The sequence below is a fragment of the Brevibacillus sp. FSL K6-2834 genome, assembly GCF_038592925.1.
Taxonomy (GTDB): Bacteria; Bacillota; Bacilli; order Brevibacillales; family Brevibacillaceae; genus Brevibacillus; species Brevibacillus borstelensis.
On sequence record NZ_CP151945.1, the window covers coordinates 1,450,514 to 1,508,184 of the forward strand.

Sequence of the window (57,671 nt, forward strand, 5' to 3'; positions counted from 1 at the left end):
ATTCTTACCGGCTTTGGCGTCGGGTTCTCTTTTTCCGTCCTGGGGATGGCGGCGATTCACAATTTTGACATGCGGCAGCGAGGATCTGCCTCGTCGACCAACTCCTTTTTCCGTTCGCTCGGGATGACGCTGGGGATCACGATTTTTGGCATCATTCAGCGAAATTTGTTTGAGAGTGGCTTGAGCACTGCTCTTGCGGGAAATGGCGGTGCGATTCCAGGCGGGTCACTCTCCGATCCGAGAGCTATTCTATCGCCGGAGACAAGAGCACAAATTCCGGCTCCCGTTTTGGAAAAAATAACGGACACGCTGGCAAGCTCCATCGCCCATACCTTTCTTTGGGCGCTGGTCCCCGCCATTCTGGCCGTTCTGTTTATCCTGATGATGGGAAATGAGCGGGTGGCAGCTCCCGTTGGGCAGGCGAAGTCGCCCAAGCCTGCCGGGGATCGTACATAGTCGGGGGAGAGGCGAGATCTCCGCATGGAGACAGACGCATCACTCTTGTATTTATTCCTTCCGATTAAGCGATAAACGACGATAAACGACGGTAAAAAGCTCCGAGGCTGCAAGCTGGCCCCGGAGCTTTTTTGATCAGACGGACGTTGTTCTGGTGTCGAAGGAAACCTACGTAGCCCGTGCCCAAATCGCCAGGGAGACAGAGTTTCCAGGGTTGATAAACCGATGGGGCGACGAGCTGTTGAAACCGATGCTGTCGCCTTCGTACAGATGGTACTCGCGATCGGCGAGCAGCACCTTCAGCTCGCCCTTGAGAATGAAGCCGCACTCTTCTCCGGAGTGGGAAATCTGCTCCTGCTCCAGTGTCTCCCCGGGCTCGATTTCGATCAGCAGGAATTCGATTTTTCCGGCCTGTATGGGCGTGAGTACGTGATACTTGACGTGAGTGTTCTTCAACTGAATGATCTTGTGCTGATCGCGTCGGATGACAGGTTCTTCGTCATCCTTTGCCTTGAAAAAATGATTGATCGGTACATCGAGAGCGGAGCAGATTTTCCAAAACGTTCCTACGGTGGGATCGACCAGGCCGCGTTCGATTTGGGAAAGCAGGCTCATGCTGAGACCGGTCCGATTGGCAAGATTTTGCAGGGTCAGCTGTTTTTGTTTGCGGATTTCTCTAAGTTCCGCTCCGTTGAACATGGTATCGACCTTCTTTGCTATGCAAGCTAGTCTGTTGGCTCATGTGTTCTTCATTCATGCGTGAAGAGAGGCGTTTTCCTTGTGCAGGCTTGGAAGGGACGACAACAAGGTCTTCGTGTAGGCTTCCTGCGGATGCTTAAAAATGTCTTCAACGGTTCCCGTCTCCACAATTCTTCCCTTCTGCATGACGGCCATCCGGTCGCACATGTAGCGAATGACCGCCATGTTGTGCGAGATGAAGAGATAGGTGAGGCCCCGTTCGCGCTTTAACTCCTTCAATAAATTGAGGACATGCGCCTGAACGGAAACGTCCAGAGCCGAGGTGGGTTCGTCCAAGATAACGAACGTCGGATCGGTAATCAGGGCCCGTGCGATGGCGATTCGCTGGCGCTGGCCTCCGCTGAATTCGTGGGGATAGCGCGGCAGATGCTCCGGCTTGAGGCCTACCCGTGCGATCAGGGCGTGCAATCGTTCCGTGCTGCCCTTTTGCCTCCGTTCATCGGCAGGCAGGGCCCACAGCGGCTCGAGTATGATGTCTTGAACCTTCATCCGCGGATCGAGAGAGGACTGCGGGTCCTGAAAGACGATCTGCATCTCGCCAGGCTTCCTTCTGTTGAATTTTTTCCCGTTCCAAAGCGGACTTCCTTGGTACAGAAGGGACCCGGAAGTCGGGTATTCCAGTCCTGTTACCATTTTTCCCAGCGTGCTTTTGCCGGAACCGGATTCGCCAATCAGGCCAAACGTCTCACCGGGATAGATCGAAAAAGCGGCGTCAGAGACAGCGTGAAACAGTTGGCTTCCCTTCCCGTATTGCTTGCTGACGCCGGAAAGCTGCAGCAGTGCTTCCATATGTAATCACCTCACCCAGCAAGCGACTTGATGTGTACCTGTCGATGCGTCTCGCGAGCCCGGTACCGGCTCCAAAACAGGATGGTCCTCGCGGCAGAGCGGCAAGGCACGGTCGCAGCGCGGCGCGAAAACGCAGCCGGACGGCAAATTCCGCAGATCGGGAGACTCCCCCGGGATCGCATGCAGCGGCTGATCAGGGGAAGCGAGGTCTGGCAGGGCTCCGATCAGGGCGCGTGTGTACGGATGAACGGGATGAGCGAGTACTTCATCGGTCGTTCCCGTTTCAACCACTTCACCCGCATACATGACGACGACCCGCTGGCATACCTCGGCAACGACACCGAGATCGTGGGTGATCAGCATGATGGACGTGCCGCGTTTTTCAGCCAGCTCCTTCATCAGCTTGAGAATTTCATGCTGGATGGTCACGTCCAGCGCTGTAGTCGGCTCGTCGGCGATCAACAAGTCAGGTGGCGCCGACATCGCCAGCGCGATCACGACCCGCTGGCGCATGCCGCCGCTCAGTTCAAACGGGTACTTCCGTGCGACCAGCTCCGGCTCGTTGATCTTTACCTCCGCCAGGCTGAGGACGGCTTGCCGGTAAGCTTCCTTGTAGGCGATCTCACGGTGCCGGTGAATGACCTTGGCCAGTTGATCCCCGATCCGCATCGTCGGGTGGAGGGCCGTCATCGGCTCCTGGAAGATCATGCCGATCTGCTTGCCCCGAAGGGATTGCTGCTCCTTTTTGTGAAGCTGCAGGACGTTTCTTCCTTTATAAAGAATTTCTCCGTTTTTGATCGTCGCATTGTTATCCAGCAGCCCGAGAATGGTTAGCGCCGTAACCGACTTGCCCGAGCCGGATTCTCCCACGATGCCGACAATTTCCCCCTGGTCGATGGAAAAAGAGACGTGGTTCAGCGCTTTGACGGTCTGCTGCATCGAGGAAAATTCGACAGACAGGTCTTTGATTGTAAGAAGCATAGGTATCTCTCCCTATCGGTTGGCTTTCGGATCGAGGATGTCCCGAATGCCATCGCCGATCAGATTAAACCCGCACGAGGCGAGGAATAGGGCAAGCCCAGGGAAGGTGGGATACCACCAATAATCAAGCAGGTATTTCCAGCCGATACTGATCATCGCGCCCCATTCCGGCGTAGGAGGCTGAGCGCCCAGGCCGAGGAAGCCGAGTGTTGCGACGAGCAGGATGGCATCGCCGATATCCAGCGTGACCTGGATGATCACGGGGGAGACGGCATTGGGAATAATGTGGCGGGTAATGATCCGCCAGGGCTTGATGCCGAAGGTGACAGCCGCTTTGACATACAGCTTTTCCCGCAGAGCCAGTGTTTCCGCACGGGCCAGCCGGACGTAGACAGGTATCTTGATGATGGCAATGGCCAGCATGGCGTTCTGGAGGTTGGGGCCGAGAACAGCGGCCACCGCCATCGCCAGCACGAGCGAAGGAAACGCGAGGACGATATCCATCATCCGCATGATGATCTGGTCGACGCGGCCGCCGAAGTATCCGGAGATCGCCCCGATGACCGTTCCGACCAGACCCGCCGAGAGAACGACCGCTACGCCAACGCCGAGCGACAGGCGAGCGCCGTACAGAATGCGCGTAAAAATATCGCGTCCCACTTCATCTGTTCCGAACCAGTGAGCAGCGGACGGAGGGGAGAACCGCTCCGGGATATTGATCTTGGTCGGGTCATGCGGGGAGATGAGCGGCGCGCACACGGACAAGAGCAGCAGCATGACGAGCAGAAACAAGCCAAACAAGGTGAGCGGGCTCTGCCGGATCCGGAACCAAAAGGGGTTTACCTTACGGGACGGCTGGGCAGCAGTATCCGCTTTTGCCGATAGACTGGACATGGTGGCCCCTCCTATTCCTTGATTTGCGGGTCTAGTACGTAGTAAGTGAGGTCAACCAGCAGGTTGATCACGACGTACCCGAAAGATATGACAAAAGTGAAGCCCATCATCGCCGGGAAGTCGAGAAACGCAATCGAGTCGACGACGTATTTCCCCATGCCGGGCCAGCTGAAAATCGTTTCCGTCACGACTGCTCCGCCAAGCAGCGAGCCAAAGGAAAGACCTACGACGGTAATCGTCGGGATCAGCGCATTTCGCAAGGCGTAGCGGATCAAAAGGACAGGGCCGTGGATGCCGTTGGCCAGCGCGGTCCGAATGTAATCCTGTCCGAGTACCTCCAGCATGCTGGAGCGGACCTGGCGGGTGACGATTGCCAGCTGAGCAAATGCCAGCGTAAAGGCAGGCAGGATCAGATGCCACAAGCTGTTTTTAAATGCGGCCCAATTGCCCGTGAGCAGGCTGTCAAACAGGTAAAGGCCGGTAATTTTGGTCGGAGCCGGGACAGTCAGGTCCAGCCTGCCGCTGGATGGCAGCGCCCCGAGAAACTTGTAAAAGATCAGGATGCCGACGAGGCCGCTCCAGAACACGGGTGTAGAGATTCCCGCGATGGAGAAAAAGCGGCTGGAGTGGTCCCATCCAGTGTCCTTTTTCACGGCGGACAGGACGCCCAGCGGTATTCCGATGGCGATCGCGATAATAAAAGCGGTGATGGCCAGCTCCAGCGTTGCAGGGAAAAAGGCGATCAGATCATGGACGACAGGCTGCTGCGTGCGAATCGAGGTGCCAAAGTCACCTGCAAAAAGCCCTTTCATGTAGGTAAGATATTGGACCCAGACCGGCTGGTCCAGGCCCAATTGGCGACGAACTTCTTGCAGTGTTTCCTCACTGGCGCGCTGTCCCACCATCATCCGCGCCGGATCTCCCGGGATCACATGAGAGAGGAAAAAGGTGATCAATGTGACCCCGAGGAGCACCAGCACCAGCATGGCGAGACGTTTCAGGATGATCTGTTTCATGAGGAAAGCACTCCTTTATTCAAGGCGTTATTTAGACATCTCCGCCAGGTTGTAAATGCCCTCCAGCATCGGGTTGTAGACGAAGCCTTTGACGTTTTTGCTGACCGGCAGGAGGAAGTCCTTTTGATACAGATAAAGGTAAGGCGCTTCATCAATGACGATCTTCTGCGCTTCCTTGTACAGCTTCTCGCGCTCTGCCTTGTCGTTGATCGATGCGGCTTTGCGCACCAGCTCGTCCACTTTGTCGTTTTTATAGAAGGCGCGGTTTCCGGCCAGACCGAAGTTGACGGAGTCAAACCAGTAGTTCATGAACATGTACGGGTCGCCGAAGTCCGGGCTCCAAACGCCAAGAGCGAGGTCGAATTCGCCGGCGTCAATCATTTCGCGGGACGTGGCGTAGGCGATCTTTTTGAGATTGAGCTTTACCCCGATGTCGGCGAAAAATGCCTGCAGGGTGAGTGCTTCTGTCTCCCACCACGGTTTGTTGTCGGAATACAGCAGATCGAGGGTCAGGTTGGAGACGCCTGCTTCCGCCAGGAGCGCTTTGGCTTTTTCCACATCGCGCTTGTACTGATGGGCAGATTCATCATGCCCCCACAGACCTTTTGGAATTGGACCGCGCATTTGCGTAGCGTAGCCTTCCTGCACGGATTCGGTCAGGGCGTCATAGTCGATCGCGTAGCTTAACGCCTGGCGAACCTTCGGGTTTTTGAGCGCTTCGTTGCCTTTGGAGGAGTTTACGTACACGTAGTCGACGAACAGGCTCGGTTTTTGCAGGACTTCTACGTTGGGCAATTCTTTGACGGCTTTCAATTGTTCATTGGGGATGCCTTCGGCGATGTCAATCTCGCCCTGTTCCAACTGCAGGCGCTGAGCTGTCGCATCCGGAACGATTTTGAAGTATACGGTTTGGAATGCGGGTTTCACTGTGGAGTGCGGGTTGACGGTGAGCTTGAGATATTCGCCTTTTTTCCATTCTTCGAGCTTGTACGGGCCGCTGCCCATCGTGTTGTTTGCGAGGAAGTTTTGGCCCAGATCGCCGTTTTGTTCTTCTTCTTTTACCTTCGGATTGACGATGCCGCCGTAGTTGGCTGCGAGAGTCGAGAGGAATGGCGGGAAGTTTTTGGAGAGAACGAAGGTAACCTGTGTCGGCGAATCGACTTTGACTTCTTTGATCACGCTGTATACGTCAGCCGGGCCTTTCTTGATGGCGAGCGTGCGGTCGAAGGTGAACTTGACGGCTTCTGCCGTGACCGGAGTACCGTCGGCAAACTTATGTCCTTCTTCCAGTGTAAAGGTCCAGGTAAGGCCGTCTTCGCTCACTTTCCATTCCTTGGCGAGACCGGGCTTGACCTCTGTGGACTCCCCGTCGTATTCGACGAGACGTTCGTAGGTGGGATAAGTGATTTTCCATGCGGCGTTGTCAAAGGTGACGGCGGGATCGAGCGTGCCTTGATCCGCGTTGATCGCGACGAACAGTGTGTCTGCTGACGTCTTCGGTGCGGTCGGCTCGGTTTTTGCCGGCGATTCCGGCGAGTTGTTCTGAGCTTGAGGCTGGTTCGCCGGTGTGCCGCAAGCGGCAACGAGCATGGAAACAGCGAGAACCAGGCTGGTGAGGACGAATGACCATCTGCGCTTCAAAGAGATCAACCCCCAACATTTTGTTATAAATTTAATATATTTTTAATATATTGCAAAAATTGAGGTTATTCAACTATTTTCGCTATCAATTTCCAAGATTCCCCCGTACATGGCTTGTCCAGTAGTTTGCCGTGCCCAGGAAAGCGTGCCGTATTCGTAATGCCACCACTCTTTGGGGTAATTGACGAAACCGGCCTCGGTCATCAGGTGATACAGAAGACGTCTGTTGGCGCGGATCGTTTTCGCCTGTTCATCAGGGCTGAGAGCGTTTTCATAGAATCGGGTAGAGGCCCGTTCGCTGAAATCGTCAAACTCTGTTCCCATGTCGAGCCACCCATCGGGGCCTTCGATCGTCAGGTCTACTGCTCCACCGGACAAATGGGGCGATGGCTTTTGCACATCCTTGCTGGGGACGGCGACAAATTTGCTCAGTTCGGCCTGAAGCGCCTCGCCTTCTTCCCAGCCCTGCTTGAGCAGTGTTTGCTTGAATCTTTCATAGAGAGAGCTTTGCACCTGGTAGGAGCGCCAGCCGTCAAATACGACGAAGCGATAGCCGTCGGGCAAGCGTTCGGCTGCTTGGACCAGGCGGAGAGCGGCGCTTTTTCGCAAGTACGCTTCGGGAGTGGTTCCGTCGTAGCCTTGCTTGTAGTACATCGGCCAGACCGTAATTTTTTCGGACAAGCTGGAGAGGGGGAGCATCGCTTCGCCGCATTCTTCAAGGAGAGGCTGTACGTAGAGATGTGGCCGCTCCGGAGGAATCGGGAGATCCTGTTTCATCTGGACCACCTCCTGTTTGTGGATATGTTTTCCATCATCCTAGCAAAGAACAAAACTTTAGTAAACTGCATTTAATTTTCATTTGTTGAATAAAACTCGATGATCAGCTTGTTCTTTCTATCCGTGCCCACTTTTGTTATGATGATAGCAAGCGCCAGTCTTTGGCTGGCTGAACATTTCCATATCGCGCAAACAGGTCTTTGCTTCCTGCACGGTGCACGCCGCGGGAAGCGAAGTTAAAAGGGAAGTTTGGTGAAAATCCAACGCGGTCCCGCCACTGTAAGAGAGGAGTTTTCCTTCAAGGCATTTTGCCATCCACTGCCCCGGGTCGGGGACGGGAAGGAGAAGGAAAGCAGCGATTCTCGAGCCAGGAGACCTGCCTGTCTTGCCTGAGCACTGATTTCCTTCGGGTCAAAGGAAGAGGTGGATCGTTGTAGCGAACTGTCCGCGCTTTGTCTCCCTTTGTTTTCCAAAGGGAACAAGGCGTTTTTTTATACTTTTCGGAAGGTTGGCGTGTACTCCCCTGGAAAAGCAGGCGGCAGTTTCGCGTTTCACCCGGAGATTTGCCCGAGTGGCTTTGTATGTTCAAAAGGATTGCGCAGAACGAAGGAGGGGCTGTTGATGAGCAAGGCCGACAACAAGCGAGGGCTGCTGCTGGTCTATACAGGAGACGGAAAAGGCAAGACGACAGCGGCGTTAGGCTTGGCTGTACGTGCAACCGGCAGAGGAAAACGGGTTTTAATGATCCAGTTTATCAAGTCTCCGGAACGCACCTATGGCGAGAAGATTATTTTCGACCGTCTCGGAATCGAAATGGTGCAGATGGGCGTCGGCTTTACCTGGACCAAAACACCGGAGGAGCACCGCAGCGCCCTTGAAAAGGCGTGGAGCTTTGCCCGCGAAAAGGTGCTTGGCGGCGAGTACGATGTGGTGATCCTGGACGAATTGAACAATGCCCTGGCAATTGATCGTTTTCCGATTGACGATGTGCTCCCGCTGGCTGACGTGCTGGATACGGTCCAAAACAGGCCGCGCCACGTCCATCTGGTCATTACCGGCCGCAATGCGCAGCCCGCGATCATCGAGATGGCCGATCTTGTGACGGAGATGAAGCCGGTCAAGCACTACTATGACGAAGGCATTCCCGCTGTACTCGGAGTTGAGTACTGATGGGGCTGCTGGAGACCTACGGCCACGGCGGGGATCTGGTGACGGCTGCAGAGCGCTTTGGCGTATCGGCCGAGGCGTTCCTTGATTACAGCGCCAATATAAATCCGCTCGGTCCTCCGGCAAGGGTCCTGGAAGCGCTGGGGAGGTCGCTTACCGCCGTTATCCGCTATCCTGATCCCGGCCATCGAGCTTTCAAGCGGGCATTGGCTGCCCGGCTGCGTCTGCCGGAAGACGCCCTTTTGCCGGCAAATGGAGCGGCGGAAGCGATGGCGCTGGCCGTGCTCGCTCTGCAGCCGGAAAGCGCAGGTGTGGTGACGCCGTGCTTTTCCGAATATGCCCAACTTTCCCGCCAATTCGGCGCTCGCGTCGTGGAATGCGCGGGACGGGAAGAAAACGGCTTCAAGCCAGACGCGCGGGAGCTGTATCGGCTCTTTCGGGAGACGCAGCTCGTGTTCATCGGTTCTCCGAACAATCCGACCGGTCTATTGTATGAACCAGACGAGCTTTTGCAAATGGCCGAATGGACAAATGAAACCGGTACCCATTTGATTGTCGATGAAGCTTTTCTCGATTTTGCGGCTCGGGAGAAGCAGTTTACACTTGCGGATCGGCTAGGACATTTTCCGCGCGTCCTGTTGATACGCTCCATGACCAAAATGTTCGCTATCCCGGGGCTTCGGCTCGGTTATGCGATCGGTCACCCCGCACTGATCGAGAGGATGAGGAGCAAACAGGTGAGCTGGAGCGTCAACGGCTTGGCCTTGCTTGCGGGAGAGTTGTGTTTGCAGGAAGCGGATTATGAAGAAGAGACGAGGCGCCTCATCGCTGCAGAACGCCGCTTTTTGCTGGACGGACTGCAGTCGGGGCTGGGCTGGCAGGTATGGCCGGGAGAGGCCAACTTTTTGCTCGTTCGCTCCCCGGAATGGACAGACGCGACGGCGCTGCAGGAGGAAATGGGCAAACGGGGCATTCTGATCCGCAACTGCGCCATGTATCCGGGACTGACCGCCCGCGATTTTCGCATCGCCGTTCGCTCGCGGGCCGAGAATGAACGGCTGCTGTCTGCCTTTCATGATGTGATGGAAAAAAGGGGGGCGGTCTTGTGAGCCTTATTTTGGTCACAGGGGGCGTTCGGTCGGGAAAGAGCCGTTTTGCCGAGGAATTGGCCCGTGATGCCGCGCAGGACGTGTTGTACGTGGCGACAGGAAAAGCGTGGGACGATGAGATGGCCAGACGAATCGAGCTGCATCGGGAGCGCCGCCCTGATACGTGGGGATTGTGCGAGCTCGGCGGACGGCTGTCCGAATCGCTGGACGCGAGCAAAGGGTACAGTGTCGTCTTGCTCGATTGTCTCTCCACCTGGGTCAGCGGTCGCCTGATGGACATCCCGGAGCAGGCGTGGCGGGACGAATCCATTACAAAAGAGATTGTGGGAGAAGCAAAGGCGTGGCTGGATGCTGTCGCCCAAACGAATCAAACCGTGATTGCAGTAACGAGTGAAGTGGGTCTTGGCGGGGTAGCGATGTCGAGGCTGGGACGATGGTTTGCCGATATTTTGGGCGATGTGAATCAGCAAGCCGCGCGCCAGGCTGACACCGTTTATGCCGTGATCGCCGGGCTCCCCTGGAGGATGAAAGGATGAACGCATTTTTTCACGCGCTGACTTTTTTTACACGCATTCCCGTGCCGTGGCTGAAGCCGTCGGAAAAGGCTTGGCGTGACAGCGTCGCTTGGTATCCGGCTGTCGGGCTGGTGATCGGATGCGTGCTGTGGATCGTGCACGAGGCTGCATTATGGGCCTTTCCGCCGCTGATCGCCGCCGTTTTGACGTGCACGGCCTGGGTGTACATCACGGGAGGACTCCATCTGGACGGGTGGATGGACCTGGCGGATGGCCTCGGCAGCAGCCGTACGCAAGAACGCATGCTGGAGATTATGAAGGACAGCCGCTCGGGTGCCATGGCTGTCCTGGCTGCGATCCTGCTGCTCTTTTTGAAAACGGCAGGGATAACGGAACTGGCGGGTCTGCTGACAAATCCGCCAAACCAGGCAAGCTTGTCGGGTCTGTTAGCAGGTGGCCCAAGAGCGGAAGGGCTGACACTTTATAGCGGCTCTCTCCTGCTTGTCCTCATTCCATTTGCTGCCCGCGCTCATGTGCTGCTCGCGATACGCTGCTTCCCCAACGTTTCTTCCGACAACGGCGTCGGAAAAGGGATCGGTGCAGGGTTGCGGCTCTGGCATATTGTGGCGGCCTACGCAGCTGTCCTCGGACTTGGCTGGTGGATCGCCGGCATTCAGGCGATAGCGGCAGTCGCGGTGTCGCTTTTGTTCAGCCTCTGGTTCGCACGCGGCATCTGCCGCAGGCTCGGAGGACTGACGGGCGATTGCTACGGCGCGATCATTGAAAGCAGTGAAGCAGTGATGCTGCTTGTTGCGGCAGGGAGCTGGTGGACGTGAGATGGATCTGGATCAGGCACGGGGAGACAGAGGAAAATCGCGAAGGGCGCTATCTGGGACATACGGATGTGCCGCTGAATGACGCGGGGGTGGAGCAGGCGGCGCTTCTCGCCAGACAGCTCGGGCATGAACGCCCGGCCCATTTTTTTACCAGCGATTTGCTCCGCTGCGTGCAGACGGCTGATCGGCTGGCAACGGTCTGGGGGATGAGTCCGATCCGGGTTCCTGAGCTTCGCGAGCTGTCTTTTGGCGAATGGGAGCGGCTCACCTACGAAGAACTGATGGTCAGAGAAAGCGTGCGGGCAAGCCGTTGGTACGACGATCCGTTCGGCATCGCGCCGCCGGGCGGAGAAACGCTGACGCAGCTGGGCGAACGAGTGAACCGCTGGTTGAGCGGCATGTGGAAAGAAATGAGAGATGCATGCGGTTCAACGGAGCCGGATCACACGGTCGCATTGGTGACGCACGGTGGTGTCATCCGCTGGTTTCAGGCGGCCTGGCTGCACGGTGACCCCGGATTGTACTGGCACATGAAAGGACTCGGGCACGGTCAGGCGATGATCGTGGAGCATGTATCGGGGACGTGGAAGCCAGCATCGCACGCAATCGACATCAGGGAAGAGAGTGAAGCATAGATGACAACCGCTTTTCTCATCGTGGCGGCTTACGTGCTCGACCGCCTGGTTGGAGACCCGCGCAGTCTGCCGCATCCCGTAGTGATCATGGGGTGGTGTATTGCCCGCCTGGAGCGCGTCATCCGGCTGTCTGTCAAACAGGAGAAGGGCTTGAGGGCAGCCGGCTTGCTGTTTCCCCTCCTGATCGTCGGGGGCAGCTATGCGGTCGTCGCCGGACTTGTGTATGGCGCGGGGCTGATCCATCCCTGGCTGGCTATCGCGCTGGAAATCTGGCTGATCTCTACGACGATCGCGACAAAAGGCTTGGCGGATGCCGGATTGGAAATAGGCCGCTATCTGCTGGCCGGGGATCTGGCAATGGCCCGCCGTTCGCTCTCGATGGTGGTCGGGCGGGACACGGGGCATCTGGATGAGGCCGAGATCAGCCGCGGGGCTGTGGAGACGGTGGCGGAAAACATCGTCGATGCCATCGTGTCTCCGCTCTTTTACGCTGCGATCGGAGGCGCCCCGCTGGCGATGGCCTATCGGGCGGCGAACACGCTTGATTCCATGGTCGGCTACAAAAACGAGAAATACGTGAATCTCGGCTGGGCCTCCGCCCGCTTTGACGACGTGTTGAATTACATACCGGCCCGCCTCACTGCTCTGCTGTTGGTCGGGGCGAGCTGGCTGCAACGGCTGGACTGGCGCCGCTGCTACCGCATCATGCGGCGGGACGCCGGACTTCATCCCAGCCCCAACAGCGGTCTTCCGGAAGCGGCAGTCGCCGGTGCGCTGGGCGTTCAACTGGGCGGACTGAATTACTATCAGGGCGTGGCTTCTCACCGCGCCAAGCTGGGTGATCCGCTTCGGCCGCTGTGTGCAGGCGATATTGCGGCTACGGTGCGCTTGATGACAGTCACTTCGATCATGTGCACAGTCGGTCTGGCCGCTTTTGCTTATGTTCTGCATGGATGAACAGCGTTTTTCAAATAGAGGCGAAATAATGAAAGGGGGACTTTCTATGAGCGGCAAGCTGTTTGTGATCGGCTTCGGGCCGGGCAGCTTTGAGCATATTACCAAACGGGCGCGGGAAGCGATCGAAGAGAGTGACATCATCATCGGATATACCACTTATGTGGACCTGATCAGAGGGCTGTTGACCGATCAGGAGATCGTCAGCACCGGGATGACGGAGGAAGTGACGCGTGCGCGCGAAGCCGTCCGGCAGGCGGAAGCGGGCAAAAAGGTGGCCGTGATCTCCAGCGGCGATGCGGGCGTGTACGGTATGGCCGGACTCGTTTACGAGGTGCTCGTGGAAAAAGGCTGGACATCTGCGGAGGGCGTGGAGGTGGAAATCGTTCCGGGAATATCGGCGATCAACTCCTGCGGCGCTCTGCTCGGCGCGCCCATCATGCACGATGCCTGCACGATCAGCCTGAGCGACCATCTCACGCCATGGGAGCTGATCGCCAAGCGGATCGACGCTGCGGGCATGGCCGATTTTGTCATCGCGCTGTACAACCCGCGCAGCGGGCGTCGCACCAGACAGATCGTCGAGGCACAGCGCATCCTGCTGCAGTACCGTTCCCCGGACACGCCGGTCGGGATCGTCAAGAGCGCCTATCGGGAGCGGGAGCATATCGTCATCACGACACTGGCAGAGATGCTGAACCATGACATCGGGATGCTGACGACGGTCATCATCGGGAACTCGTCCACATTTGTCTATGACGGCAAAATGATTACCCCGCGCGGCTATCAGCGGAAGTATACGCTTGCGACAGATGAGCAATCGCTGAAGCCCCATCAGCGGCTTCGCGTGGAAAACGAGCCGTGGTCGCTGGAGGCGGCTTCGCAAAACGCTGTGGAACAAGCGGCACCCGACGCAACTTCTTCACTTGTCGAACCACAGGTTGAAAAAGCGGACACAGCGAGCTTGCGGGCCACTCCCCAGCCAAAAGAGGAGACCGGCACATTGACGCCGTTTGACTGGGCGGCTCAGGCTTTGCAGGCAGTAAACGAATCCAGGGGGATCGAAACGGATGCTTCGCTCGTATCCTCCAGCCAGTCCCATCGCCCGGTCTTTGTCCCGGAAATGATTTTCGAGTGCGCGGTAAGTCCGGGCGTAGCCAACAAAAAGTTCACTCCGGCGCAGATGATGGCGCTTGCCCAGGCAGCCGGAGAAAAAGGGGAGCTGGAGTACACGCCGCACCACCAGATCATTTTGCGTGTTCCGACGAGCAACCCGGAGGAGGTAACTGCGCCGCTCCGCAACCTCGGTCTCAACTTGACTCCGGTCGGGGACGTCCTGCAGGTGAAGGCTTGCGACTTCTGCGACGGCGAGAAGAAGGACGCGATTCCGTACGCGGAGGAGATCCACCGCAAGCTGGGCGGACAGGAAATGCCAAAAGAGCTGAAGATCGGCGTAAACGGCTGCGGGATGGCCTGCTACGGGGCGGTTCAGGAAGACATCGGTCTCGTGTTCCGCAAGGGCAAGTTCGATCTGTTCCTCGGCGCCAAAACCGTGGGGAGAACGGCACATTCCGGCTTGCCGGTAGCGGAAGGCATCGAGCCGGAGGACATCGTTCCCTTGATCGAGCGGATTATTGACAGATACAAGCGGGAAGCATTCCCGAATGAAAGGTTCCACAAATTTTTCCAAAGGGTCGGCGAAATCGAGGGATACGTCTGGAGAGAGCCAGCCATTCCCAAAATTGAAAACGCTGTTTGCGGCGACTAGCCGCTAGATTCAAGCGCCAGCATATCCGGGGGTTTTGGTTTTGCAAAAGCAGCAAGGCCCCAAACCACGGGCCAGGCAGAAAAAATAACGGGGAGGAATCAGGATGGACGCGGTACTGTTTGTCGGACACGGGAGCAAGGATCCCGAAGGAAATGAAGAGGTAAGGCAGTTTGTGGCGTCGCTGATGCCGGAGATCGACGTTCCGATTCTGGAGACATGCTTTCTCGAATTTGAACGTCCCGATATGCTTCAGGGATTGGACGCCTGCGTAAAGCGGGGAGCCACCCGGGTAGCCGTCATCCCGATCATTCTGTTCTCGGCCGGGCACGCCAAGATTCACATTCCGGCGGCGATCGACGAAGCAAAAGCGAAATATCCGCATGTGCAATTTATTTACGGACGCCCAATAGGTATTCACGAAGAGGTCCTGAATATTTTGGCCACCCGCATGCAGGAAGCCGGCTTTGCATCCGGCGAGGAGCACGGGGACACAGCCGTTCTGATCATCGGACGCGGCAGCAGCGATGCGGACGCGAACAGCGACATCTACAAAATGTCCCGACTGTTCTGGGAACGCTGGAAGGCAAAGTGGGTGGAGACCGCTTTCATGGGTGTGACCTTCCCGCTGTACGAGGAAGGGATCGAGCGCTGCCTCAGGCTGGGGGCCCGCCGCGTCGTCGTCCTGCCGTACTTCCTGTTTACCGGCGTGCTGATCAAACGGATGGCCGACCAGCTTGAACAGTTCCGCGCTCGCTATCCAGAGGCTGAATTTACGCTGGCGGAGTACTTCGGCTTCCATCCGCTGCTCAAGGAAGTGCTGAAAGACCGGGTGGAAGAGGCGCTGCACGGCGAAGTCAAACTGAATTGCGATACTTGTCAGTACCGTCTGGCGGCGATGGAGCATATCGACCATCATCACCACCATCACGACGACGACCATGGGCATCATCACCATCATCACCATGGACACAGTCACGGTCACGCACATAGCCACGGTCACAGCCACGATCACGATCATGGGCACGGTCACGGCCACAGCCACAGCCACGATCACGACCATGACCACGATCATGAACATAAACACGGACACAGCGACAATCACGCCCATGAGCATCACCCTGTAAAGAAATAAGGAGGGACGAGCGATGATTCTTGTATTGGCGGGAACCAGTGACGCCCGGGAGCTGGCTCTCTTGATCAAGGAAACCGGATATGACCTGCTTGCCACAGTCGTTACCGATAACGCGGCCAAAAGCATCGAGGAAGCGGGGCTGCCGGTGCAGGTAGGCCGTCTGACATCCGCCGACATCGAGGCGTTGATCCGTGAAAAAGGCTTTCAGGCGGTAGTGGACGCCAGCCACCCTTATGCCGAGGAAGCGTCGAAAAACGCGATGGCCGGAGCAGAGGCGGCGGGAGTTCCCTACATCCGGTACGAACGCGAAAGCGCCCAGTCGCCGGGGCACGAGAAGATCATCTTCGCCGAGGACTACGTCCAAGCCGCCGAGATAGCGGCAGAAAAGCGCGGTGTGATCATGCTGACGACCGGCAGCAAAACGTTGAAAATCTTTTCCGACCGGCTCTTGGGCTTGCCGGATACGACGCTGGTGGCTCGCATGCTTCCGCGCACCGACAACATGCAAAAATGCGAGGAGCTGGGCATCGAGCAAAAAAATATCGTCGCCATGCAGGGCCCTTTTTCCAAGGAGCTGAACAAGGCCCTCTATGACCACTACAAAGTGACGCTGATGATCACCAAGGAGAGCGGCAAAGTCGGCGCCTTTGACGAAAAGGTGGAAGCAGCGCTGGAAATGGGCATCGAGACGATTGTCATCGCCCGGCCCAAGATCGATTACGGCACCAAATTTTCCGACTTCGCCGGAGTGATCGGTCAGTTGAAGCAGCTGCTGCCCCTGCCGCAAGAAGCGTAACGGGCGGTTTTTCAGAGAAAATAGAGCGGAACGCTTGGCGAGATAAATTGAAACAAGCAAGTAAGCAAGGACGAATCGTTCGGCTTGGCCGAAATCTAACGGCTTGCTGCAGCCAAAGCCAAACCCCAATACAAAGGAGGAGCATACCATGGATTTTCGCACGGAATTCAAGCCTTTGACCGTACAACCGCAAGAAATCGAGGAAAAGAGCTTTCAAATCATCACCGAAGAGCTCGGAGAGCATCCTTTCACCGAAGAGCAGTACCCTGTCGTGCAGCGCGTCATCCACGCCTCGGCGGACTTTGACCTGGGGCGCAGTCTCGTATTCCACCCGGATGCGGTGAAAGCGGGCATTCAGGCGATCCGAAGCGGCAAGATTGTCGTGGCCGACGTCCAGATGGTTCAGGTCGGGATCAGCAAGAACCGGATCGAAAAATTCGGCGGCGAAGTGAAGGTGTACATCTCCGACAAGGATGTCATGGAGGAAGCGAAGCGCCTGAACACCACGCGCGCAATCATCTCCATTCGCAAAGCGGTCAAAGAAGCGGAGGGCGGCATTTTCGCGATCGGCAATGCGCCGACAGCGCTTCTGGAGCTGATCCGTCTGGTCAAAGAGGGAGAGGCGAAGCCGGGCCTGATCATCGGGATGCCAGTCGGCTTTGTGTCGGCGGCAGAGTCCAAGGAAGAGCTGGCCAAGCTGGATGTGCCTTTCATCACAAACATCGGGCGGAAAGGCGGGAGCCCTGTTACGGTGGCTGCGCTCAACGCACTCTCGCTGATGGCGGAACGGCAGGGATAATTCATGGCGGGGAAAGCGACTGCGGAGGAAAAGGAAGCAAAACCATTGCGTCACGGCTATACAACCGGTTCATGCGCCACGGCAGCCACCAAAGCGGCGCTGACCGCCCTGATCACGCAGCAAGAACAGCGCGAGGCGACGATCCGTCTGCCGATCGGACAGGACGTCAGCTTCCAGACGGAAAGCTGCGAGTTTGATGCCGTTTCCGCGACAGCAGGAATTATCAAGGACGGCGGGGATGACCCCGATGCGACCCACGGCGCTTTGATCGTCAGTACGGTGAGCTGGCTGGACGAACCGGGGATCGTGCTGGACGGCGGAATCGGCGTGGGCCGCGTCACCAAGCCGGGCCTGCCTGTCCCCATCGGTGAAGCTGCGATCAATCCGGTCCCGCGCAAAATGATCAGGGAGACCGCGCAGGCCGTCCTGGATGAGCACGGGATCGAGCGGGGGATCAAAATCGTCATTTCCGTACCGGCTGGCGAGGAAATCGCCAAAAAGACCTTGAACGGCCGGCTTGGCATCATCGGGGGCATCTCCATCCTGGGTACGCGCGGCATCGTCGTGCCGTTTTCCACGTCCGCCTACAAGGCCAGCGTCGCCCAGGCGATCAACGTCGCGCAGAAGATGGGCTGCCGCCACATCGTGCTTTCCACGGGAGGCAAAAGCGAGCAGTTTGGCATGACGCAGTATCCGGAGCTGCCCGAGGAAGCATTCGTGGAGATGGGCGATTTTGTCGGCTTTGCGCTCAAGCAATGCAAGCTCAAGGGCATCGAAAAGGTGACGCTGGTGGGCATGATGGGGAAATTCTCCAAGGTGGCGCAGGGCGTCATGATGGTCCATTCCAAAAGCGCTCCCGTCGACTTCGGCTTTCTGGCCCAGCTCGTCCGGGAGGCGGGTGCACCGGAAGCGTTGGTCGAGGAGGCGCGGGGAGCCAATACCGCTTCCCAGGTAGGGGACATGATGGCAGAATACCCCCTCTTTTTTGAAAAGCTGTGCGAAAGCTGCTCGCGGGCAGGACTTCGCGAGGTTGGCGGGGGCATGGAGATCGAGACCATGCTGATCACGATGAAAGGAACCCTGTTGGGGAAGGTGACGGTTCATGACACAGGCAATGAAGGTGATTGGAATCGGAGATGACGGTACGCAAAGCCTGCTGCCGTTGTACCGGACGTGGATAGAGGAAAGCGAGCTGCTCGTGGGGGGAGAACGGCATCTCTCCTTTTTTCCCGATTATCCGGGGGAAAAGCTGGTTTTAAAAGGCGGCCTGACCGCCATGGTCGAGCAATTGCGCGAGGAGAAGCGGAAAACGGTCATCCTTGCCTCCGGGGACCCGCTGTTCTACGGAATCGGCAGCCTGCTCGCGAAAAAATTGCAGGTGGAGATTTATCCGCATCTCAGCTCGATCCAGCTTGCTTTTGCCAGGATGGGAGAGGCGTGGCAGGATGCCGCGTTTCTCAGCGTTCACGGGCGCAGCATCAAGGGTCTGGCCCAGCGGATCGACGGCAAGGAAAAAGTGGCCCTCCTGACCGATCAGGAAAACAATCCGGCTGCGATTGCCCGCTACCTGCTCTCGTTTGGCATGAACGAGTACGACGCCTTCGTCGGGGAAAATCTCGGCAGCGCCGGGGAGCGGACAGGCTGGTACTCGCTGGAGGAGATGGCGGACGGGGGTTTCGCAGATCTGAACGTGGTCATTTTGCGCAAACGCAGACAGGGCCCGATATGGCCGCTCGGCATCGCCGATGAGCAATTTTCCCAGCGCAAGCCCGACAAGGGGCTGATCACGAAAAAGGAAGTGCGTATTCTGAGCATCGCGCAGCTGCAGCTCCACGCCAAAAGCATCGTGTGGGACATCGGCACCTGCACCGGTTCGGTGGCAATTGAGGCAGCACGCATCGCCCGCGAAGGGGAAGTGTACGCGGTCGAGAAAAATGCGGACGATCTGGCCAACTGCCGGGAAAACATGGCCAAGTTCCGCACCGATTTTACCGTTGTGCACGCCAAGGCTCCGGAGGGACTCGACCAGTTCCCCGACCCGGATGCGGTGTTTATCGGAGGGAGCGGCGGCGAGCTTCGCGAGCTGCTCGGCATTTGCTGCAGCCGGCTCAGGCCAAATGGCCGCATCGTGGTCAACGCCGCGACGATCGAGACGTTGTACGAAGCGACGCAGGCATTCGCTGCGGAAGGCTTTGAGACATCGGTTACGCTGGCGCAGCTTTCGCGCAGCAAGCCGATTTTGTCGATGACAAGATTTGAGGGATTGAACCCGATTTATATCATTACCGCCTGGGCCAAGCAGGAGGACAAGCAAGGAGGAGACAGCCAGTGAGCACCATCGGAACACTGTACGGCATCGGAGTCGGTCCGGGAGACCCGGAATTGATCACGGTCAAGGCATTTCGCCTTTTGCAGCAATCGCCAGTCGTCGCCTATCCAAAGAAACGGATGGGCAGCAAAAGCTACGCGCACCAAATCGCGGAGCTGTACGTCAAGCCTTCGCCGGACAAGGAAATGCTCGGCCTCGTTTTTCCGATGACCAAGGACAAGGACATTTTGGAGCGGGAGTGGAACAACACTGCCGACATCGTCTGGGAGCGGCTTCGCGAAGGGAAGGATGTCGCCTTTGTCACAGAGGGAGACCCGCTGTTTTACAGCACATTCATTCACATGATGCGCGTCATGAAGGAGAAATACCCGGAGGTTCCGGTCGTGTCGGTGCCGGGCATTTCGTCCTTTCTCGGCGCGGCAGCCCGCCTCAATCTGCCGCTCGCGGACGGCGATGAACAGATCGGAATCATTCCGGCTACAGAAGACCGCGAAGCGATGCGCAAAGCGATTGAAGAGCACGACTGCGTCATTTTCCTGAAGGTAGCCAAAGTGCTGCCAATGATCATCGGGCTGCTCAAAGAGCTGGACTTGGTCGATCATGCCGCAGTGGCAACCAAAGTCACCTCCTCGGAGGAAATGATCTGGACCAATGTCCGCGAGCTGGAGCGGGCAGAGCTTGGCTATCTCACGCTGATGGTGGTGAAAAAGGGATGAAACTGTACATAGTTGGCGCAGGACCGGGAGACCCGGATTTGATCACGGTAAAAGGCTTGAAGCTGCTGCAATCGGCAGATGTCGTCCTGTACACGGATTCGCTTGTAAACGACGAGCTGGTCGCAAAGGCGAAGCCGGGGGCAGAAGTTTTGCAAAGCTCGGGGATGGCGCTGGAAGAGATGGTGGGACTGCTCGTCGACCGCATCCGCCAGGGAAAAACGGTCGTGCGTCTGCACACCGGCGATCCGTCCGTGTACGGAGCGACGATGGAACAAATCGCACTGCTGAAAGAAGCGGGCATTGAGGTGGAGATCGTCCCAGGCGTCAGCTCCGTCTTCGCGGCGGCAGCGGCAGTCGGAGCGGAACTGACTATCCCTGAGCTGACCCAGACGTTGATCCTGACCCGTGCAGAGGGACGGACGCCTGTGCCGGAGCGGGAAAAGCTGCGGGCGCTGGCTGAGCATCACTGCACCATCGCGCTTTTCCTGAGCGCGACGTTGACCAAAAAGGTGGTCCGCGAGCTGACGGAGGCAGGCTGGAGTCTGGATACGCCAGTCGCTGTGGTGCAGCGCGCAAGCTGGCCGGATCAGATCATCGTGCGGACGACGCTGAGGAACCTGGATGAGGATATGGGCAAGAACGGCATCCGCTCCCACGCGATGATTTTGGCCGGCTGGGCGCTGGACCCCGACATCCACGCCAAAAGCGAGCAGCATCGCTCCAAGCTGTACGATAAAACCTTTACGCACGGGTACAGAAAAGGTGTGAAAGAAGGATGAACATCGAGCTGACCGAAGGAGAAATCCCGGCGATCCGGCAGAGAGGCGAGTACGCCATCGTCGCCATCACCAAGCACGGCGTCGAGATGGCCCGCAACCTTCACCAGACCTTTCCCGGATGCGACCTGTACTACATGAGCAAGTTTGCCAAAGGAGACGAGGAAGCCAGAGGCATCCAGATGTTCAACAACAGCGTGCGGATGCTGTTTCCCGCTCTTTGGCCTGCTTACAAAGGACTGATTCTGATCATTTCCCTCGGGGCCGTGATCAGGATGATCGCCCCCATCTTGCAGGACAAAAAAACAGACCCCGGGATCGTCGTCATAGACGACAGAGGAGAAAACGTGATCAGCGTGCTGTCTGGGCATCTGGGCGGCGCCAACGAGCTGGCCCGGGAAGTGGCTGCTGTACTGGGCGCAAATCCGGTCATCACCACGGCTTCCGACGTGCAGAAGACGATTCCCGTTGATCTGTTTGGCCGCCGCTTCGGCTGGGAGTGGGAGTCGGACGAAAAACTGACGCCGGTCAGCGCCTCGGTCGTCAACGAGGAAAAGGTCGCTGTCGTCGTAGAGTCGGGCGAGCGCAACTGGTGGATGCATGATACGCCGATGCCCCCGTCCATCCACGTGTTCGATACGATTTCGGAAGCGCTTGCTGCCGAGCCGCACGGCGCTTTGGTCGTCACCCACAGAATCCTGTCTTCGGAGGAAGAGGCCATTTTGGAAAACGGCGTTCTGTACAGGCCCAAGGTGATCGTGCTCGGGATGGGCTGCAACCGCGGCACCTCCGCCGATGAAATCGAGTCGGTGATCAAGGAAACGCTGGCTGAGCTTCGCTTCTCCATCAAGAGCGTAAAGGCTCTGGCCACGATCGAGCTGAAAAAGGATGAAGAGGGACTCATAGAGGTTTGCAGCAAATACGGCTGGCCGTTCGTCTGGTATTCCCCGGAGGAGCTGAACACGGTGAAGCTGGAGGAGCCGTCCGAGACCGTGTACAAGTTTACTGGCGCGTATGGCGTCAGCGAACCGGCCGCGAAGCTGTATGCGGGCGTCGACCAGCTCGTGCTGACGAAGAAAAAGTCGGGCAACGTGACCATTTCCGTCGCCCTGATGCCGTATGGCGGGGAGGGAAGACCATGAGCAAGAGCCGTCGTCTCGTCATTGCGGGTACGGGAAGCGGGGCGGGAAAAACGACCGTGACCATCGGCCTGATGGCCGCCCTGAAGCGCAAAGGCCATGTCGTACAGGGCTTCAAATGCGGACCAGACTACATCGATCCGACGTACCATACAGCCGTGACCGGGCGGGTTTCCCGCAATCTGGACAGCTGGATGCTGGACCATCATACGATGAAAGAAATCTTTGCCCGGGGCAGCCGGGGTGCCGACATTTCCATCATTGAAGGCGTCATGGGCATGTACGACGGCAAGGACCCGACAAATGACAAGGGGAGCACGGCGGAAATCAGTATCCTGACCCAATCTCCGGTCCTTTTGGTTATAGGTGCGCAGAGCATGGCCCGGAGTGCCGCGGCGATCGTCAAAGGCTTTCAAATGCTGAACCGGGAGGCCCGCATCGTCGGGGTAATCGCCAACAAGGTCGGCAGCGAAGGGCATTTCAAGATCGTCAAAACAGCGATCGAGCAGGAGTGCGGCGTCCCCGTCGTGGGCTATTTGAAGCGGGAGAGCGATCTGGAGATTCCGGAGCGTCACCTCGGCCTGGTGCCTTCCGTCGAGCGCGGCGAGCTGGCCCCGCTGTTTGAGAGGCTTGCCGACCTGATCGCGGAGACAGTCGACGTGGCCCGCATTTGGGAGCTGGCCCAGGCTGAGGAGCTTGTGGTGGAGCCACGGATGTTTGGTTCCGTTTCCAGCCAATCCCCGCGGGTGAAGATCGCCGTCGCCAAAGACCCGGCGTTTCATTTCTACTATCCGGAGAATTTTGAATTGTTGGAAGCGTACGGAGCCCGGCTCCACTACTTTTCTCCGCTTGCCGGAGAGACTGTGCCGCCTGATGCCGACGGACTTTACATCGGCGGAGGCTTTCCGGAGGAGTTTGCCGCGGAGCTGTCGGAAAACACAGCCGTACTGGAATCGTTTCGGAATGCCATCCGCTCCGGCTTGCCTACGCTCGCTGAATGCGGCGGGTTCATGTATTTGACTGAGGCGATCGTGACGACCGACGGCAGCGTCTACCCGATGGCCGGTTTGATCCCGGGAAAGGTATCGATGCAAAAGCGCCTGGCTGCTCTCGGCTACCGCGAAGTCACCGGAAAAGCGGGCAACTTCCTGATCGGACCGGACGAGCAGGCGAAAGGGCATGAATTCCACTACTCGACTTTCGCAGCCGACGAGGAACTGCCGCATGCCTACGAAACAAAAGGGCTGCGCGGCACCAAGCCGGAAGGGTACGCACAAGACAATCTCGTCGCGGGCTACACCCACCTGCACTTTGCCTCCAATCCGGCATTGGCGAAGCGTTGGGTGGAGCGGTGCCTGGAGGTGAAGAGGCGTGGCTGATCATGGAGCTTTTGACCGCAGCGGAACTAAGTCTGCAGGCAGCGGCATGCCTGGCGCGAATGGAGCCGGAGTTGCAAACAGCGCAGCTCGCGAAACCGTTCAAACAGCGCCTGCCAGCCTCCCGGGGAACGCTCCGGCTCCGGCAAAGGAGAAAAAATCCCAAGCCCTGCCGCTGATGATCCAGGGAACCAGCTCCGACGCCGGGAAAAGCGTGATCGCGACAGCGTTTTGCCGCATTTTCGCCCAGGACGGATACCGGACAGCACCGTTCAAATCGCAAAACATGGCGCTCAATTCGTACGTGACCATAGACGGCAAGGAGATCGGACGGGCGCAGGGCGTTCAGGCCGAGGCGGCAGGCATCGCCGCCACGACAGATATGAATCCGATTCTGATCAAGCCAACCCGGGATGCGGAATCCCAGATCGTGGTCAACGGCGAGCCGTACGGCAACATGAAAGCGATGGCCTACCGGACCGAGTTTTACGACCAGGGCTTGCGCGTGATCGAAGACGCTTATCAAAGACTGGCCACATCCTATGACCGGATTGTCATCGAGGGAGCCGGCAGTCCCGCGGAAGTGAACCTCAATGACCGCGAGCTCGTCAACATGCGGGTCGCCCGGCTGGTGAATGCGCCGGTCATTCTCGTCGCCGACATCGAGCGCGGCGGGGTATTCGCCAGTCTCGTCGGAACGCTCCAACTGCTGGAGCCGCAGGATCGCGAGCGGGTGATCGGAGTGATCATCAACCGGTTCCGCGGCGATCTGTCGCTCCTGCAGCCGGGGCTGGACTGGTTTGAACGCTATACAGGCAAGCCGGTGCTCGGCGTCGTTCCGTTTATTCCCGACCTGTGGATCGATGCGGAGGATTCGCTGATTCTGCACCGCTATCAGGGGCAGGCGGAAAAGACGAGGGAGATTGACATCGCGGTCATCCGCTATCCCCGCATCTCGAATTTTACCGACATTGATCCGTTTTTCGTGGAGCCGGATTGCCGCGTCCGCTTTGTCACCCGCACGGAAGAGCTGGGCGAGCCTGACCTGGTCATTTTGCCGGGGAGCAAGAATACACTGGAAGATTTGCTGTTTTTGAGAAAGACCGGGCTGGAGCAGTCGATTCTGGATTTGCACCGGGCTGGACGCAGCTTTTTGGCGGGAATTTGCGGCGGGTACCAGATGCTGGGGAGCGTGATTTACGATCCGGCAGGGGTGGAGTCTCCACTGAAATCAGCAGCCGGCATGGGGCTGATTCCGATGGAAACGACGATGGAGCAGCGCAAAACGACCGTTTTGTCGAGGGGAGTCGCCGCTTTTGCCGGAGAGAAGATCCCTCTGGATGGTTACGAAATTCACATGGGCCGCTCTGTTTTTACCGGACAGGCATCTCCATTTATCCGGTTGGAGGATCGCACGGACGGCTATTGCGATGAGGAGCGCCGTGTGCTTGGCACGTATTTTCACGGGTTGTTTCACAGCGATCCGCTTCGGATGCGCCTGCTCAATGCGCTTCGCAAAAGAAAGGGACTGGCTCCGATCACGGAGCGGCCTTCTTTCGTGGCGTTGAGAGAGCGAGGATTCGATTTGATCGCAGATACCGTCAGGAGCCATGTGCGTCTGGACATCATCGAAGAGCAGATGAGAGCTTTTCAGGGGAGTGAGTGCGTAAATGAACACAGCAGATTGGAAGAACAAGCTGGCACAGGTACAACCGCGAAATGAGGAGGCAGCGCAGCAGGCAAGCAGGCATGTGAACCAACTGACGAAGCCGCTCGGCAGCCTGGGCAGACTGGAGAGCTTGGCTGTGGAGCTGGCTGCGATGACAGGGGAGCCCTTTCCGGCGGTCACTCCGCCCGGCGTCCTTGTGTTTGCCGCCGATCATGGCGTGGCGGCAGAGGGGGTCTCTGCGTATCCGCAGGAAGTGACTGCACAGATGGTAGCCAATTTCGCACACGGAGGGGCAGCCATCAATGTATTTTCCAGGCAGATCGGCGCCCTGCTACACGTCGTCGATGTCGGCGTCGCAGTCGATGTGGATGCTCCCGGCGTTTGGACGAAGAAAGTTCGGCCCGGTACAGCCAGCTTTTTGCGCGAGCGGGCGATGACTCGCGAGGAAGCGGAGCAGTGCGTGCAGATAGGATTTGAAAGCGCCGAGGCGATCATCGACGAGGGGGCAAAGCTGTTGATCGTCGGTGAGATGGGCATCGGCAATACGACCGCCAGCAGCGCTCTGCTCGCTGCCTTGACGGGAGCGGAGCCGGATGAGCTGGTCGGACGCGGAACGGGAGTCTCCGACGAGAAATGGCAAAAGAAAAAAGCGGTGGTGAAAGAAGCGCTTTCCCTGCATCAGCCTGACGCGGGCGATCCGCTCGACGCGCTCTCCAAAGTAGGCGGCCTGGAGATCGGCTCGATGGCCGGAGCCATCCTTTGCGCGGCATCAAGACGAGTCCCGGTCCTGCTTGACGGCTTCATTTCGACCGTCGCTGCCTTGCTCGCCGTTCGCCTCTGCCCGGTTTCTGCCGAGTACCTTTTGGGCGGACATCGCTCACAGGAGCCGGGCCATGCGTTTGCTCTGCAAACACTTGGAAAGGAGCCGCTTGTGGACCTTGGCCTGAGGCTTGGGGAAGGCAGCGGAGCGGCGGTCGCGTTTCCGATCGTCGAGGCGGCGACGCGGATGCTGCGGGAGATGGCTACGTTTGATGAGGCGGGGGTGAGCAGCGAGTGAGCAAGACTGGCCGCGTTTACCTCGTAGGAGCGGGTCCCGGCGACCCGAAGCTGATTACCGTAAAAGGTCTGGAGTGCTTGCAGCAGGCAGATGTGGTGATTTACGACCGGCTGGCAAACCCGGCTCTGTTGGAGCACGCCCCGGACGATGCTGAGCGCATCTACTGCGGCAAGCTTCCGGACAACCACACGATGCGGCAGGAGGCGATCAACGCCTTGCTGGCAGAAAAGGCGCTGGAAGGCAAGACGGTCGTCCGGCTGAAGGGCGGCGATCCGTGCGTATTCGGCAGAGTGGGCGAGGAAGCGGAGCATCTGGCGCAGCTCGGCATTCCGTTCGAGATCGTTCCCGGCGTGACAGCGGGCATTGCTGTTCCGGCTTACGCGGGCATTCCGGTGACACATAGGGAGTACGGATCGTCATTTGCAGTGGTCACCGGGCATTTGCGCGAGGGCAGAGCGGAAACGGCGGAAGCAGAAGACGCACAGGACGCCGTCAGCGACAAGTGGCAGGCGCTGGCGAAAGGCATCGATACCGTAGCCTTTTACATGGGAGTGGGCAATCTCCCGTTCATCCGCAAACAGCTGATCGCCCACGACCGCGCACCGGAAACGCCTGTCGCCGTGATCGCCTGGGGAACGATGCCCGAGCAGACGACTGTGACCGGCACGCTGGCTGACATCGAAGAACGGCTGGCGGCAGGTCCGCATATCTCCAACCCGGCGATTATCCTCGTTGGCGACGTCGTCAACATGCGAGAGAAGATCAACTGGTTTGAGCGGATGGAGTGAGGGATATGCGCCTCTATCCGATGATGGCCAAGCTGCAGGGGAAACGCTGCCTCGTCGTCGGCGGCGGTCAGGTGGCAGAGCGGAAGATCGGCAGTCTGCTCGCTGCCGGAGCGGATGTGGCCGTAGTGAGTCCGTCGTGCTCCCAAGCAGTTGAAGAATGGGCAGGGGCAGGTAGTCTTGTCCTGTTTCGCCGGCCGTTTTCTCCGGAAGACGTACGGGAAGCGGTGATCGTAATTGCGGCGACGAACGATCCGGCTGTCAATCTGGCCGTGTATCAAGCCTGCGGCTCTCACCAATGGGTGAACGTCGTCGACAGGCCGGATTTGTGCAGCTTTACCGTTCCTTCCGTTGTCGAGCGGGGAGATTTGCAGATCGCCATCTCGACAGGCGGGCACAATCCGGGATTGGCCAAGAAGCTGCGCCGGCAGGTGGAGACGCAGTTCGGTCCCGAATACGTGGAATATACGGCGTTTCTTGGAGCGATGCGCAGCCGCGTGCTGGCTCTGTCGCTGGACGAAATGCGCAAGCGCGAGCTCCTCTCGGAATTGCTGGATGATCGCTTCCTGCACTGGACGAGAACAGGAGAGCGGGAGCGAAGGGACCTCGAGGCAGAGAAATTAATCGAACAAACGAGATGGACCGGCGCCTGAATGGCGGCCGGTTTTTTTATTGCAGGGACAGGAAACTTTTTACAGTCCGCTCCGTCTTCTCCAACAAGGGCTAGAAAATCCGCCATATTGTAAAGGAGAGACATTTTCATGAGAAGCCGATTCCTTGGATTTTGTTTGGCGTTCCTGTCGCTTTTCTTTTTGCAAGCATGCTCAGAAAAGAGCGAGGATACAAAGAGCATCTTGTACGAAAACACTACCCATCATTTTACGCTGCAGCTTCCAAAAAGCTGGGAAGGGAAATACGAGGTGACAGAGACGGAAAACCAGATCATCTTTTCCAGCAAAGCAAACCAGCCCGGCGGCATTCTGTGCGAAGTCAGAGTCTGGAGCCAGGAAGAATGGAAGCAGGACGGCGAGGAATTGACGACGGTCATTCACTTGGAGAAAATCGGCGAGACGGATGACAAGGTATACTCGTTCAGCACGCCGACCGATGTGCAATGGATTTTGGGCGATGCCGAGAAGGAGCGGGAATACCAGGCGATGTTTGCCGAGGTGCCGGGGATCAAAGCGTCTTTTCAGATAAAAGAATAGCGGGATGGGGGCGGAAAAAGCGGGCTGTTTTTCAAGCGGCGATGCAAAGTGAGGTACTCATGAATGCCTGCTCGATACGATTTTGGAAGAAGGGGATTCGCTCTACTTTGAGGCGGATACCCCACCGTTTTATCAATATCGGGGACATGCCATTTAGCGATTATCCCGTAAATGAATCTACTAACAGCAGATCAGTCGGGCAGCAGAAGTCGGAGGTACATATAAATCTTCTGAATAGATAGACAAATGAAAGGGGATACCCTATTCTGTACGAAGAATGCGTTTTTGGGGGTAAGCCTATGTCCACGATGACAAATCCGCAGCCGGACGAGGAGGCAGTTAGGCCAGAATCTGCAGCAGCCAGCCCGGAATCAGTGGCGACCAAGCCAGAATTTGCAGCGACGAATCTGGAATCGACGGCAGCCAGTCTAGAAAAGACGGCAGCCAGTCTAGAAAAGACGGAAACCAGTCTGGAAACGACGGCGACCAGTCTGGAAACGACGGAAACCAGTCTGGAAACGACGGCAACCAAGCCGGAATCGGCGGCAGACAGGCCGGAATCGGCGACAGCCAAACGGCGGAAGGCGCTGCGAAAGCTGCTCTGGTTTGCCTTGTCTGTCCTCGCTTTTGTCCTCGTCTATTTTGGACTCGAAGCATACATGGACTATGGGGCTCGGGTCACCCTTGCGATTACGCTGGCCGTCATCGTGCTCTGGGTGCTGGAGCCGATCCCTTTTTCGATGACCGCCGTGCTGGTTCTGTTTTTGCTGCCGATCTCGGGAGCGGTTTCCACGGATTTGATCCTGTCTGGCTTTGCATCGCCTGCTATCTTTCTTATCGTTGCAGGCATGATGATTGCGAGCGGGGTCGAACAGACTCCGCTGGGCAAGCGGCTGGCGTATCAGCTGCTCTACTGGTTTGGCGAGAAAAAAGGAGGCGTGCTCGCCGGGATCATCCTCGTTCCCCAGGTCATGGCCTTTTTCATTCCCGCCGCTGCCGTGCGTACGGCGATGCTGCTGCCCATCGTTTTTTCCATCACGTCGATTCTCGGCGTAAAAGCGGGGGATGTCCGCGGAAAAAAGCTGATGATGGGCGTCGTGATCGGCTGCGGAATAAGCGGAACGGCTGTCCTGCCGGCAGCTCTTGGAAACGTGATTACGGTCGATTTGATCAACACCTATCTGCAGACACACGTGACCTATACGGACTGGCTCGTGCTCGCTTTGCCGATGTGGCTGATCATGATCCCGGCATCCTGGTGGGTGCTGTATCGCTCTTTTCCCGTGAAAGAGCCGATGCCCAGCGGATTGAAGGAAAAGATGAAAGAGTTGATCGCGGAGCTGGGACCGGTCAGCTCCAGGGAAAAACGGCTGATGGGCATCCTCGCAGGGGTCTGCGTCTTGTGGGCGCTGGAAGGCGTTCACGGGTGGCCTCCGGTCATTCCCGCCTTGATCGGAGCTGTTCTGATGGCGTGGCCGGGGATCAAGGTGGCGGACTGGGAGAAGATTCTCGATGTCAAATTTGCTCCGCTGGTGATGCTTGGCGTCACGCTGTCGCTGGGAAGGGCGCTGTACGAGACAGGTGTGACAGGTTACTTGTCCAAATGGATGGAATCCGATTTGACGCTGTACCTCTTTTCCAATCCCGCGCTGGCAGTGCTGACAGTGGCTGTGCTGACACAACTGATCCACAAGGTGACGTCAAATGTATCCACGGCGGTGATCGCCACCGTGCCTGTTGTGATGGCGTTGGCGGCCCACTCCCCCGATTCTCCGGCGCTGCTGCTCGCCTTTGTTGCCGGGCTTACCAGTCTGTACGGATTTATTCTGGTTGTCGAGACGATTCCGGGCGTGATGGTGCACGGGACAGGGTGGGTGACGCAGCAGGATTTCTTTGTACCCGGCTTTTGGCTGACACTCGTAACGACGGGCCTAACATTCCTGATGGCGCTGACCTGGTGGAAATGGCTCGGGTATTATTAGTTCAGATAGTCATAGTCACGGTAATTGCAAAAAAAGAGCGACTGATCTGCCGGCTGTTTTTTGGCGCCCTGCTGGCATCCAGTCGCTTTTTTGTCATGTTTTCCATTTGCTAGACAAGAAGAGGACCCTTCTCTCCGCTCCGAATCCCTGCTCCATGCCGGTTTCGCCGTGACCAAAATGACCAAAAAGAACAATAAGAACACAATATTTATAATGATTCCAAAATTTACTACAATATTTTTGGTAAACGCTTTCATGGCGGAAGGAAAAAGAGTAGGGGGTATTCTTATGAAAAAAAGATGGAAGGCTGCACTGGCAGGCTGTCTGTCTGTGCTGATGCTGACGGCTGCGGGCTGCGGCGGCGCAAAGACACAGGATGCATCGGCGTATACACCGGAAAAACCGTTGATCATCAAGTTTTCTCACGTTACGACGGCTGACAGCCCGAAAGGCAAGGCTGCTACCAGATTCGCCGAGCTGATGGCGGAAAAGACGGGCGGAAAAGTGAAGGTCGAGGTGTATCCGTCCTCCCAGCTCTACGGCGACAAGGACGAGATGGAAGCGCTGCAGGCGGGGAACGTTCATATCATCGCACCTTCCGCGACGAAGCTGGTCGGCTTCAATCCGGCTTTCCAAATCGTCGACATGCCGTTCCTGTTTAAAAACCACGACTCGGTGATCAAGTTCTGGGACGGAGAGCTGGGCAAAAAGCTGCTGGGCTCGCTGGAGAGCAAAAACATGCTGGGCCTGGCCATGTGGGAAAACGGGTTTAAGGTGTTTACCGCAAACAAGCCGCTGGCAAAGCCTGAGGACTTCAAAGGCCTGAAATTCCGGACGCAGGCAGGAAAGGTACTGGAAGCGCAGTTTAAAGCGCTCGGTTCCGGTGCAGCAACCATTCCTTTCGGTGAAACCTATACCGCCCTGCAGCAGGGAACCGTTGACGGCCAGGAAAACACCTGGAACAACATCGACACGCAAAAATACGTGGAAGTGCAGAAACATCTGCTCGTCTCCAACCACGGACGCCTCGACTACATCGTCCTGACAAACAAAAAATGGTACAGCGAGCTGCCGGAAGAGTTCCGCAAGGCGTTTGACGAATCCATGGCCGAAGCGACAAAATACGAGCGCGAGCTGGCTGTGCAGCTGGATAAAGAATCGGAGAACAACCTGAGAAACTCCGGCATGACGGTTGTCGAGCTGAGCGAGTCCGAGCGCGAGGCATTCGTAAAGCTGATGGAGCCGGTTTACAGCGAGTTTGCCGAGACGGTCGGAAAAGAGATCATCGACGGAGCCAGAAAGCTGTAATTCAGGGGAAAATGGAAAGCCAGGAAAGGCACCTGCCTAAAGGGAGCAAGGTGCCTTTCTCTTCCAACCAATGACCGGGGGAGGTAGATACAATGTCAAAATGGCGGGAGCGATATGCCACTTTCGAGGATTACCTTGCAGGGACACTGATTGTCATCGGTGTATCGCTGATCTTTTACGGAGTAGTTTGCCGGTATGTGTTTAACAGTCCCAAAGCGTGGATCGATGAAATCTCCACCTACTTTGTTGTCTGGGGAGCCTTGACAGGGTTTGCTGTCGCGCTCCGGGACGGCCATCACATCCAGGTCGACATTGTGTACGACCGCGTTTCTCCAGCCTTGCGAAAGGCGTTTGACGTGTTTTCAAATGCGCTTGGTGCCCTCTTTTGCCTTTGTTTTATCTTTTTTGGAGGAAAGCTGCTTTCGCTGTACTGGGTCACGCAGCAGCAATCGACTGACGTCGGAATTTATCTGTGGATCGTCTATCTCGTCATTCCGTTGAGCGGACTGATGCTCGGCTATCGCTTCGTGGAAAAACTCTTGGCCAGTCTGAAAAAAGAGGTGAAGATTGAGTGGAATGGATAGTATTTATCCTCTTTTTCCTGCTCCTGCTGCTGAGGGTGCCGGTCGCGATTGCCCTTGTTTTTTCCGCTTCGCTGGCGCTGCTGGACAGCGGCTTTAATCTGGATGTTCTGCCCCAGAAGATGTTCTCGGCACTGAATGTGGCGACTCTGATGGCGATTCCCGGGTTTATCCTGGCCGGGGTGCTGATGTCGCGCGGGGGGATTTCAAAAGCGTTGATCGATGCGCTGCGGGCATGGGTAGGCCATTATTCCGGCGGCTTGTCCGTCGTGACGATCCTGGCGTGCGCAGTGTTTGCCGCGATTTCCGGCTCCAGCCCGGCGACAGCTGCCGCCATCGGGGCGATCATGATCCCCGGGATGGTGGCAGCAGGCTACAGCAAGCGGTATTCGATGGGCCTCGTTGCCGCAGCCGGAACGCTTGGCATATTGATTCCGCCGTCGATTCCGCTGATCGTCTACGGGACTGTAGCGGAGGAATCGATCGGAAAGCTGTTTATGGCCGGTTTTGTGCCCGGACTGTTTTTGACTTTAGTACTGGTCATTGCCGCAATCATTTACGCGAAGGTGAAAAATTTTGGCCGTCTCCCCAAAGCGAGCTGGGAGGAGCGGATCAAGCTGAGCATAAGGGCGCTGCCTGCCGCCTTCCTGCCCTTTTTGATTCTCGGCACGATCTACATGGGCGTGGCCACTCCGACGGAAGCCTCTGTTGTCGCGTGTGTCTACTCCCTGATCATGGCGGTGTTCGTCTACCGCCAGATTTCCTGGAAGGACACGCAAGCCATCCTGCGGGAAACGGTGAATACGAGCGCGATGATCTTTTTCATCATCGCGGGCGCTACCGTGTTTGGCCTGTACCTGACCAACGCCCAGGTGCCGCAGGATATTGCGGCATGGATCATGGAGGGCGACGTCAACAAGTGGACATTCTTGATTGCATGCAACATCCTGTTCTTTATCATGGGGATGTTCCTTGAGCCGACATCGATTATTTTGATTACGCTGCCGATCTTCCTGCCGATCCTGCAGTTGCTTGGCATCGACGTCATTCATTTTGCCATTATCATGACGGTAAACATGGAGCTTGGCATGATCACGCCGCCGGTCGGACTCAACCTGTTCGTGGTGAGCGGCATCACCAGGGAAAAGCTCGAGGAAGTGGTAAAGGGCGTTATGCCTTTCATTGCCCTGATGGTGCTGGTACTGGTCATCATTATCATTTGGCCGTCCCTGTCGCTGTGGCTGCCGGTCCAGATGGCGAACTGAAGCTCTTGTCAAAAAAAGGAGAATCGAAGAGAGAGAACGAGAAAAACAGTCCCCAAGCGATGAGATGCTGCATCTTTCTCTCCCAGCAGAAAAAAGGGTGTTTGCTCACAAATCTCCTGTCTGCTATTCTTTAAAGCAAATCAAACATGCAAGCATTGTTTTCTAGGGTTCCGCAGCGAATCGCTGGTCTGGTCCGAGAGAAAACACACAGCGCTTCGCTGTGACACGGAGGGACAAAAGCCCGGGAGTATCGTTATGAATTGACGATATGCCCGGTTTTTTTTGTTTGCGCAAGGTCCGAGCGCTGAAAGCTGCATGTGAGGAGGGGAAGATGAGTGAATCGAGAGTGGACAAAGGTATTTTTTGCGGCATTTTTTGAGGTATTCTGGGTGATTGGCTTGAAGCATGCGTACAACGCCTGGACGTGGCTGGGAACGGCCGTCGCCATCTACATCAGCTTTTACATGATGATCATGGCGGGGAAAAAGCTGCCCGTAGGGACGGTTTACGCCGTGTTCGTCGGATTGGGTACAGCAGGCACCGTGTTTGCCGAGATCGCCTTCTTTGGCGAGCCGTTTAAGTGGGCAAAGATATTGCTGATTTTGCTGCTGCTGGCCGGTGTCGTAGGACTCAAGCTGGTCACCGATGACAAAAAGCGGCAACAGGAAGGAGCTGAGTCCTGATGGCATGGGTTTTTCTTGTATTGGCAGGCATCTTTGAAATGATCGGGGTGGCCATGATCAATAAAATGCACCGCGACCGAAATTGGCTGTCTACCGTCTACATGCTTCTCGGGTTTGGCGCCAGCTTTCTGTTTTTGTCTCTGGCCATGAAGACGTTGCCGATGGGGACTGCGTACGCAGTTTGGACCGGCATCGGAGCATCGGGCGGGGCCATCCTGGGCATGCTCCTTTATGGGGAGTCGAAAGACTGGCGGCGCATCCTGTTCATTTGCATGGTGCTGGGGGCCGCAATTGGACTCAAGGCGATTTCGTAAATCGCTGACAGCCTCAATCTCATCCACAAACACGGATACAGACAGTCACGACGGCGGATTGACGGTCAAGGCAAGATTTTTCAGACAAACAGCATCGACAAAATTCCGCATATTCCCTATAATGAACGGAAAAGACAGTCCCTATTTTGTAGGAGATGGTGACGATTTATTACGTACTTTCTTTCTTGATTTCATTTGTGATCGTGTACTTGTTGATTCCGCCGCTGGGGAAATTGGCTTTCCGGCTCGATTTTGTGGACAAGCCGCGAAAGGATGTCGAGCGAAAAATTCATCGGGAGCCGATCCCGCTTACGGCCAGCTACGCGATTTATATCGGGTTTGCCGTGCCTTATGTGCTGTTTTCGGACGAAACCTTGGTTCAGACGATTGCCGTACTCGCGGGCGGCCTGCTGCTTCTGATCATTGGAACGGTTGACGATTGGTACAAGACGCAGGGCAAAGACTTCTCTGCTTTGCCAAAGCTGATTGTCCAGCTGTCAGCGGCTGTGCTTGTCTACGCGTCCGGCATTGCCTTTACAGGATTTTACAATCCGCTCAGTGGTGAGTACGTGCTGCTTCCGGTTTGGTTACAGTTTATTTTGACCATCCTCTGGATTTTTGGGGTGACGACGGTCATCAACTTCTCGGACGGCATGGATGGACTCGCCGGAGGGCTTTCCGCCATATCGGCCGGAACGCTGTTTATTGTGGCTCTGGTAAAAGGACAAAACACCTCCGCCATCATGGCTATCGTTCTGGTCGGAGTGGCAGTCGCCTACCTGCGCTACAACAAGCCGCCAGCCAAGGTGTTTATGGGGGATGCGGGAGCGACGTTTCTCGGGTTTATCCTCGGGGTCATCGCTTTGGATGGAGCCTTTAAGCAGGCGACGGTCCTCTCCTTGTTTATCCCGATCCTGGCGCTGGGAGTGCCGATTTTTGACAATCTGTTCGTGGTCACCAAGCGTTTTTTGCAAGGCAAGCCGATTTATCAAGCGGATGCCAGTCAGGCGCATTACCGCTTGCTGCGGACAGGGATGAATCAAAAACAGGTAGTGGCCTTTCTTTGCCTGATCAGTGTTTGCTTCAGCTTGACATCGATCATATTGCTGCTGCTGCAGGTATAAAAGCGCGGCGCTCGCAACGGACGGGGAGCAGAATCATGCAGACGATTCTGCTCTTTGTTTTGTTATGAGATGGCCATCAACAATTTTTAATAGAAGAACATTGACATTGGTTCCCATCCGTGATAACTTACTCATGTGACAAAAAATTCAAATTTTTGGAAAGGGGGCGTCAAGCCATGATGATCATTCGCGTACGCAGAAGAGCAGCTGCACACAACTTCATCATGCTTGATGTGACCTCCTCGTTTAACTGGAGAGAGAAGTAGCTTCTTTGTCCTTTCCGTTTGTTATGCGCAGGTCACGGCCTATCGTGGCGTGCGCTTTTCTCGTTTTTTGACAAAGCACATTGCGGTGGCGTGGTGTGCTTTTTTTGTTTTTTGACTCAGGACCAAAGAGAGGGGAGTGAAAAGCATGATCACGGTTATGCAAAAGCTCGGATGGTTTTTCAAGCAGGAATGGGAACGGTATACGCTTGCCATTTCACTGCTCGTGATCACCAGCATTCTGGAGGTGGTTCCGCCCATGCTGGTGGGCAAGTCGATTGACTCAATTCAGCTCGGGATGCTGACGTGGGCGGGGGTGACGCAAACGCTGCTGCTGCTCCTGGGCATTACCATCGTTACGTACTGGATGAACTACGTTTGGTTTTACAAGCTGTTCGGAGGAGCGTTTACCATTGAGCGGCTCATGCGTTCGCGGCTGATGCGGCACTTTTTGAAGATGACGCCCACTTTTTTTGAACGAAATCGAACGGGCGACCTGATGGCCCGCGCCACGAACGATCTGCAGGCAGTAGCGCAAACGGCCGGCATCGGGATTTTGACTTTGTTCGATTCCACCATTTGGATGGCGACGCTGCTCGTGACGATGGTCGCGTTCATTTCCTGGAAGCTGACGCTCGCTGCGATCCTGCCGCTGCCCATTATGGCGGTTTTGATCAGAATGTACGGCAAATGGATTCACTCGCGGTTTACGGCCGCTCAAAATGCGTTCGGCGAGATGAACGATGGTGTGCTGGAGACGATTTCCGGCATCCGGGTGATTCGTGCATATGTCCAGGAGAGGGCGGCGGAGCGGCATTTTGCCGACGTCACAGGGGATGTTCTCCAGAAGAACCTGGCCGTCATCCGCATTGATGCGCTGTTTGAACCGACGATCAAAATACTGGTCGGCGTCAGCTACATGATCGGACTTGGCTACGGGGCACATCTCGTGTTTCATAATGAGCTGACAATCGGCGGGCTCGTCTCCTTCAACGTCTATCTGGGGATGCTGATCTGGCCGATGTTCGCGATCGGCGAATTGATCAACATCATGCAGCGGGGAAATGCCTCTCTCGACCGGGTAAACGAGACACTCAGCTACCAGCCTGATGTTCCCGAACCGACAGAGACGATACCGCTCGAAGCGCCCGGACAGATTGCCTTTCACAACGTAACATTTCGTTATCCGACCTCGACTGTCGACAATTTGCAGCAGATCAGCTTCACGCTGGAGAGAGGGCAAACGCTGGGGATTGTCGGGCGAACAGGAAGCGGCAAAACCACGCTGGTCAAGCAGCTGCTGCGCGAATATCCGCCTGGAGAAGGCAGCATCACGATCTCCGGGGTTCCGCTGGAGAAAATCGATATGGACCAGCTGAAATCATGGTACGGCTACGTGCCCCAAGAGCAGTTTCTGTTCTCGAGATCCGTAAAAAACAATATTTTGCTGGGCAACAGCGATGCGAGCGAGGAGGAGTTTGCCCATGCCCTGGCTGCTTCCGCCTTCCAAAAGGATTTGCAGTACCTGCCTAAAGGGGTGGAAACACTGGTCGGAGAAAAAGGCGTAGCGCTTTCCGGCGGCCAGAAACAGCGCGTTTCGATTGCGCGGGCGCTCATTTCCGACCCGCACATCCTCATTCTGGACGATGCGATGTCGGCTGTCGACGGGCGCACAGAGGCGGAAATCATCGCCAATATCCGCAAGGCTCGCGCAGGCAAAACCACGCTGATTACAACACACCGGTTCTCGGCCGTACAGCATGCAGACCGCATTTTGGTACTGGATGAAGGACGTGTCATCGAGGAAGGAACACATGATCAGCTCATGGCGATGGGCGGCTGGTACAAGGAACAGTTCACACGCCAGCAGGTAGAAGAAAAACTGACAGGGAGCAGGTGAGGGAGATGGATGCGGAACTGTATGATTTGGAGATAGACCGGACCCCGGGCAATGTGGCCAAAACGGGCAAGCGGCTCGTTCGCTATGCGCTGCTTTTTAAATGGCAGCTGCTCGCCGCGCTGCTGATGCTCGCCGTGGCGGTGGGAACAGATCTGGCAGGCCCCTTGATCGCCAAGCGGATGATCGATGTGCACATCTCCGGAATTGAGCAGCCCTGGTATGTGACAGAGCAGCAAGGTCCGTATGCGGTATCCTACGGCGGCAAGCTGTACAAACGCGCCGACCACTTTTCCGAGGGAGAGCCCCGCGGTGCGGAAGCAAGGGTGCTTCAGGTGCAGCAGGATTATTACTTTGTCGGCGAACCCGTGCTGCTTGACGGCGAAAGGACCATTACGCCGGAAGGGCAGCTCGCGATCACGAAGGGAACGGAAACCCGGACTTACGCGGCACAAAAGCTGGAAACGGGGGAGCTTTACCCGTTTTTTCAACCGGAAATGAGCGGTCTGATCCAGTTGTGCGTGTTCTACTTTGGCCTGCTGATCATTTCCGCTGCTTTCAGCTATGGCGAACGATACCTGCTTCAGGCTACCGCGAACCGGATTATCAGAAAAATGCGGATGGACGTGTTTGCCCACATCAACAAGCTGCCGATTCACTACTTCGACAATTTGCCGGCAGGAAAGGTCGTATCGCGGATTACAAACGACACCGAATCAACTCGCGATCTGTACGTTACCGTATTGGCCAACTTCTTCTCCGGTATCATTTATATGGTCGGGGTATTCGCCGCCTTGTTCATGCTAAACAGCCAGCTTGCGGCCATTTGCCTGTTTATGGTTCCCCTTCTGGGCGTCTGGATCTACGTGTATCGTCGGTTCGCCAAGCGGTTCAACCAGGTGATTCGGGCGACCGTCAGCGAAATCAATGGAATGATCAACGAGACGATCCAGGGCATCACCGTCATCAAGGCGTTTCGCACCGAGAAAAAGACGCAGCAGGATTTTGAAACGTACAATCTGAGGCATTTTACGTACAAAAGCAAGCTTCTCAGCCTCAATGCGATGACCGGTCACAATCTGGTCGGAGTCATTCGGAATATCGCCTTTATCGCCCTGATCTGGTATTTTGGCGGCATTTCCATCTCGGGGGTGGAAGGCGTCATTTCGCTCGGCGTGCTGTACGCCTTCGTCGATTACCTGAACCGGCTGTTCCAGCCCGTCGTACGCATCGTCAATCAGCTGCCGAATCTGGAGACGGCGCTAGTGTCTGCAGAGCGGGTATTCGTCCTGCTTGACGAGCAAGGGGAGGAAGTGTCGGATCAGAAAATCGAGCGATACAAAGGACACGTCAAGTTTGAGGACGTATGGTTTGCCTACAAGGACGACGAGTACGTTCTCAAAGACATTGCATTCGAAGCGAAGCCCGGACAGACCGTGGCGCTCGTCGGCCATACAGGTTCGGGGAAAAGCTCCATCCTCAATCTGCTGTTCCGCTTTTATGACGTGCAGCGCGGCCGGATCACGATAGACGGGGTCGATATTAAGGACGTCCCTCGCCAAACCTTGCGCGATCACATGGGAATCGTTTTGCAGGACCCGTTCCTGTTCACGGGCACGATCGCATCCAATGTCTCGCTCGGAGACGATTCGATTTCCAGGGAACAGGTGGAAAAGGTGTTGGCTGAAGTCGGCGGAGAGCGGGTATTGAAGCATTTGCCCAAAGGAATTGACGAGCCGGTGATCGAAAAGGGAAGCACCTTGTCGGCGGGGCAGCGGCAGCTGATCTCCTTTGCCCGGGCACTTGCCTTTAACCCGGCGATTCTCATACTGGATGAAGCCACCTCCAACATCGACACGGAGACGGAAGCGATAATCCAGGATGCGCTCGAAGTGGTGAAAAAGGGCCGGACGACGTTTATCATCGCGCATCGGCTCTCGACGATCAAAAACGCTGATCTGATTCTCGTATTGGACCGAGGCGAAATCGTCGAGCGGGGTGACCACGATACCCTGATGCAGCTTGGGGGCAAGTATTATCAGATGTATCAGCTTCAGCAGGGGGAGCAGGAGTTGACTGCGGTGGAGGCAGGCTCGCTGTCACCGCGAACCGTATAGCGACGCAATCGGCAAAGGACCGGACAATAAGCTGCCCGGTCCTTTGCCTGTTTTTGCGCATGAGAAGACTACCCGCAGTTCCGCAATAAGATGCGGGAACCAACCGTTTTGCTGCTCGCAAGGAGCAGTTCAGACTGCGATAATGACAGCGCTTTCGATTCTTGATTCCATAAATTGGGAATTACTTCAGGAAAGCGCTTGCCCTCTTTTCTGGCGATGCGGCGTCTTTTTGGTTTCGCATGCAGCTCTTCCAGCTCTTTCATAATGGCAGGGCCGATGACCGGAGCGAAAGCATCGTAGACCGACTTCATCGCCGCTTGCCATACCTCCGTTTCTTCCGCTGTCAGCTTGTGGATCTCCAGCGGCATTTTCTGGAGCTGGTTCCACTGCTGCTCGTTGATGGCGAGAGCTTGCTGGTTGCTGTACGCGGTCGTTTCCTTCAAGGCCTCCTGGATGATGGTTTGCGTTTCCGGCGGGAGATCTTCCCAAAACTGCTTGTTCATGATGACGGCATAGCCGAGATAGCCGTGATTGCTCAGCGTCATGTACCGCTGGACCTGATACAGTCTCCTCGTATAAATATTGGAGATCGTGTTTTCCTGGCCGTCCACCTGGCCGCTGGCGAGCTTTTGATACACGTCTGTAAACGGGGCCCCGTACCCTTTCGCCCCAAGCGCCTGAAACTGGGCTTCCAGCACCTTGCTCTGGATGATCCGGAAACGCTGTCCTTTGAAATCCTCCGGCCTGCGGATCGGCCGATTGCTCGTCATCTGCTTGAAGCCGTTGTTCCAGAAGGCCATTCCTTTCATGTCGAAAGGCTCCAGGCTTTCAAACAGCAGTCTTCCGATTTCCCCGTTGAAGGCCTCCTCCACATCCGTCTCGTCCCGAAAGGCAAATGGCAGATCGAGAACCGACCACTCGGGAATTTTGTCGGCAAGATTGGAAAAGGCGGGGGCGATCATCTGGATGTCGCCGTTTCGCAGGGCATCGTATTCCGTAATGTCGGAGTACAGGATGCCGTTTGGAAAGACCTGCACCTCGATACGTCCGTTGGATTTTTCTTTGACGAGCTGCGAAAAGCGCTCGACAGCGAGCCCCTTTGGCGTGTTTTCCGCGACAACGTGACTGAATTTGATAATCAGCCGATCCTGCAAGCCCTCCTGCTCCTCGTCATAGGCCAGTGGAGAAAAAGGCAGGTCGGTGCGAAACCCGATCAGGATCGCGCTCAAAAATCCGAGAACGACGACCAACGTAATGCTGAGAAATGATTTCATGAATGACACCTGCTTACTTTTTTGGTTGCCAATGCTTTTTCGATTTCAACCTCTCTTTTCTCGAGGACGTATGCGGCGGATACGATATAATGGTAACAGGTAACCCCATGGGAAAGGAAGAACCTCACTGTTTAAACAATTAAAAATTAAGGGAAAAATCACTCTTCTATCGGTCGGAATCGTTTTGTTCTCTCTGCTGATCGGCGGCATTATTCTTCTTGGAAGCATTATCCGCATGACGGAAAGTGAGCTGGGACAGCGCTTGATGACGACGGCCCGGACCGTGGCCCAAATCCAGTCCATCCAGAAAAGCATACAGGAGCCGGACGGCTGGAAAACCATTAATCCCGCCGTCCGCCGTATCCGGATCGTCAATGACGTCACCTATATCGTCGTATTGAACATGGACCGCATCCGCTTCTCTGACCCTCTGGAATCGAGGATCGGCACGGTTTTTCAGGACAAGCATGCGGAAGCTGCCTTTGCCGAGCACAGCTACCTGCAGAAGGTCGGGGGAGAAATGGGAACGGCCTTGCGGGCATATGTCCCGCTGATGGATTCGCAGCATCAGCAGGTCGGCGTCGTGATCGTCGGACATGTATTGCCCGGCATTTGGGAGATCATTTACCAACAGCGGGAGAACATCGTCATCACATTTCTCCTCTCGTTGTTTTTCGGGATTTGGGGATCGTATCTGCTCGCCCGCCACATCAAAAAACAGATGCTCAATCTGGAGCCCGAGGAAATCTCCCGCATCCTCGTCGAGCGGACCGCCGCGTTTCACGCCATGCGCGAAGGCGTGGTTGCGATCGACATTCAGGAGCGCATCACGATCTGCAATGACAAAGCCAAGCAAATTTTTCATATCGAGGGAGATGTGCTGGGCAAGCCGATTCGCAAAGTGATCCGCGATACAGCCCTGCCGGAGGTACTGGAGAAAAGGCAGAACTTTTTTGATCACGAGCTTCACGTCGGCAACGCTCTCTTGTGGTCCAACCGGTTTATGATCAAAGTGGACGAAAAGGTAGTCGGAGCGATGGCGATCTTTCAGGATAGAACGGAAGTCGCCCGGATGGCGGAGGAGCTGACCGGGGTCAGGGAATTTGTCGAGGCCCTCCGTGTTCAAAATCACGAGCATATGAACAGGCTGCATACGATCGCGGGACTGCTGCAGCTAGGACAGCAGGAGAAAGCGCTGGAGTACCTGTTTGACATGAATGTCCAGCAGGAGGAGCTGACCTCCTTTTTAAGCGCGCGCATTGCGGACGACAACGTAGCAGGTCTTTTGATGGGAAAAGTAAGCAGGGGCAAGGAGCTGGGGATACGCGTCGTCATCGACAGGCGGAGCCACCTGGAGAGCTTTCCGCCCTATTTGGATCATCATAATTTCGTCTTGATTCTGGGAAATCTGATCGAAAACGCCTTTGATGCCCTGGAGCAGTCCGACAGGGAACACAAAGAGGTGTTCATCAGCATTGCGCAAGACGAGGAATCGTGCTCGCTGCTGGTCGATGACAACGGAATCGGGATGGACCATGACGTGCAGCAGCACATGCTGGAGCGGGGCTTTTCCAGCAAGCAAACGGAACATCGCGGATTGGGGCTGTACCTGGTCGATCAAATCGTAAAAAAAGGACGGGGCGAGCTGAGCTGCCAATCCCAGCCAGGTGAAGGGACGAGCTTTTTGATCACGTTCCCGATGAAGGAGGTGTAGCATAGAATGGAGAATCAAACGGCCATTCGCGTAGTAGTCATCGAGGACGACCCGATGGTGCAGGAGGTAAACCGGCAATTTATCGAGCGCGTTTCACCGTTCAAGGTCGAGGGGGTTGCCTCCAACGGGGTCGAAGGGGTGCAACTGGTCCAGGAACTGAATCCAGACCTCGTCATTATGGATGTATTCATGCCCGTCCAGGACGGCGTACGGACTCTTCAGGAGCTGCGGGCGTCCAATCAGGCGGTGGATGTGATTGTCATTACAGCGGCCAAGGACAAGCCGACCATTCAGACGATGCTCAGGAGCGGCGTTGTGGATTACATAATCAAGCCTTTTACATTTGAGCGGATCAAGCAGGCATTGGAAAGCTACCGCTTGTATCGCAAGCAGTTGGAGGCGGACGGTACGGTCTCGCAGGAGGAAGTCGATCAGCTGCTGTTCCGGACAAGTATCGAGGGACGGAGTACAGACGCCGTGTCTGGAGTGGAGGGCGTTTCTTCTGGCGAAGCCTTTAGGGAAAAAGACCTGCCCAAAGGGTTGCACATGGATACATTGGAGAGAATCGCCCGTCAGCTTAGGGCCAACAAGACGCCGCTGTCTGCCGAAGAGGTGGCGGAGCGGGTAGGCATTGCCCGGGTGACGGCGAGGCGCTATCTGGAATTCCTGGAGAAGTCCGGACGCGTCAAAAGAGATGTGTCTTACGGCGGAGTAGGCCGGCCGACGAACCGCTACGTTTTGGCAGAGGCCGGGCAGAAGGCCTGAGCGAAACGAAGGAGAGTGTCAAACACCAATGATCGATTACAAAGATGTGCTGGGCTCGCTGTTCGACATCGTCCATATTACGGACGCGGAAGGAAAAACCTTGTACTGCTCCGAACGCTACGGGGAGTTTTTCGGGATCGATCCAGCCGAGATGATCGGCAAGCCAATCGAAGACTTTTACCGGCAGGGGTATTTTAATCCGATGATCACGATGAGAGTGATTCGGGAGCGAAAAAAGGTTCATACGATTCAGACTACACAGCAAAAACGCAAGCTGTATGTGGTCGGGACGCCCATCTTCGACCGTCAGGGGTGCCTGCTTGGCGTCGTGAATACCTCCACAGACATTACCGATCAGGAAAAGCTGCAGCAGGAATTGGAGGAAAACAAATATCTGGGCACCCTGTACCATATGGAAATCGCCAAACAGAACAGGCTGGCCGGCGGCGAAAACGGCCTGGTGTACAGAAGTCCGAGCATGCGGCAGGTGGCCTCTATGGCGGACAAGCTGTCACAGGTAGACTCCTCGGTCATCCTGCTCGGCGAATCCGGAGTGGGAAAAGGCGTTTTGGCAAAGTATATACATGAGCGCAGTCCGAGAAAAGACAGGCCTTTTGTTCACATCAACTGCGGCGCGATACCCGAGAGCCTGCTGGAATCAGAGCTGTTCGGCTACGAGAAGGGGGCTTTTACAGGGGCTGACAAGGACGGCAAGGCAGGGTTGATTGAGAAAGCAGACGGGGGCACGCTCTTTTTGGATGAGATCGGGGAGCTGCCGTTCAATCTTCAGGTGAAGCTGTTGAATGTCCTGCAGGAAAAAACGATCACCCCGATAGGCGGCACCAGCCCGAAAAAGGTTGACATCAAGCTGATCACAGCGACGAATAAAAACCTGAAGCAAATGGTGGATGAAGGGAAATTTCGCGAGGATCTGTATTACCGCATTCACGTCGTTCCGCTGGAAATACCGCCGCTGCGGGAGAGAAGAGAGGAAATTCCCGTATTGGTTCACTACTTTCTCAACCTGTTCGCCGACAAGTACGGTCTTCACCGCAAGCTCAGCGATCAGTGCCATCAGATCCTGGAGGAGTATGACTGGCCGGGGAATGTCCGCGAGCTTGAGAACGTGATGGAGCGGCTGGTCGTTACTTCTCACGATGTGCTGATCATGCCGGATCAAATTCCGCAATATATTTGTGAGGCAGCCAAAGGAGCGGGAAAAGGCATCAAGGTCGAGCGGATGCTTTCGATGCAGGAGGCGATCGAAGAAGTGGAAAAGCAGTTGCTGCAGCGTGCATACGACGTCCACAAGACGACCACCAAGGTGGCGAAAGCACTGGGGATCAGTCAGCCGAGCGCGAGCAGAAAACTGCGGAAGCACGCGATTCTTCCCTGAATCGATCCATGCAAATATGCATACCTGTCTGCTTTTCTTTTTTGCTTTATTGTGCCAAAGTCTATTCGATTGTGAATAATAGGGGAGTCGTTGGAAGCGCCGATGATCCTGGTACAGTTTTTGCAATATTTCAACACGAAAAAGCAGGAGGTATGTGATCTTGAGACGGCGAGCTTCGTTTCGACTCAGTTCCTTGCTTGTGCTGGCAGTATGTTTGGCCGGTTGCATGGGCAGCAGCAGCTCTGCACCGGCCGGGAGTCAGGCGCCGGGGGCGGCAGGCTCAGCTCAGCCATCGGTGCCCACCGGCGAATCGGCTTCTGCTGTGAATGAAACAATTTCTTCTGATAGTGAAATTGTTTTCGCCACCGGTGATTTGCAGGTACTCAGGATGAACATGGAGGAGCCGGCTACGCTCGACCCGACGTTTGCCGAGGACACTGTCTCCGGTGCTGTCATCCGCGCCATCTTTGACGGCCTGACAAGGCTGGATGAAGCGGGAAACCCGATCAATTCCATCGCGTCGGACATGAAGGTCTCGGATGATAAAACGACGTATACGTTTGCCTTGCGGGATGCGACGTGGAGCAACGGCGATCCGGTTACAGCCCATGACTTTGAGTTTGCCTGGAAGCACGCCCTGGACCCGAAGACAGGCTCGCAGGCAGCGTATCAGTTTTACAGCTTGAAAAACGCCCAGGCGTTTGCGGCAGGGAAGGCTGCGCGAGACGATGTGGGCGTGAAGGCGCTGGATGACAAAACCTTGCAGGTTGTGCTGGAGCACCCGATGCCCTTCTTTCCGACACTGGTCTCCTTTTTGATGCCGATCAATAAAAACGTGGCAGAATCAAACCCGGACTGGGCCAAGGACCCGAAAACACTGGTCGGGAACGGCCCGTTCAAGCTTGATACGTGGGAGCACAAGAACAAGCTGGTCCTCGTCAAGAATGACACCTATTGGGAGCGTGACGTCGTCAAGCTGGAGCGAATCGAATTCTCGATGATTTCCGATGCCAATACGGAGCTTGCCATGTTTGAGAACGGCGATTTGGACTGGGCAGGCGGGCCGATCAGCAGCTTGCCTGTGGATGCCGTGGAGCCGCTGCGTCGGGAGGGGAAGCTCGTCGCCAAACCGAAAGCGACGTCGTACTATATCCGCTTCAACGCCGAACGGCCGCCCTTTACCAATGCGAAGATACGCAAAGCGTTTGCCTATGCCATCAACCGAAAGGAAATCGCTGACAACATCGGGCAGGCAGGCCAGACGCCCTTGATGGGCATCACGCCGATCACCGCTTCGCTAAAGCCGGATGGTTTTTTCGCAGACAACCAGCCGGAGGAGGCGCGAAGACTGTTGGCCGAAGGGATGAAGGAGCTGGGCATCTCCAGGCTGCCAAGGATCAGCTACCTGTACAATACCAATGATCGCAACAGGGCGATTGCCGAAGCCCTGCAAGCTGTCTGGAAAAAGCAGCTGGGCGTGGATGTGAAGCTGGTGAACAAGGAAACGAAGGTATACCTCGACGACCAGGAGCAGGGCAATTTTGAGATTGCCCGCTCCAGTTGGACGGCTGACTACAATGATCCGGTCAATTTCCTGCAAAAATTTATCGAGAAGTACAGCTCCAGCAACATTACCCGCTGGCACAATCCGGTCTACACCGAGCTGATCAAAAAGTCGTATCGGGAGACAGCCGAGCAAAAACGAAGGCAAATCCTGCTGGAGGCCGAGGCGCTCCTGATGGAGGAGATGCCGCTGACCGGCATTTTCAGCGACGTCAATGCCTGGGTTCAGAGCGAAAAGGTAAAAGGGGTCCGCGTCGATCCGCTGAGCAAAATCGATTTCAAATGGGCCTATAAAGAATAGAATGCAAGACTCGCGCACGAGAAATTGTGGTATGGCCAAAAGCAGCAGTAGCAAAGCTTCGCATTGGAAGCGCGAAGCGGATGTCGTCTGCTGAAGCTGGCTCTATCCTCCCGGCGCGTGTCCATACTGAGAGGAGAAAACGGGATGAGAAAAGGAAAAGCACTGCAGGTCGGAGATACGATCGGGCTCACGGCACCGTCCAGTCCTGCCACCCCGGAGGTTTTGGCCAAGGCGCAGTCCGATCTGGAGGCGTTGGGGTTTCAGGTGAAAGTGGGCGAGAGCTGCCGTCAAACATACGGAGGCTATCTCGCAGGGCACCCACAGCTTCGCGCAGAGGAGATCAACTGCATGTTCGCCGATCCGGAGGTAGATGCGATCATGTGCCTGCGGGGCGGATACGGTACGCCGCAGCTTTTGCCCCTGCTTGACTACGATTGTATCGCTGCCAACCCCAAGCTGTTTATCGGCTACAGCGACATCACGGCCCTGCACACCGTGTTTATGCAGGAAGCGGGTCTTGCCACCCTGCACGGCCCGATGGCCTCTGCGGGAATTGCCAGCGAGCTGGACCCGTGGTCGCGCGATTATTTGCTCCGGGCGATGACCTGTCCCGATCCGCTAGGCGAGATCATCAATCCCGAGGGAGAGGAGATCAGTTGTCTGGTCGGCGGCGCGGCTTGCGGTCCGATCGTGGGCGGCAATCTTTCGCTGGTCGCAGCTTTGGCCGGTACGCCTTATCAATTGGACACGAGGGGCAAGCTGCTGTTTCTGGAGGACGTGGACGAAGAGCCGTACCGTATCGACAGAATGCTGATGCAATTGGCGCTTGCCGGAACCTTCGAGGATTGCGCCGGAATCATTATCGGTACGTGGGAAAACTGCGTTCCGAAAAAACGGGATGGCTTTTCCGTTCTCGATGTCTTCAAAAATATCGTCGTGCCTTATCGGAAGCCGACGATCTGGAATTTACAGGCCGGGCACGGCGCTTGCAATATCGCTTTGCCATTCGGCGTGCAGGCGCGATTGGATGCGGATGCGTGCAAACTGGTGATCGAAGAGGCTGTGACGAGATGACACTTGATCACCCATTCTGGAAGGTATAATCATTTGCTCGGGGCGGGAGACTACTAGTTGTCTGTAGATGTTTTCCTGAAGTGTAGACACTATCCACTACCCCGAAAGGATGAATGACAAATGAGCAACACCCTGCACGGCATTTTAAACAAGCAGATCGCCAACTGGTCCGTTCTGTACATAAAGCTGCACCATTATCACTGGTTCGTGAACGGGCCGCACTTCTTTACGCTCCACGCCAAATTTGAAGAGCTGTACAACGAAGCAGCCGGCTATGTGGACGAGCTGGCGGAGCGCCTCCTGGCAATCGGCGGAAAGCCCGTCTCGACGATGAAAGCCTGTCTGGAGGCGGCCAGCCTCGAGGAGGGCAAAGGGGGCGAGTCCGCCGAGCAAATGGTGCAAGCTGTAGTCGCCGACTTCCAAACAGTCATCCGCGAGCTGGAGGAAGGCATGTCTGTGGCAGAAAAGGAAAATGACGAAGCCACCTCGGATATGCTTCTGGAAATAAGTTCCAGCCTGCAAAAGCATGTATGGATGCTCCAGGCGTTTCTCGGCAAATAGGAAACAAATGCAGGTATTCAAAACACGAACCGTATAACGCCAACAATACGATTGACCTAGCAGCCCGTCAGCCTACAAACGGCGGCGGGTTTTTCCCTTTCTCAGCAAGTCTTGCCAATCATGCTTTCACGCAATTCGGCAATCTTTACTGGGAACCATTGACCCTCAAGAAAAAAGCGAAATAAGCGAATGAAACCAGCTGCTGTAGAGATGAAAACGGGAGAAAATGCAAAGGTCTTTGGGACACATCCCAGGCACCAGGCCAAATACGGAACACTCCTTCAGCGTCCAACCTGATTTGCCTCCTGACTCATCCGCTTTTGGCCTGGTGCCGGACAGTGCTGCCTCCAAGCAGTGTCCTACCGAACCTGAAGCATTTTCTCCCGTTTTCATCTCTTCCACAAAAGCCTGTCCAACCGCCATTTTCTCCCAAGCAACATAGTTCCGCCAATCCGAACCGGCAAGCCAAAGTGCAAACGGATTGTTCCCAAGAGAAGACACAGGTGTTACACTATGGAAGGAATAAACGAGGAATAAACGGCAAGACAGCATACCGAACGAAGAAAGGATGTACAACTCCGATGGCATCGCCTTATGTTACGTTCAGTCGCGAGCAGTGGAGAGGACTGCGGGCATCCACGCCGCTGACCATTTCCGATGAAGAACTGGCCTGTTTGCAGGGGTTGAATGAAAAACTGTCCCTGACGGAAGTGGCAGACATCTATCTACCGCTTTCCCGGCTGCTAAATCTGCATGTAGGAGCCACACAGGAGCTGTATCAGGCCACACATACATTTCTGGGGAATCTGGAAAAGAAAGTGCCGTTTATCATCGGCATCGCCGGCAGTGTTGCAGTAGGCAAGAGTACAACAGCCCGAATTTTGCAAACGCTTTTATCCCGTTGGCCCAATCACCCCAAGGTGGATTTGGTGACGACCGACGGTTTTCTCTATCCGAACCGCATTTTGGAAGAGCGCGGATTGATGAAGCGCAAGGGATTTCCCGAAAGCTACAACACCCGTCGTCTCGTTTCTTTTTTGTCTGACGTCAAATCGGGAGTTTCCGAAGTGGCTGCTCCTGTTTACTCCCATCTGGTCTATGACATCGTGCCGGACGAATGGCAGATCGTGCGGGAGCCGGATATTTTGATCGTCGAAGGACTGAACGTTTTGCAAACCCCGCTCGATGAAAATCAGCGGAGGCTGACGGAGGTATTCGTCTCCGATTTCTTTGACTTTTCCATTTACGTGGATGCGCAGGAGGACTTGATCAAGAAGTGGTACATTGACCGCTTCAAGCTGCTTCGCCAGACGGCTTTCTCCGACCCCGCATCGTATTTTAAACGCTACGCCAGCTTGTCCGATACGGAAGCTACCCAGGTTGCGACCAGCATTTGGAATGAGATCAACGGTATCAACCTACGGAAAAATATTTTGCCGACTCGCGGACGTGCCCGCCTCATCCTGGAAAAGGGAGAGGATCATATGATACAAAAAGTGAAGTTGAGAAGGCTGTAATCTCCCGGTAGGAGTGGTTGCGAATGCAAATCGTGAGCGCCTGTTTGATCGGCTGTAAATGCCGCTATGATCAAGGGGCATGCCTGGATGAAACGATTGAAAATCTGTTGAAGGAAGGCAAAGCGATTCCTGTTTGCCCGGAGCAGATGGGCGGTTTGCCTACGCCCCGTCCGCCGGCCGAGATCATTGGGGGAGACGGGTTTGACGTCTGGGAGGGCCGCGCCAAGGTTGTCGATAATACGGGCCGAGATGTCACGGAGGAATTCAAGTCTGGAGCTCTGCAGGCGCTGCAGCTCGCCCGGACGGCAGGAGCAGTGTCGGCAATCCTGAAGGAAAACAGTCCATCCTGCGGCAGTTCAAACGTGTACGATGGTACGTTTACCGGACGGAAAAAAGCAGGCGTAGGGGTAACAGCAGCACTGCTTATAAAAAACGGGATTGACGTTCGCTCTGAAATGAGCCGTTCCGAATAAAGAACCGGATGCCTTTTGGGCATAGACAAAGATGACCTGTTGATTGCTTATGTCAATCGACAGGTCATCTTTGCGTTTGGGATCTTTCCTACAGTTGCTCAAGCAGCCGCCTGAGCTTCTTTTCCTGCTCCCGCCGCTTTTTCCTCATCGCGCGATCCTCTTCCTGCAGCGCTCGCAGCAAAGAGAAACACATCAGGGTCAAAATAACCGCAAAGGGCAGCGCAGCGACGATAGATGCAGTCTGCAGTCCTTCCAGCCCGCCGCTTAGAAGAAGGACGACAGCGGTAGAGGATTGGAGAATACCCCAGGTTATTTTTACCGGATTGGGCGGATCCAGCTTGCCGCCCGAGGAGAGCATCCCCAGGACGAATGTGGCGGAATCGGCCGAGGTAATGAAGAAAATGATAATCAAAAGGGTGGCGACCACCGACAGGATCATCCCCATCGGGAGCTGTTCCAGCGTAATGAAAAGAGCGCTGGAGACGTCCTGCTTTACCGCGTCGCCGATGGGGGCGTGCTCGTAGATCTCCAGATGGAGAGCGGTTCCTCCGAAGACAGAAAACCAAATAAAACTGAGCACAGTCGGCACCAGAAGGACGCCGATAATAAACTCCTTGATCGTTCGGCCTTTGGATACCCGGGCAATAAATGTGCCGACAAAAGGCGCCCAGGCAATCCACCAGGCCCAGTAGAACAGCGTCCAGTTGGCGATCCAGTTGCTTTCGGTAAAAGGCATAAGCCGCATGCTCATGGAGACGAGATTTTGCAAATAGCTTCCCAATGTGTTGGTAAAGTTGTCGAAGAGAAAGGCGGTCGGGCCAAAAATCAAAGTGAGCAGCAAAAGGGCCAAGGCCAATACCAGATTGGTATTGCTCAAGATTTTGATCCCTCTGTCCAGACCGGAGGTAGCAGACCACAGGTACAGGACGGTAATGACGGCGATAATCGTTATCTGGACCGTGATATTGCTCGGAATCTGGAAAAGATGGCTCAATCCGCCGTTGATTTGCAGCGTTCCCAATCCGAGGGAGGTTGCGACTCCAAAAGCGGTTGCGATCACGGCGAGAATATCGATCAGCTTGCCGATGGGACCGTTTACCCTGTCACCCAGAAGGGGGTAAAACGTCGAGGAGATCAAGCCTTTTGCGCCTTTGCGATACTGGAAGTAGGCCAGGGAAAGGGCGATGACGGCATAAATCCCCCAGGGATGAAGCCCCCAGTGAAAAAAAGCGTACCGCATGGCTGTACGGGCCGCCTCGGATGTTTCGGCTTCAACGCCGACGGGCGGGGAAAAATAGTGGGACACAGGCTCGGCGACGCCCCAAAAGACAAGCCCGATTCCCATACCAGCGCTAAACAGCATGGAAAACCAGGTAACCGCCGAATACTCCGGCTCGTCATCATCGTCCCCGAGCCGAATCTGGCCGTATTTGCTGAAGGCCAGGAAAATGCAAAAGACGAGGAAAAAGAAGGTAACCAGAAGATAAAACCAGCCAAAATTGGAAGTCGTAGCATGCAGGACATTGGTCGCTGTTTCTGTAAGCTGAGACGGTGAAAAAAAGCCCCAGAGAACAAACAGCAGCACCACCGCCAATGAGATGGCAAAGGTCATGGGAGCCCTCCTTTGTCGGACTTTGCGAGATGAAATGCAATGTCAGGAAGCCGAAATCGAAAATGGAAGATATCAGTGGTATAGAATCCCACGAACCGGGCTTGTTTATCCTCTGTGGCTAAAAAGAACCATCTCGTTTTCACATGCGGGCCGATTATTGCTCCGGAATCGGAGCAAACATCTCGATGAAATGGCGTGCTGCCTTGGAGAGATGGCGTTCCGTCTGCCAGACGATGGCGGACGACGAGGTGATCGAGGTGCCAGTGATCTCCAGACGGCTGATATTGGCGTTTCCCTGCGTCTCCCAAGCAGAGCGGGGGACGATCGCAGCGGCAACCCCGGCCCCGACCATACTGACGATCAGCGAGAGGTCAGGACATTCACAGATCACATGCGGAGTCACGCCCAGGCGGCCAAATTCCTTGACCAAAAGCTCATAGATGCCGAGTCCGGGCGTACTGGGCATGATCAAAGGGTGGTCAGCGATTTCCCGCATATGGATACTATCTTTTTGGGAGAGCGGAGAAGAAACGGGAACGATCAGGACAAACGTTTCCTCCAAAAGCGGGATTGTCGTACAATGCGCCAGCGAATGGGGGAGCCTGACGATGGCGACTTCGACCGTTCGCTGCTCCAGCCATTGGCTGAGAAGCTGTGTGTCTCCTTTCCACACCTTGTAGGTGATCAACGGATAGCGCTCCCGAAACTGGCGGATTTGCTCGGGCAAGCGGTAGGAGGAAAGGGCGCTCACGCCGACAGACAGAGTCCCGCGAACGCCTTCGCCCGTTTCCTTCACCTCGGATATGGCTTCCTCCATCTGGTGGACAAGATTTAATGCCTGCTTGTACAAGGTGACGCCCGCTTGTGTCAGCGCGATTTTTTTTCCAGAGCGCTCGATTAGCTCGACACCCAGCTCCTCTTCCATCTGCTTTAATTGCTGGCTGAGCGGTGGTTGGGCCATACGCAAGCGTCTGGCTGCTCCGGTGATTTGGCCTTCTTCTGCGATCGCGATAAAATAGCGCAATTGACGAATATCCATGAGTCTGCCTGCCTTTCATATGTAAAACGTATGATACGGAGATAAAACAAATTTTTTTTATATCGATAGAGCTATGTTAGCATATGTTTCGGAAACTTACATGAGCAACAACAGAGAGAAAGAAGGGACATATGTGCGCAGTTTGTTGGAGAGGATATTTCATCTGCAAGCGAGTCAAACCACTGTAAAAAAAGAAATAATGGCCGGTTTTATCGCCTTTGTCACGATCGTGTATATCGTCGCAGTCAATTCCTCCGTTTTGGAGGATGCCGGCATCCCGCTCGAAGCCGGCATTCTGGCGACTGTGCTGACCGCCTTTATCGGATCGATCCTGATGGCTTTTTGGGCCAATGCCCCGATGATTTTGGTCCCTGGGATGGGGATCAACGCCTTGTTTACGTACACGCTGTGCAATACGATGGGCTTGCCATGGCAGGAAGCGCTGGCCGCTGTTTTTCTGTCGGGGGTCATCTTTGCCGCCATTGCCTTTACGGGAGCGGCAACCGTGCTGTCCAACGCCATTCCCGATTCGCTCAAGGAAGCGATTACGGTTGGAATCGGATTGTTTCTCACCTTTATCGGGCTGCAAAAAGGCGGCCTGGTCGTGACCAATCCCTCCACCTTTGTAGCGCTCGGTGACCTTTCCCATCCACAGGTATGGGTTACGCTTGCGACTCTGCTATTGACGCTTGTCTTGTTTGTCCGAAACGTCCCCGGAAACTTTTTGATCGGGATCGCCGCAGGTACAGGAATCGGCTGGCTTGCCGGATTGGTTCATCCGGGACAAGGCATGTCCGGGATTTCCTTTGATTCCTACGGTGAGGTGTTTGCCGCATTTTCGTTCTCGCACATCGCAACGCTTCCGTTCTGGGTGGCGACGTTCTCCTTGGCGATGGTGATCGTGTTTGAAAACATCGGCCTGGTTCACGGACATACGCAAATGGCAGGACAGCCCGAGAAGTTTCGCCGCAGTCTGCAGGCAAACGCAATTTCGTCCGCCTTGTCCGGCATCCTGGGCACCAGTCCGACGGTTTCGACCGTGGAGTCTGCTGCGGGAATCGCAGCGGGAGCTCGTACTGGACTAGCTTCTCTCGTCACGGGAGTGCTTTTCTTGCTGTCGCTGCTGTTCTTGCCGGCCATCAAGCTGATTCCGGACAGCGCGATCGCTCCGGTATTGATCATCATCGGGGCGTTGATGCTGCAAAACGTGCAGAACATCAATCTCCGCGATTTTTCCGAGGGATTTCCCGCTTTCCTCATCATTGCCCTGATTCCCCTGTCTTACAGCATCGTTGACGGGATTGCCTTCGGATTCGTCGCTTATCCGCTGCTGAAGGTAGCATTGGGGAAAAGCAAGGAAGTGCCCGCGCTTTTGTACGTCGTTGCAGGGTTGTTTTTGCTCAATATGGTACTGCCGATGCTGACTTGATAGGCTGCTGCACGGCTGCTGTTAAAAACGTCTCGGACTTCCTGTGGAAAGCGAGACGTTTTTGCTTTCTTTGTAATTCTAAATATTTACATTATTTACAAAAACGATTATGGTAGAGAGAAGGGATTGAAATAAAAACAGGGATGTGGCAGAGCTATGAGAAAATCCTTAACTACAGGCTGCGCTATAGCGCTTTTGATTGTTCTCGCCGGACTTCTAAAAAACGATTACCAATGGATTATGACCTGGACGTTCTATTCGGCTGCCATTCTGTTTACACTAGGTGCGCTAGTCAGCTTCTCTTCGCTTCAGTCAACCGCCGAGCCACCGGCCTATTTTCAACAGCCCCAGCAAGAGCACAAGGACAACAAGAGCAGGATCAGGTGGACATCTTTCTTCTTTCTTGCGGCATTGCCAAATTTGTTTGTATATGGCGCATTTTATTTCTTTTCAACGTAAAGGATAGGCCCCGGGCGAGAAGTGTAAGCTGCCCGGGTTATTTGTTGACAATGATAATCTTTATCAACTAAAATGAAGACACACCATATTTTTTCAATTGTGCGAAGAGGAGTGTGCTTCATGTTTATAGAAACGAAAACGATTACGGTCAAGGAAGGGACCTCCGATCTGGTCGTGAACCGGTTCAGCCAGGCGGGAGAGATTGAGAAGTCCGAAGGCTTCATCGATTTGAGCGTTCTGGTTAAAAAGGTGCGCAGAGGAGACGAGGAAGTAATCGTCATGATCCGCTGGGAATCGGAAGAAGCGTGGAAAAAGTGGGAAACGAGCGAAGCTCATCTGGAAGGCCACAGACAGAGCAGAGGCAAGCCCAAGCCGGAGCATGTGATCAGCGTCGCACACGGCGTCTACGATGTAAAAGCGGTCAAGAAAGCGTAAAACAGCGCGGGAGCCCGTTCAGGGAACACCCGCGTTTTTCTATGTCCTTTTCCTCCTCAAGCTTTGCCAAAACGATCCCAAAAGCCCCTCCATAAGCTGCAAGCTCCCAGAAGCCAAACATATCATGAAATGCTGCTGGGAAGAATAGGGTGTGCATCATAGAGCGATCGCAAAGGAGGGTCAACACCAGTGGACAGCATGTCAGTACGTATCGGAAGAGACTCCCTGGGAGAGGTGAGAATCCCTGCAGATGCCCTGTACGGCCCGCAGACACAGCGTGCAGTCGAAAATTTTCCTGTCAGCGGACTCAGGCTGCCGCGGGCTTTTATCCGTGCGCAGGGACTGATCAAGGCTTCCGCGGCTCATGCCAATATGACCTGCGGCCAGCTAGATGAACGGAAGGCCAGGGCCATCATCCAGGCGGCAGAGGAAGTGATCGAGGGAAAGTGGGACGGCCAGTTCGTCGTCGACGCTTTTCAGGCGGGGGCGGGAACCTCGCAAAACATGAACGCCAACGAAGTGATTGCCAACCGCGCGACCCAGCTTTTGGGCGGACAAATCGATCAGATGCTTGTGCACCCGAACGATGACGTCAATATGGCCCAATCTACCAATGACACGATACATGTCGCGATCAACATCGCCGGTGCAGAGCTGGTCCAGCACGAGCTCTTGCCTGCGTTGGACCGTACGGTAAAAGTGCTGTGGGCAAAGTCCGAGCAGTTTATGGGGATCATCAAGGCCGGGCGCACACATTTGCAGGATGCCGTCCCGATTCGCATGGGACAGGAATTTTCCGGCTACGCGCAAAGCTTTGCAAATGCACGTGAACGCATCCGGCAGTCGGCTGAGCGGCTGTATGAGATCGGACTCGGCGGAAACGCTGTCGGCACCGGGATCAATGCCCACCCGCAGTATGCCGAGCTCGCCATCGAGGAAATTGCCAGACGAACCGGCCTGCCTTTTGCCCAGCCGCGCAACCGCTTTGCCTTTATGCAAAATACGGCTGCCGCTCTGGAGGTTCATTCTGCGTTAAAGGAGCTGGCCGTGCACGTCATCAAGGTGACCAGCGACCTGCGTCTGCTGAGCTCCGGTCCCCGCACCGGCCTGGCTGAGGTTCAATTGCCCGCGGTGCAGCCCGGCTCGTCGATCATGCCGGGCAAAGTCAACCCGGTGATGCTGGAGATGTCGTACATGGTGGCGGCACAAGTCATCGGCAATGACGCCACGATGACGGTGGCGGGATGCGGAAGCCAGCTGGAGATCAACGTCATGATGCCGGTGATCGGCTACAACCTGCTGCAATCCATCACGATCCTGAGCAATATGCTGGATGTGCTGCGGGAAAAATGTCTGGAAGGGCTGGAAGCAAACGAAGTCCAATGCGCCAAGTGGATGGAAGCGAGTCTTTCTCTGGTGACGGCGCTCAACCCGCTGATCGGTTACGACAAGGCAGCTGCTCTGGCCAAGCAAGCTTTTTCGGAAAACAAGACACTTGTGCAGGTCATCCGGGAAGCAGGGCTCTGGTCGCCGGACATTGAGGAGGCGCTGCGGCCGGAAAAAATGGTTTGATATTTTTTTTTCGTTTTCAAACATGCTCCATCAGCCTAGCGGGCGAATATCCTGACAGGGAAAAAGCGAAGGAGTCAGGATATATGAACGGATATTGGTGGGGACCGTATGGCTATGCCACTTATGCGCCGATTTGGCCTGTGGCGATGGACCGCCATGATGATCGGGCAGCTGTTGTGTTGCGGATGATTCAGGAAGGCATCTCAGGTGAGCGCAGCGACGAGCTTTTTTACGACTACCTGATCACTGTTGCGCCGACCCAGCAGGAGAAGGACGTCATCACCGGCATTCGCGATGACGAGCGGAAGCATCGGAGGCTTTTCCGGCAGCTGTATACCCAATTGGCAGGGCAGCGTCCCGGGATGAGCGAAGAGGGAGAGACGTTTCAGAGACCTGCCAGCTATCTGGAGGGAATTGAACAAGCGTTGCTGGGCGAATTAAAGGCTTTTGAAAAATATCGCACCATCTACCGGTATATACCGCAGCAGTACCGGGACACGATTTTTGAAATCATGACGGATGAGTTAAAACATGCCAGCTACTACAACTGGCTGTATGCCAAAAACAAGTGATGGCGTGTCTGAGGCGGCCAGCCGAGGAGGAGCCTTCGCAACAGGGGAGCACATACGGTTTGACCACGGCCATGCAACGACGAAACGGGCTGGTGGGAGAGCCGCAACGGAAGAAAGTCGGAGCTGGCGGTATCGTGCGATAGTGCTACAGTCATAGCCGTCTGAAGCCAGAACATGGCTTTAGGCGGTTTTTTGCTGGAAACAGGAGGAGTGTACAAATCTTTGCGTAAAATTTACATAACATTTAGACAAGTTCTATAGAATCAGGATAAGAACCGCAAAAACAATCAAGGAGGGAAGTA

At 55.7% G+C, this 57,671-nt stretch carries 54 protein-coding genes and 2 riboswitches (1 of these 56 cut by a window edge); of the genes, 44 read left to right on the forward strand and 10 right to left on the reverse strand.

Going from position 1 to position 57,671, the window contains the following annotated elements; translation table 11 throughout:
- Positions 1-456 carry the end of an MDR family MFS transporter gene (locus tag NST96_RS07285; RefSeq protein WP_003388133.1) on the forward strand. 1,083 nt of this gene lie to the left of the window's left edge, so the window shows 456 of its 1,539 coding nt (coding positions 1,084-1,539); its start codon lies beyond the left edge, outside the window; its stop codon occupies positions 454-456.
- A 168-nt stretch (positions 457-624) separates the two neighbouring features.
- On the opposite strand, the gene NST96_RS07290 is transcribed toward NST96_RS07285, so the two are convergent.
- From NST96_RS07290 to NST96_RS07320, 7 genes are all read right to left on the reverse strand, one after another.
- Positions 625-1,155 (reverse strand): cupin domain-containing protein, encoded by a 531-nt coding sequence (locus tag NST96_RS07290; RefSeq protein WP_003388131.1) that lies wholly within the window; start codon positions 1,153-1,155, stop codon positions 625-627.
- 54 nt (positions 1,156-1,209) lie between these two features.
- Positions 1,210-2,004 (reverse strand): ATP-binding cassette domain-containing protein, encoded by a 795-nt coding sequence (locus NST96_RS07295; protein WP_122958619.1) that lies wholly within the window; start codon positions 2,002-2,004, stop codon positions 1,210-1,212.
- A gap of 6 nt (positions 2,005-2,010) precedes the next feature.
- Positions 2,011-2,985: an ABC transporter ATP-binding protein gene (locus NST96_RS07300; protein WP_031932185.1), complete on the reverse strand. Its 975-nt coding sequence runs from the start codon at positions 2,983-2,985 to the stop codon at positions 2,011-2,013.
- Between the two features lie 12 nt (positions 2,986-2,997).
- Positions 2,998-3,879: an ABC transporter permease subunit gene (locus NST96_RS07305; RefSeq protein WP_003388128.1), complete on the reverse strand. Its 882-nt coding sequence runs from the start codon at positions 3,877-3,879 to the stop codon at positions 2,998-3,000.
- 11 nt (positions 3,880-3,890) lie between these two features.
- Positions 3,891-4,895: an ABC transporter permease gene (locus NST96_RS07310; protein WP_003388127.1), complete on the reverse strand. Its 1,005-nt coding sequence runs from the start codon at positions 4,893-4,895 to the stop codon at positions 3,891-3,893.
- Positions 4,896-4,922: 27 nt separating this feature from the next.
- Positions 4,923-6,536: an ABC transporter substrate-binding protein gene (locus NST96_RS07315; RefSeq protein ID WP_003388126.1), complete on the reverse strand. Its 1,614-nt coding sequence runs from the start codon at positions 6,534-6,536 to the stop codon at positions 4,923-4,925.
- 69 nt (positions 6,537-6,605) lie between these two features.
- Entirely contained in the window at positions 6,606-7,313 is a 708-nt protein-coding gene (locus tag NST96_RS07320) for a M15 family metallopeptidase (RefSeq protein ID WP_227277603.1), read from the reverse strand.
- A 178-nt stretch (positions 7,314-7,491) separates the two neighbouring features.
- Positions 7,492-7,712, forward strand: a riboswitch (cobalamin riboswitch).
- 222 nt (positions 7,713-7,934) lie between these two features.
- Here NST96_RS07320 and cobO point away from each other — a divergent pair.
- From cobO to NST96_RS07470, 30 genes are all read left to right on the forward strand, one after another.
- Positions 7,935-8,483, forward strand: coding sequence for a cob(I)yrinic acid a,c-diamide adenosyltransferase (gene cobO / locus NST96_RS07325; RefSeq protein ID WP_003388124.1), 549 nt, complete (start codon positions 7,935-7,937; stop codon positions 8,481-8,483).
- Positions 8,483-9,589 (forward strand): threonine-phosphate decarboxylase CobD, encoded by a 1,107-nt coding sequence (cobD, locus tag NST96_RS07330; RefSeq protein WP_024983478.1) that lies wholly within the window; start codon positions 8,483-8,485, stop codon positions 9,587-9,589. The genes cobO and cobD overlap by 1 nt, the downstream gene beginning before the upstream one ends.
- Complete coding sequence (gene cobU / locus NST96_RS07335; protein ID WP_024983477.1) at positions 9,586-10,125, forward strand: bifunctional adenosylcobinamide kinase/adenosylcobinamide-phosphate guanylyltransferase; 540 nt, start codon at positions 9,586-9,588, stop codon at positions 10,123-10,125. Before cobD ends, cobU begins: the two co-directional genes overlap by 4 nt.
- Positions 10,122-10,940 carry an adenosylcobinamide-GDP ribazoletransferase gene (locus tag NST96_RS07340; RefSeq protein WP_003388119.1) on the forward strand — a complete coding sequence of 273 codons (819 nt, stop codon included), beginning with the start codon at positions 10,122-10,124 and terminating at the stop codon, positions 10,938-10,940. Before cobU ends, NST96_RS07340 begins: the two co-directional genes overlap by 4 nt.
- On the forward strand, positions 10,937-11,575 hold the full coding sequence (locus tag NST96_RS07345) for a histidine phosphatase family protein (RefSeq protein WP_024983476.1): 639 nt from the start codon (positions 10,937-10,939) through the stop codon (positions 11,573-11,575). The genes NST96_RS07340 and NST96_RS07345 overlap by 4 nt, the downstream gene beginning before the upstream one ends.
- Entirely contained in the window at positions 11,576-12,532 is a 957-nt protein-coding gene (gene cbiB / locus NST96_RS07350; RefSeq protein WP_122958623.1) for an adenosylcobinamide-phosphate synthase CbiB, read from the forward strand.
- 46 nt (positions 12,533-12,578) lie between these two features.
- Entirely contained in the window at positions 12,579-14,297 is a 1,719-nt protein-coding gene (gene cobJ, locus NST96_RS07355) for a precorrin-3B C(17)-methyltransferase (RefSeq protein WP_339167504.1), read from the forward strand.
- A gap of 103 nt (positions 14,298-14,400) precedes the next feature.
- The gene (locus tag NST96_RS07360) at positions 14,401-15,429 is read left to right on the forward strand and encodes a sirohydrochlorin chelatase (protein WP_024983474.1); all 1,029 of its coding nucleotides are present in this window, start codon (positions 14,401-14,403) and stop codon (positions 15,427-15,429) included.
- Between the two features lie 13 nt (positions 15,430-15,442).
- Positions 15,443-16,225: a precorrin-6A reductase gene (gene cobK, locus NST96_RS07365; RefSeq protein ID WP_003388112.1), complete on the forward strand. Its 783-nt coding sequence runs from the start codon at positions 15,443-15,445 to the stop codon at positions 16,223-16,225.
- A 148-nt stretch (positions 16,226-16,373) separates the two neighbouring features.
- Positions 16,374-17,024, forward strand: a complete 651-nt coding sequence (locus NST96_RS07370; protein WP_003388111.1) for a precorrin-8X methylmutase — start codon at positions 16,374-16,376, stop codon at positions 17,022-17,024.
- A 3-nt stretch (positions 17,025-17,027) separates the two neighbouring features.
- A complete protein-coding gene (locus NST96_RS07375; RefSeq protein WP_024983473.1) occupies positions 17,028-18,164 on the forward strand; it encodes a cobalt-precorrin-5B (C(1))-methyltransferase in 1,137 nt (378 codons plus the stop codon).
- A complete protein-coding gene (cbiE, locus tag NST96_RS07380; RefSeq protein WP_122958624.1) occupies positions 18,127-19,356 on the forward strand; it encodes a precorrin-6y C5,15-methyltransferase (decarboxylating) subunit CbiE in 1,230 nt (409 codons plus the stop codon). Before NST96_RS07375 ends, cbiE begins: the two co-directional genes overlap by 38 nt.
- Positions 19,353-20,069 (forward strand): precorrin-2 C(20)-methyltransferase, encoded by a 717-nt coding sequence (gene cobI, locus NST96_RS07385; protein WP_003388108.1) that lies wholly within the window; start codon positions 19,353-19,355, stop codon positions 20,067-20,069. The genes cbiE and cobI overlap by 4 nt, the downstream gene beginning before the upstream one ends.
- The gene (cobM, locus tag NST96_RS07390) at positions 20,066-20,848 is read left to right on the forward strand and encodes a precorrin-4 C(11)-methyltransferase (protein WP_003388106.1); all 783 of its coding nucleotides are present in this window, start codon (positions 20,066-20,068) and stop codon (positions 20,846-20,848) included. Before cobI ends, cobM begins: the two co-directional genes overlap by 4 nt.
- Positions 20,845-21,987, forward strand: coding sequence for a cobalamin biosynthesis protein (locus NST96_RS07395; protein WP_024983471.1), 1,143 nt, complete (start codon positions 20,845-20,847; stop codon positions 21,985-21,987). Before cobM ends, NST96_RS07395 begins: the two co-directional genes overlap by 4 nt.
- Positions 21,984-23,363, forward strand: a complete 1,380-nt coding sequence (locus NST96_RS07400; RefSeq protein ID WP_031932194.1) for a cobyrinate a,c-diamide synthase — start codon at positions 21,984-21,986, stop codon at positions 23,361-23,363. The genes NST96_RS07395 and NST96_RS07400 overlap by 4 nt, the downstream gene beginning before the upstream one ends.
- 175 nt (positions 23,364-23,538) lie before the next feature.
- Positions 23,539-25,083 carry a cobyric acid synthase gene (locus tag NST96_RS07405; protein ID WP_228006889.1) on the forward strand — a complete coding sequence of 515 codons (1,545 nt, stop codon included), beginning with the start codon at positions 23,539-23,541 and terminating at the stop codon, positions 25,081-25,083.
- Positions 25,031-26,086, forward strand: coding sequence for a nicotinate-nucleotide--dimethylbenzimidazole phosphoribosyltransferase (gene cobT / locus NST96_RS07410; RefSeq protein WP_051567343.1), 1,056 nt, complete (start codon positions 25,031-25,033; stop codon positions 26,084-26,086). Before NST96_RS07405 ends, cobT begins: the two co-directional genes overlap by 53 nt.
- The gene (cobA, locus tag NST96_RS07415) at positions 26,083-26,874 is read left to right on the forward strand and encodes a uroporphyrinogen-III C-methyltransferase (RefSeq protein WP_342405892.1); all 792 of its coding nucleotides are present in this window, start codon (positions 26,083-26,085) and stop codon (positions 26,872-26,874) included. Before cobT ends, cobA begins: the two co-directional genes overlap by 4 nt.
- Before the next feature lie 5 nt (positions 26,875-26,879).
- Positions 26,880-27,524, forward strand: a complete 645-nt coding sequence (locus NST96_RS07420; protein WP_024983467.1) for a bifunctional precorrin-2 dehydrogenase/sirohydrochlorin ferrochelatase — start codon at positions 26,880-26,882, stop codon at positions 27,522-27,524.
- A gap of 108 nt (positions 27,525-27,632) precedes the next feature.
- Positions 27,633-28,079 (forward strand): hypothetical protein, encoded by a 447-nt coding sequence (locus NST96_RS07425; protein WP_003388098.1) that lies wholly within the window; start codon positions 27,633-27,635, stop codon positions 28,077-28,079.
- A 299-nt stretch (positions 28,080-28,378) separates the two neighbouring features.
- Entirely contained in the window at positions 28,379-30,061 is a 1,683-nt protein-coding gene (locus NST96_RS07430) for a DASS family sodium-coupled anion symporter (protein WP_342405896.1), read from the forward strand.
- A gap of 288 nt (positions 30,062-30,349) precedes the next feature.
- Positions 30,350-31,369 (forward strand): TRAP transporter substrate-binding protein, encoded by a 1,020-nt coding sequence (locus NST96_RS07435; RefSeq protein ID WP_003388096.1) that lies wholly within the window; start codon positions 30,350-30,352, stop codon positions 31,367-31,369.
- A gap of 92 nt (positions 31,370-31,461) precedes the next feature.
- A complete protein-coding gene (locus NST96_RS07440) occupies positions 31,462-31,953 on the forward strand; it encodes a TRAP transporter small permease (protein ID WP_003388095.1) in 492 nt (163 codons plus the stop codon).
- Positions 31,941-33,215 (forward strand): TRAP transporter large permease subunit, encoded by a 1,275-nt coding sequence (locus NST96_RS07445; RefSeq protein WP_003388093.1) that lies wholly within the window; start codon positions 31,941-31,943, stop codon positions 33,213-33,215. The genes NST96_RS07440 and NST96_RS07445 overlap by 13 nt, the downstream gene beginning before the upstream one ends.
- 151 nt (positions 33,216-33,366) lie before the next feature.
- Positions 33,367-33,465: riboswitch (guanidine-I (ykkC/yxkD leader) on the forward strand.
- A gap of 85 nt (positions 33,466-33,550) precedes the next feature.
- Positions 33,551-33,898, forward strand: a complete 348-nt coding sequence (locus tag NST96_RS07450) for an SMR family transporter (RefSeq protein ID WP_003388091.1) — start codon at positions 33,551-33,553, stop codon at positions 33,896-33,898.
- The gene (locus tag NST96_RS07455) at positions 33,898-34,212 is read left to right on the forward strand and encodes a multidrug efflux SMR transporter (protein ID WP_003388089.1); all 315 of its coding nucleotides are present in this window, start codon (positions 33,898-33,900) and stop codon (positions 34,210-34,212) included. The genes NST96_RS07450 and NST96_RS07455 overlap by 1 nt, the downstream gene beginning before the upstream one ends.
- A gap of 155 nt (positions 34,213-34,367) precedes the next feature.
- Complete coding sequence (locus NST96_RS07460) at positions 34,368-35,336, forward strand: MraY family glycosyltransferase (RefSeq protein ID WP_024983124.1); 969 nt, start codon at positions 34,368-34,370, stop codon at positions 35,334-35,336.
- Positions 35,337-35,747: 411 nt separating this feature from the next.
- On the forward strand, positions 35,748-37,499 hold the full coding sequence (locus NST96_RS07465; RefSeq protein ID WP_243014669.1) for an ABC transporter transmembrane domain-containing protein: 1,752 nt from the start codon (positions 35,748-35,750) through the stop codon (positions 37,497-37,499).
- 5 nt (positions 37,500-37,504) lie between these two features.
- Complete coding sequence (locus NST96_RS07470; RefSeq protein WP_243014670.1) at positions 37,505-39,613, forward strand: ABC transporter ATP-binding protein; 2,109 nt, start codon at positions 37,505-37,507, stop codon at positions 39,611-39,613.
- A 68-nt stretch (positions 39,614-39,681) separates the two neighbouring features.
- Here NST96_RS07470 and NST96_RS07475 read toward each other — a convergent pair whose 3' ends face one another.
- Positions 39,682-40,887: a TRAP transporter substrate-binding protein gene (locus tag NST96_RS07475; protein ID WP_039071202.1), complete on the reverse strand. Its 1,206-nt coding sequence runs from the start codon at positions 40,885-40,887 to the stop codon at positions 39,682-39,684.
- Positions 40,888-41,122: 235 nt separating this feature from the next.
- Between NST96_RS07475 and NST96_RS07480 the strand changes: the two genes are divergently transcribed.
- The 8 genes from NST96_RS07480 (at position 41,123) to NST96_RS07515 (ending at position 50,251) form a co-directional block, all read left to right on the forward strand.
- A complete protein-coding gene (locus tag NST96_RS07480; protein ID WP_003388083.1) occupies positions 41,123-42,601 on the forward strand; it encodes a sensor histidine kinase in 1,479 nt (492 codons plus the stop codon).
- A 6-nt stretch (positions 42,602-42,607) separates the two neighbouring features.
- Positions 42,608-43,366, forward strand: a complete 759-nt coding sequence (locus NST96_RS07485; RefSeq protein ID WP_003388082.1) for a response regulator — start codon at positions 42,608-42,610, stop codon at positions 43,364-43,366.
- 28 nt (positions 43,367-43,394) lie between these two features.
- Positions 43,395-44,762 carry a sigma 54-interacting transcriptional regulator gene (locus NST96_RS07490; RefSeq protein WP_342405905.1) on the forward strand — a complete coding sequence of 456 codons (1,368 nt, stop codon included), beginning with the start codon at positions 43,395-43,397 and terminating at the stop codon, positions 44,760-44,762.
- A 226-nt stretch (positions 44,763-44,988) separates the two neighbouring features.
- A complete protein-coding gene (locus tag NST96_RS07495; protein WP_327925772.1) occupies positions 44,989-46,626 on the forward strand; it encodes a peptide ABC transporter substrate-binding protein in 1,638 nt (545 codons plus the stop codon).
- Positions 46,627-46,770: 144 nt separating this feature from the next.
- Entirely contained in the window at positions 46,771-47,700 is a 930-nt protein-coding gene (locus tag NST96_RS07500) for an LD-carboxypeptidase (RefSeq protein ID WP_039071199.1), read from the forward strand.
- 120 nt (positions 47,701-47,820) lie between these two features.
- Positions 47,821-48,261 (forward strand): Dps family protein, encoded by a 441-nt coding sequence (locus tag NST96_RS07505; RefSeq protein WP_024983133.1) that lies wholly within the window; start codon positions 47,821-47,823, stop codon positions 48,259-48,261.
- Between the two features lie 581 nt (positions 48,262-48,842).
- Positions 48,843-49,778: a type I pantothenate kinase gene (coaA, locus tag NST96_RS07510; protein ID WP_003388075.1), complete on the forward strand. Its 936-nt coding sequence runs from the start codon at positions 48,843-48,845 to the stop codon at positions 49,776-49,778.
- 23 nt (positions 49,779-49,801) lie between these two features.
- Positions 49,802-50,251, forward strand: coding sequence for a DUF523 domain-containing protein (locus tag NST96_RS07515; protein ID WP_039071197.1), 450 nt, complete (start codon positions 49,802-49,804; stop codon positions 50,249-50,251).
- Between the two features lie 88 nt (positions 50,252-50,339).
- Here the strand turns inward: NST96_RS07515 and NST96_RS07520 are convergent, their stop codons facing one another.
- Positions 50,340-51,863: a BCCT family transporter gene (locus NST96_RS07520; RefSeq protein ID WP_024983135.1), complete on the reverse strand. Its 1,524-nt coding sequence runs from the start codon at positions 51,861-51,863 to the stop codon at positions 50,340-50,342.
- Between the two features lie 154 nt (positions 51,864-52,017).
- Positions 52,018-52,902, reverse strand: coding sequence for a LysR family transcriptional regulator (locus NST96_RS07525; protein WP_003388071.1), 885 nt, complete (start codon positions 52,900-52,902; stop codon positions 52,018-52,020).
- Between the two features lie 133 nt (positions 52,903-53,035).
- Between NST96_RS07525 and NST96_RS07530 the strand changes: the two genes are divergently transcribed.
- From NST96_RS07530 to NST96_RS07550, 5 genes are all read left to right on the forward strand, one after another.
- Complete coding sequence (locus tag NST96_RS07530; protein WP_024983136.1) at positions 53,036-54,331, forward strand: NCS2 family permease; 1,296 nt, start codon at positions 53,036-53,038, stop codon at positions 54,329-54,331.
- A gap of 156 nt (positions 54,332-54,487) precedes the next feature.
- Complete coding sequence (locus NST96_RS07535) at positions 54,488-54,790, forward strand: hypothetical protein (RefSeq protein WP_003388068.1); 303 nt, start codon at positions 54,488-54,490, stop codon at positions 54,788-54,790.
- Positions 54,791-54,910: 120 nt separating this feature from the next.
- Positions 54,911-55,225, forward strand: a complete 315-nt coding sequence (locus NST96_RS07540) for an antibiotic biosynthesis monooxygenase (protein ID WP_024983137.1) — start codon at positions 54,911-54,913, stop codon at positions 55,223-55,225.
- A 198-nt stretch (positions 55,226-55,423) separates the two neighbouring features.
- Positions 55,424-56,797 carry a class II fumarate hydratase gene (locus NST96_RS07545; RefSeq protein ID WP_339168021.1) on the forward strand — a complete coding sequence of 458 codons (1,374 nt, stop codon included), beginning with the start codon at positions 55,424-55,426 and terminating at the stop codon, positions 56,795-56,797.
- An 83-nt stretch (positions 56,798-56,880) separates the two neighbouring features.
- Positions 56,881-57,369 (forward strand): ferritin-like domain-containing protein, encoded by a 489-nt coding sequence (locus tag NST96_RS07550; RefSeq protein ID WP_024983139.1) that lies wholly within the window; start codon positions 56,881-56,883, stop codon positions 57,367-57,369.
- Positions 57,370-57,671: the final 302 nt, after the last annotated feature.

Excerpts from the sequence above, each read along its gene's own strand:
- NST96_RS07290 (WP_003388131.1), bottom strand. The coding sequence starts at position 1,155 with ATGTTCAACGGAGCGGAACTTAGAGAAATCCGCAAACAAAAACAGCTG.
- NST96_RS07295 (WP_122958619.1), bottom strand. The coding sequence starts at position 2,004 with ATGGAAGCACTGCTGCAGCTTTCCGGCGTCAGCAAGCAATACGGGAAG.
- NST96_RS07300 (WP_031932185.1), bottom strand. The coding sequence starts at position 2,985 with ATGCTTCTTACAATCAAAGACCTGTCTGTCGAATTTTCCTCGATGCAG.
- NST96_RS07305 (WP_003388128.1), bottom strand. The coding sequence starts at position 3,879 with ATGTCCAGTCTATCGGCAAAAGCGGATACTGCTGCCCAGCCGTCCCGT.
- NST96_RS07310 (WP_003388127.1), bottom strand. The coding sequence starts at position 4,895 with ATGAAACAGATCATCCTGAAACGTCTCGCCATGCTGGTGCTGGTGCTC.
- NST96_RS07320 (WP_227277603.1), bottom strand. The coding sequence starts at position 7,313 with ATGAAACAGGATCTCCCGATTCCTCCGGAGCGGCCACATCTCTACGTA.
- cobO (WP_003388124.1), top strand. The coding sequence starts at position 7,935 with ATGAGCAAGGCCGACAACAAGCGAGGGCTGCTGCTGGTCTATACAGGA.
- cobD (WP_024983478.1), top strand. The coding sequence starts at position 8,483 with ATGGGGCTGCTGGAGACCTACGGCCACGGCGGGGATCTGGTGACGGCT.
- NST96_RS07340 (WP_003388119.1), top strand. The coding sequence starts at position 10,122 with ATGAACGCATTTTTTCACGCGCTGACTTTTTTTACACGCATTCCCGTG.
- cbiB (WP_122958623.1), top strand. The coding sequence starts at position 11,576 with ATGACAACCGCTTTTCTCATCGTGGCGGCTTACGTGCTCGACCGCCTG.
- cobJ (WP_339167504.1), top strand. The coding sequence starts at position 12,579 with ATGAGCGGCAAGCTGTTTGTGATCGGCTTCGGGCCGGGCAGCTTTGAG.
- NST96_RS07360 (WP_024983474.1), top strand. The coding sequence starts at position 14,401 with ATGGACGCGGTACTGTTTGTCGGACACGGGAGCAAGGATCCCGAAGGA.
- cobK (WP_003388112.1), top strand. The coding sequence starts at position 15,443 with ATGATTCTTGTATTGGCGGGAACCAGTGACGCCCGGGAGCTGGCTCTC.
- NST96_RS07370 (WP_003388111.1), top strand. The coding sequence starts at position 16,374 with ATGGATTTTCGCACGGAATTCAAGCCTTTGACCGTACAACCGCAAGAA.
- NST96_RS07375 (WP_024983473.1), top strand. The coding sequence starts at position 17,028 with ATGGCGGGGAAAGCGACTGCGGAGGAAAAGGAAGCAAAACCATTGCGT.
- cbiE (WP_122958624.1), top strand. The coding sequence starts at position 18,127 with ATGACACAGGCAATGAAGGTGATTGGAATCGGAGATGACGGTACGCAA.
- cobM (WP_003388106.1), top strand. The coding sequence starts at position 20,066 with ATGAAACTGTACATAGTTGGCGCAGGACCGGGAGACCCGGATTTGATC.
- NST96_RS07395 (WP_024983471.1), top strand. The coding sequence starts at position 20,845 with ATGAACATCGAGCTGACCGAAGGAGAAATCCCGGCGATCCGGCAGAGA.
- NST96_RS07400 (WP_031932194.1), top strand. The coding sequence starts at position 21,984 with ATGAGCAAGAGCCGTCGTCTCGTCATTGCGGGTACGGGAAGCGGGGCG.
- NST96_RS07405 (WP_228006889.1), top strand. The coding sequence starts at position 23,539 with ATGATCCAGGGAACCAGCTCCGACGCCGGGAAAAGCGTGATCGCGACA.
- cobT (WP_051567343.1), top strand. The coding sequence starts at position 25,031 with ATGAACACAGCAGATTGGAAGAACAAGCTGGCACAGGTACAACCGCGA.
- NST96_RS07420 (WP_024983467.1), top strand. The coding sequence starts at position 26,880 with ATGCGCCTCTATCCGATGATGGCCAAGCTGCAGGGGAAACGCTGCCTC.
- NST96_RS07425 (WP_003388098.1), top strand. The coding sequence starts at position 27,633 with ATGAGAAGCCGATTCCTTGGATTTTGTTTGGCGTTCCTGTCGCTTTTC.
- NST96_RS07430 (WP_342405896.1), top strand. The coding sequence starts at position 28,379 with ATGTCCACGATGACAAATCCGCAGCCGGACGAGGAGGCAGTTAGGCCA.
- NST96_RS07435 (WP_003388096.1), top strand. The coding sequence starts at position 30,350 with ATGAAAAAAAGATGGAAGGCTGCACTGGCAGGCTGTCTGTCTGTGCTG.
- NST96_RS07440 (WP_003388095.1), top strand. The coding sequence starts at position 31,462 with ATGTCAAAATGGCGGGAGCGATATGCCACTTTCGAGGATTACCTTGCA.
- NST96_RS07455 (WP_003388089.1), top strand. The coding sequence starts at position 33,898 with ATGGCATGGGTTTTTCTTGTATTGGCAGGCATCTTTGAAATGATCGGG.
- NST96_RS07460 (WP_024983124.1), top strand. The coding sequence starts at position 34,368 with ATGGTGACGATTTATTACGTACTTTCTTTCTTGATTTCATTTGTGATC.
- NST96_RS07465 (WP_243014669.1), top strand. The coding sequence starts at position 35,748 with ATGATCACGGTTATGCAAAAGCTCGGATGGTTTTTCAAGCAGGAATGG.
- NST96_RS07470 (WP_243014670.1), top strand. The coding sequence starts at position 37,505 with ATGGATGCGGAACTGTATGATTTGGAGATAGACCGGACCCCGGGCAAT.
- NST96_RS07475 (WP_039071202.1), bottom strand. The coding sequence starts at position 40,887 with ATGAAATCATTTCTCAGCATTACGTTGGTCGTCGTTCTCGGATTTTTG.
- NST96_RS07480 (WP_003388083.1), top strand. The coding sequence starts at position 41,123 with ATGACGGAAAGTGAGCTGGGACAGCGCTTGATGACGACGGCCCGGACC.
- NST96_RS07485 (WP_003388082.1), top strand. The coding sequence starts at position 42,608 with ATGGAGAATCAAACGGCCATTCGCGTAGTAGTCATCGAGGACGACCCG.
- NST96_RS07490 (WP_342405905.1), top strand. The coding sequence starts at position 43,395 with ATGATCGATTACAAAGATGTGCTGGGCTCGCTGTTCGACATCGTCCAT.
- NST96_RS07495 (WP_327925772.1), top strand. The coding sequence starts at position 44,989 with ATGGGCAGCAGCAGCTCTGCACCGGCCGGGAGTCAGGCGCCGGGGGCG.
- NST96_RS07500 (WP_039071199.1), top strand. The coding sequence starts at position 46,771 with ATGAGAAAAGGAAAAGCACTGCAGGTCGGAGATACGATCGGGCTCACG.
- NST96_RS07505 (WP_024983133.1), top strand. The coding sequence starts at position 47,821 with ATGAGCAACACCCTGCACGGCATTTTAAACAAGCAGATCGCCAACTGG.
- coaA (WP_003388075.1), top strand. The coding sequence starts at position 48,843 with ATGGCATCGCCTTATGTTACGTTCAGTCGCGAGCAGTGGAGAGGACTG.
- NST96_RS07515 (WP_039071197.1), top strand. The coding sequence starts at position 49,802 with ATGCAAATCGTGAGCGCCTGTTTGATCGGCTGTAAATGCCGCTATGAT.
- NST96_RS07520 (WP_024983135.1), bottom strand. The coding sequence starts at position 51,863 with ATGACCTTTGCCATCTCATTGGCGGTGGTGCTGCTGTTTGTTCTCTGG.
- NST96_RS07525 (WP_003388071.1), bottom strand. The coding sequence starts at position 52,902 with ATGGATATTCGTCAATTGCGCTATTTTATCGCGATCGCAGAAGAAGGC.
- NST96_RS07535 (WP_003388068.1), top strand. The coding sequence starts at position 54,488 with ATGAGAAAATCCTTAACTACAGGCTGCGCTATAGCGCTTTTGATTGTT.
- NST96_RS07540 (WP_024983137.1), top strand. The coding sequence starts at position 54,911 with ATGTTTATAGAAACGAAAACGATTACGGTCAAGGAAGGGACCTCCGAT.
- NST96_RS07545 (WP_339168021.1), top strand. The coding sequence starts at position 55,424 with ATGTCAGTACGTATCGGAAGAGACTCCCTGGGAGAGGTGAGAATCCCT.
- NST96_RS07550 (WP_024983139.1), top strand. The coding sequence starts at position 56,881 with ATGAACGGATATTGGTGGGGACCGTATGGCTATGCCACTTATGCGCCG.